59 protein-coding genes and 1 riboswitch (1 of these 60 only partly in view) are annotated in these 55,801 nt (G+C 68.7%); of the genes, 29 read left to right on the top strand and 30 right to left on the bottom strand.

Going from position 1 to position 55,801, the window contains the following annotated elements:
- Positions 1-67: 67 nt before the first annotated feature.
- Both G6N64_RS29335 and G6N64_RS29330 read left to right on the top strand, forming a co-directional pair.
- On the top strand, positions 68-244 hold the full coding sequence (locus G6N64_RS29335; RefSeq protein ID WP_163801256.1) for a CsbD family protein: 177 nt from the start codon (positions 68-70) through the stop codon (positions 242-244).
- A 184-nt stretch (positions 245-428) separates the two neighbouring features.
- Positions 429-1,526, top strand: a complete 1,098-nt coding sequence (locus G6N64_RS29330; protein WP_163801255.1) for a glutamate--cysteine ligase 2 — start codon at positions 429-431, stop codon at positions 1,524-1,526.
- 2 nt (positions 1,527-1,528) lie between these two features.
- Here the strand turns inward: G6N64_RS29330 and G6N64_RS29325 are convergent, their stop codons facing one another.
- Genes G6N64_RS29325 through G6N64_RS29315 form a run of 3 tightly spaced genes read right to left on the bottom strand, consistent with a single transcriptional unit; the run spans position 1,529 to position 3,635 of the window.
- On the bottom strand, positions 1,529-2,257 hold the full coding sequence (locus G6N64_RS29325; protein ID WP_163801254.1) for an anti-sigma factor: 729 nt from the start codon (positions 2,255-2,257) through the stop codon (positions 1,529-1,531).
- A complete protein-coding gene (locus G6N64_RS29320) occupies positions 2,254-2,832 on the bottom strand; it encodes a sigma-70 family RNA polymerase sigma factor (RefSeq protein WP_163802202.1) in 579 nt (192 codons plus the stop codon). Before G6N64_RS29320 ends, G6N64_RS29325 begins: the two co-directional genes overlap by 4 nt.
- A gap of 11 nt (positions 2,833-2,843) precedes the next feature.
- Complete coding sequence (locus tag G6N64_RS29315; RefSeq protein ID WP_163801253.1) at positions 2,844-3,635, bottom strand: DUF1365 domain-containing protein; 792 nt, start codon at positions 3,633-3,635, stop codon at positions 2,844-2,846.
- Between the two features lie 81 nt (positions 3,636-3,716).
- Between G6N64_RS29315 and G6N64_RS29310 the strand changes: the two genes are divergently transcribed.
- Both G6N64_RS29310 and G6N64_RS29305 read left to right on the top strand, forming a co-directional pair.
- Positions 3,717-5,336 (top strand): amidohydrolase, encoded by a 1,620-nt coding sequence (locus tag G6N64_RS29310; protein ID WP_163801252.1) that lies wholly within the window; start codon positions 3,717-3,719, stop codon positions 5,334-5,336.
- Positions 5,337-5,350: 14 nt separating this feature from the next.
- Positions 5,351-6,703 (top strand): APC family permease, encoded by a 1,353-nt coding sequence (locus G6N64_RS29305; RefSeq protein WP_163801251.1) that lies wholly within the window; start codon positions 5,351-5,353, stop codon positions 6,701-6,703.
- On the opposite strand, the gene G6N64_RS29300 is transcribed toward G6N64_RS29305, so the two are convergent.
- The 10 genes from G6N64_RS29300 to G6N64_RS29255 all read right to left on the bottom strand — a co-directional run bounded on the left by G6N64_RS29300 (position 6,704) and on the right by G6N64_RS29255 (position 15,454).
- Positions 6,704-7,753, bottom strand: coding sequence for a poly-gamma-glutamate hydrolase family protein (locus G6N64_RS29300; protein ID WP_163801250.1), 1,050 nt, complete (start codon positions 7,751-7,753; stop codon positions 6,704-6,706).
- A gap of 11 nt (positions 7,754-7,764) precedes the next feature.
- Complete coding sequence (locus tag G6N64_RS29295; RefSeq protein WP_246230851.1) at positions 7,765-8,991, bottom strand: Nramp family divalent metal transporter; 1,227 nt, start codon at positions 8,989-8,991, stop codon at positions 7,765-7,767.
- A gap of 92 nt (positions 8,992-9,083) precedes the next feature.
- Entirely contained in the window at positions 9,084-9,317 is a 234-nt protein-coding gene (locus G6N64_RS29290) for a hypothetical protein (protein ID WP_246230850.1), read from the bottom strand.
- A gap of 57 nt (positions 9,318-9,374) precedes the next feature.
- The gene (locus tag G6N64_RS29285; protein WP_163801248.1) at positions 9,375-9,620 is read right to left on the bottom strand and encodes a hypothetical protein; all 246 of its coding nucleotides are present in this window, start codon (positions 9,618-9,620) and stop codon (positions 9,375-9,377) included.
- 62 nt (positions 9,621-9,682) lie between these two features.
- Positions 9,683-10,000, bottom strand: coding sequence for a hypothetical protein (locus G6N64_RS29280; protein WP_163801247.1), 318 nt, complete (start codon positions 9,998-10,000; stop codon positions 9,683-9,685).
- 25 nt (positions 10,001-10,025) lie between these two features.
- On the bottom strand, positions 10,026-11,108 hold the full coding sequence (locus G6N64_RS29275) for an NAD(P)H-dependent amine dehydrogenase family protein (RefSeq protein WP_163801246.1): 1,083 nt from the start codon (positions 11,106-11,108) through the stop codon (positions 10,026-10,028).
- Between the two features lie 11 nt (positions 11,109-11,119).
- A complete protein-coding gene (locus G6N64_RS29270) occupies positions 11,120-11,911 on the bottom strand; it encodes an SDR family oxidoreductase (protein WP_163801245.1) in 792 nt (263 codons plus the stop codon).
- 223 nt (positions 11,912-12,134) lie between these two features.
- Positions 12,135-13,109: a non-homologous end joining protein Ku gene (gene ku / locus G6N64_RS29265; RefSeq protein ID WP_163801244.1), complete on the bottom strand. Its 975-nt coding sequence runs from the start codon at positions 13,107-13,109 to the stop codon at positions 12,135-12,137.
- A 21-nt stretch (positions 13,110-13,130) separates the two neighbouring features.
- Entirely contained in the window at positions 13,131-14,045 is a 915-nt protein-coding gene (locus tag G6N64_RS29260) for a carbohydrate kinase family protein (RefSeq protein WP_163801243.1), read from the bottom strand.
- Positions 14,042-15,454, bottom strand: a complete 1,413-nt coding sequence (locus G6N64_RS29255) for a mannitol dehydrogenase family protein (RefSeq protein ID WP_163801242.1) — start codon at positions 15,452-15,454, stop codon at positions 14,042-14,044. The genes G6N64_RS29260 and G6N64_RS29255 overlap by 4 nt, the downstream gene beginning before the upstream one ends.
- 253 nt (positions 15,455-15,707) lie before the next feature.
- Between G6N64_RS29255 and G6N64_RS29250 the strand changes: the two genes are divergently transcribed.
- The 6 genes from G6N64_RS29250 to G6N64_RS29225 are packed head-to-tail and all read left to right on the top strand — an operon-like array spanning position 15,708 to position 22,276.
- A complete protein-coding gene (locus G6N64_RS29250) occupies positions 15,708-16,655 on the top strand; it encodes a sugar-binding transcriptional regulator (RefSeq protein ID WP_246231354.1) in 948 nt (315 codons plus the stop codon).
- 13 nt (positions 16,656-16,668) lie between these two features.
- Complete coding sequence (locus G6N64_RS29245) at positions 16,669-18,039, top strand: ABC transporter substrate-binding protein (RefSeq protein WP_163801241.1); 1,371 nt, start codon at positions 16,669-16,671, stop codon at positions 18,037-18,039.
- Positions 18,039-19,013: a carbohydrate ABC transporter permease gene (locus G6N64_RS29240; protein WP_163801240.1), complete on the top strand. Its 975-nt coding sequence runs from the start codon at positions 18,039-18,041 to the stop codon at positions 19,011-19,013. Before G6N64_RS29245 ends, G6N64_RS29240 begins: the two co-directional genes overlap by 1 nt.
- 2 nt (positions 19,014-19,015) lie before the next feature.
- The gene (locus tag G6N64_RS29235) at positions 19,016-19,885 is read left to right on the top strand and encodes a carbohydrate ABC transporter permease (RefSeq protein WP_163801239.1); all 870 of its coding nucleotides are present in this window, start codon (positions 19,016-19,018) and stop codon (positions 19,883-19,885) included.
- Positions 19,886-19,917: 32 nt separating this feature from the next.
- Entirely contained in the window at positions 19,918-21,006 is a 1,089-nt protein-coding gene (locus G6N64_RS29230; RefSeq protein ID WP_163801238.1) for an ABC transporter ATP-binding protein, read from the top strand.
- A gap of 1 nt (position 21,007) precedes the next feature.
- Positions 21,008-22,276 (top strand): DUF4032 domain-containing protein, encoded by a 1,269-nt coding sequence (locus G6N64_RS29225; RefSeq protein ID WP_163801237.1) that lies wholly within the window; start codon positions 21,008-21,010, stop codon positions 22,274-22,276.
- On the opposite strand, the gene G6N64_RS29220 is transcribed toward G6N64_RS29225, so the two are convergent.
- Positions 22,273-22,497 (bottom strand): hypothetical protein, encoded by a 225-nt coding sequence (locus tag G6N64_RS29220; RefSeq protein WP_163801236.1) that lies wholly within the window; start codon positions 22,495-22,497, stop codon positions 22,273-22,275. The two genes, G6N64_RS29225 and G6N64_RS29220, sit on opposite strands and share 4 nt — an antisense overlap.
- Before the next feature lie 32 nt (positions 22,498-22,529).
- On the opposite strand from G6N64_RS29220, the gene G6N64_RS29215 reads away from it, so the two are divergent.
- On the top strand, positions 22,530-24,797 hold the full coding sequence (locus G6N64_RS29215; protein ID WP_163801235.1) for an ATP-dependent DNA ligase: 2,268 nt from the start codon (positions 22,530-22,532) through the stop codon (positions 24,795-24,797).
- Positions 24,798-24,835: 38 nt separating this feature from the next.
- Here G6N64_RS29215 and G6N64_RS29210 read toward each other — a convergent pair whose 3' ends face one another.
- Positions 24,836-25,300 (bottom strand): MarR family winged helix-turn-helix transcriptional regulator, encoded by a 465-nt coding sequence (locus G6N64_RS29210; protein WP_163801234.1) that lies wholly within the window; start codon positions 25,298-25,300, stop codon positions 24,836-24,838.
- Positions 25,301-25,458: 158 nt separating this feature from the next.
- Here G6N64_RS29210 and G6N64_RS29205 point away from each other — a divergent pair, with 158 nt between their 5' ends.
- Entirely contained in the window at positions 25,459-26,154 is a 696-nt protein-coding gene (locus tag G6N64_RS29205; RefSeq protein WP_197748312.1) for a class I SAM-dependent methyltransferase, read from the top strand.
- Positions 26,155-26,273: 119 nt separating this feature from the next.
- Here G6N64_RS29205 and G6N64_RS29200 read toward each other — a convergent pair whose 3' ends face one another.
- Positions 26,274-27,041 carry an SDR family NAD(P)-dependent oxidoreductase gene (locus G6N64_RS29200; RefSeq protein ID WP_163801233.1) on the bottom strand — a complete coding sequence of 256 codons (768 nt, stop codon included), beginning with the start codon at positions 27,039-27,041 and terminating at the stop codon, positions 26,274-26,276.
- A gap of 22 nt (positions 27,042-27,063) precedes the next feature.
- Positions 27,064-27,825 carry an SDR family NAD(P)-dependent oxidoreductase gene (locus G6N64_RS29195; protein WP_163801232.1) on the bottom strand — a complete coding sequence of 254 codons (762 nt, stop codon included), beginning with the start codon at positions 27,823-27,825 and terminating at the stop codon, positions 27,064-27,066.
- A gap of 90 nt (positions 27,826-27,915) precedes the next feature.
- Between G6N64_RS29195 and G6N64_RS29190 the strand changes: the two genes are divergently transcribed.
- A complete protein-coding gene (locus G6N64_RS29190; protein WP_163801231.1) occupies positions 27,916-28,497 on the top strand; it encodes a TetR/AcrR family transcriptional regulator in 582 nt (193 codons plus the stop codon).
- Positions 28,498-28,613: 116 nt separating this feature from the next.
- On the opposite strand, the gene G6N64_RS29185 is transcribed toward G6N64_RS29190, so the two are convergent.
- Complete coding sequence (locus G6N64_RS29185) at positions 28,614-29,351, bottom strand: SDR family oxidoreductase (protein WP_163801230.1); 738 nt, start codon at positions 29,349-29,351, stop codon at positions 28,614-28,616.
- A gap of 56 nt (positions 29,352-29,407) precedes the next feature.
- On the opposite strand from G6N64_RS29185, the gene G6N64_RS29180 reads away from it, so the two are divergent.
- From G6N64_RS29180 to G6N64_RS30390, 3 genes are all read left to right on the top strand, one after another.
- Positions 29,408-29,812: a MerR family transcriptional regulator gene (locus G6N64_RS29180; protein ID WP_163801229.1), complete on the top strand. Its 405-nt coding sequence runs from the start codon at positions 29,408-29,410 to the stop codon at positions 29,810-29,812.
- Positions 29,813-30,018: 206 nt separating this feature from the next.
- Entirely contained in the window at positions 30,019-30,609 is a 591-nt protein-coding gene (locus tag G6N64_RS30395) for a hypothetical protein (RefSeq protein ID WP_246230849.1), read from the top strand.
- Between the two features lie 19 nt (positions 30,610-30,628).
- Complete coding sequence (locus G6N64_RS30390) at positions 30,629-30,937, top strand: CPBP family intramembrane glutamic endopeptidase (RefSeq protein ID WP_246231353.1); 309 nt, start codon at positions 30,629-30,631, stop codon at positions 30,935-30,937.
- Positions 30,938-31,067: 130 nt separating this feature from the next.
- Here the strand turns inward: G6N64_RS30390 and G6N64_RS29170 are convergent, their stop codons facing one another.
- The 3 genes from G6N64_RS29170 to G6N64_RS29160 all read right to left on the bottom strand — a co-directional run bounded on the left by G6N64_RS29170 (position 31,068) and on the right by G6N64_RS29160 (position 33,230).
- The gene (locus G6N64_RS29170; protein ID WP_163801228.1) at positions 31,068-31,709 is read right to left on the bottom strand and encodes a hypothetical protein; all 642 of its coding nucleotides are present in this window, start codon (positions 31,707-31,709) and stop codon (positions 31,068-31,070) included.
- Between the two features lie 209 nt (positions 31,710-31,918).
- Complete coding sequence (locus G6N64_RS29165) at positions 31,919-32,761, bottom strand: class I SAM-dependent methyltransferase (protein ID WP_163801227.1); 843 nt, start codon at positions 32,759-32,761, stop codon at positions 31,919-31,921.
- 37 nt (positions 32,762-32,798) lie between these two features.
- Complete coding sequence (locus G6N64_RS29160) at positions 32,799-33,230, bottom strand: hypothetical protein (RefSeq protein WP_163801226.1); 432 nt, start codon at positions 33,228-33,230, stop codon at positions 32,799-32,801.
- A 126-nt stretch (positions 33,231-33,356) separates the two neighbouring features.
- On the opposite strand from G6N64_RS29160, the gene G6N64_RS29155 reads away from it, so the two are divergent.
- From G6N64_RS29155 to G6N64_RS29145, 3 genes are all read left to right on the top strand, one after another.
- Positions 33,357-33,812, top strand: a complete 456-nt coding sequence (locus G6N64_RS29155) for a GbsR/MarR family transcriptional regulator (RefSeq protein WP_163801225.1) — start codon at positions 33,357-33,359, stop codon at positions 33,810-33,812.
- A gap of 108 nt (positions 33,813-33,920) precedes the next feature.
- Positions 33,921-34,295: an iron chaperone gene (locus G6N64_RS29150; protein ID WP_163801224.1), complete on the top strand. Its 375-nt coding sequence runs from the start codon at positions 33,921-33,923 to the stop codon at positions 34,293-34,295.
- An 87-nt stretch (positions 34,296-34,382) separates the two neighbouring features.
- On the top strand, positions 34,383-34,793 hold the full coding sequence (locus G6N64_RS29145; protein ID WP_163801223.1) for a DUF4345 domain-containing protein: 411 nt from the start codon (positions 34,383-34,385) through the stop codon (positions 34,791-34,793).
- Between the two features lie 174 nt (positions 34,794-34,967).
- Here the strand turns inward: G6N64_RS29145 and G6N64_RS29140 are convergent, their stop codons facing one another.
- Complete coding sequence (locus G6N64_RS29140; protein WP_163801222.1) at positions 34,968-35,627, bottom strand: TetR/AcrR family transcriptional regulator; 660 nt, start codon at positions 35,625-35,627, stop codon at positions 34,968-34,970.
- Positions 35,628-35,883: 256 nt separating this feature from the next.
- Here G6N64_RS29140 and G6N64_RS29135 point away from each other — a divergent pair, with 256 nt between their 5' ends.
- The 5 genes from G6N64_RS29135 (at position 35,884) to G6N64_RS29115 (ending at position 40,352) form a co-directional block, all read left to right on the top strand.
- The gene (locus G6N64_RS29135) at positions 35,884-36,615 is read left to right on the top strand and encodes an SDR family NAD(P)-dependent oxidoreductase (RefSeq protein ID WP_163801221.1); all 732 of its coding nucleotides are present in this window, start codon (positions 35,884-35,886) and stop codon (positions 36,613-36,615) included.
- Between the two features lie 212 nt (positions 36,616-36,827).
- A riboswitch (TPP riboswitch) is annotated at positions 36,828-36,937 on the top strand.
- Positions 36,928-37,563 carry an ECF transporter S component gene (locus G6N64_RS29130; protein WP_163801220.1) on the top strand — a complete coding sequence of 212 codons (636 nt, stop codon included), beginning with the start codon at positions 36,928-36,930 and terminating at the stop codon, positions 37,561-37,563. Its footprint overlaps the riboswitch before it by 10 nt.
- Positions 37,560-39,029, top strand: coding sequence for an ABC transporter ATP-binding protein (locus G6N64_RS29125; RefSeq protein ID WP_163801219.1), 1,470 nt, complete (start codon positions 37,560-37,562; stop codon positions 39,027-39,029). The genes G6N64_RS29130 and G6N64_RS29125 overlap by 4 nt, the downstream gene beginning before the upstream one ends.
- Positions 39,026-39,805, top strand: a complete 780-nt coding sequence (locus tag G6N64_RS29120; RefSeq protein WP_163802198.1) for an energy-coupling factor transporter transmembrane component T family protein — start codon at positions 39,026-39,028, stop codon at positions 39,803-39,805. The genes G6N64_RS29125 and G6N64_RS29120 overlap by 4 nt, the downstream gene beginning before the upstream one ends.
- Positions 39,792-40,352, top strand: a complete 561-nt coding sequence (locus G6N64_RS29115) for a nucleoside/nucleotide kinase family protein (RefSeq protein ID WP_163801218.1) — start codon at positions 39,792-39,794, stop codon at positions 40,350-40,352. The genes G6N64_RS29120 and G6N64_RS29115 overlap by 14 nt, the downstream gene beginning before the upstream one ends.
- Before the next feature lie 6 nt (positions 40,353-40,358).
- On the opposite strand, the gene G6N64_RS29110 is transcribed toward G6N64_RS29115, so the two are convergent.
- The gene (locus G6N64_RS29110) at positions 40,359-41,261 is read right to left on the bottom strand and encodes a lysophospholipid acyltransferase family protein (RefSeq protein ID WP_163801217.1); all 903 of its coding nucleotides are present in this window, start codon (positions 41,259-41,261) and stop codon (positions 40,359-40,361) included.
- 133 nt (positions 41,262-41,394) lie between these two features.
- A complete protein-coding gene (locus tag G6N64_RS30385) occupies positions 41,395-41,940 on the bottom strand; it encodes a DNA polymerase V family protein (protein WP_246230848.1) in 546 nt (181 codons plus the stop codon).
- A gap of 144 nt (positions 41,941-42,084) precedes the next feature.
- Between G6N64_RS30385 and G6N64_RS29100 the strand changes: the two genes are divergently transcribed.
- Positions 42,085-43,182: a GGDEF domain-containing protein gene (locus G6N64_RS29100; protein ID WP_163801216.1), complete on the top strand. Its 1,098-nt coding sequence runs from the start codon at positions 42,085-42,087 to the stop codon at positions 43,180-43,182.
- Here the strand turns inward: G6N64_RS29100 and G6N64_RS29095 are convergent.
- Genes G6N64_RS29095 through G6N64_RS29075 form a run of 5 tightly spaced genes read right to left on the bottom strand, consistent with a single transcriptional unit; the run spans position 43,170 to position 47,970 of the window.
- The gene (locus tag G6N64_RS29095) at positions 43,170-43,799 is read right to left on the bottom strand and encodes a hypothetical protein (protein ID WP_163801215.1); all 630 of its coding nucleotides are present in this window, start codon (positions 43,797-43,799) and stop codon (positions 43,170-43,172) included. The two genes, G6N64_RS29100 and G6N64_RS29095, sit on opposite strands and share 13 nt — an antisense overlap.
- Positions 43,796-44,956: an FAD binding domain-containing protein gene (locus G6N64_RS29090; RefSeq protein ID WP_163801214.1), complete on the bottom strand. Its 1,161-nt coding sequence runs from the start codon at positions 44,954-44,956 to the stop codon at positions 43,796-43,798. The genes G6N64_RS29095 and G6N64_RS29090 overlap by 4 nt, the downstream gene beginning before the upstream one ends.
- Complete coding sequence (locus G6N64_RS29085; RefSeq protein ID WP_163801213.1) at positions 44,953-46,041, bottom strand: NADH:flavin oxidoreductase/NADH oxidase; 1,089 nt, start codon at positions 46,039-46,041, stop codon at positions 44,953-44,955. The genes G6N64_RS29090 and G6N64_RS29085 overlap by 4 nt, the downstream gene beginning before the upstream one ends.
- A 17-nt stretch (positions 46,042-46,058) precedes the next feature.
- Complete coding sequence (locus G6N64_RS29080) at positions 46,059-46,883, bottom strand: alpha/beta fold hydrolase (protein ID WP_163801212.1); 825 nt, start codon at positions 46,881-46,883, stop codon at positions 46,059-46,061.
- 43 nt (positions 46,884-46,926) lie between these two features.
- Complete coding sequence (locus G6N64_RS29075) at positions 46,927-47,970, bottom strand: cupin domain-containing protein (RefSeq protein ID WP_163801211.1); 1,044 nt, start codon at positions 47,968-47,970, stop codon at positions 46,927-46,929.
- A gap of 328 nt (positions 47,971-48,298) precedes the next feature.
- On the opposite strand from G6N64_RS29075, the gene G6N64_RS29070 reads away from it, so the two are divergent.
- Both G6N64_RS29070 and G6N64_RS29065 read left to right on the top strand, forming a co-directional pair.
- Positions 48,299-49,273 (top strand): alpha/beta hydrolase, encoded by a 975-nt coding sequence (locus G6N64_RS29070; RefSeq protein WP_163801210.1) that lies wholly within the window; start codon positions 48,299-48,301, stop codon positions 49,271-49,273.
- Positions 49,270-52,041 carry an AAA family ATPase gene (locus tag G6N64_RS29065; RefSeq protein WP_163801209.1) on the top strand — a complete coding sequence of 924 codons (2,772 nt, stop codon included), beginning with the start codon at positions 49,270-49,272 and terminating at the stop codon, positions 52,039-52,041. The genes G6N64_RS29070 and G6N64_RS29065 overlap by 4 nt, the downstream gene beginning before the upstream one ends.
- Here the strand turns inward: G6N64_RS29065 and G6N64_RS29060 are convergent.
- A complete protein-coding gene (locus G6N64_RS29060; RefSeq protein ID WP_163801208.1) occupies positions 52,031-52,963 on the bottom strand; it encodes an alpha/beta hydrolase in 933 nt (310 codons plus the stop codon). The genes G6N64_RS29065 and G6N64_RS29060 overlap by 11 nt on opposite strands.
- Positions 52,964-53,162: 199 nt before the next feature.
- Between G6N64_RS29060 and G6N64_RS29055 the strand changes: the two genes are divergently transcribed.
- A complete protein-coding gene (locus G6N64_RS29055) occupies positions 53,163-55,361 on the top strand; it encodes a xanthine dehydrogenase family protein molybdopterin-binding subunit (RefSeq protein WP_163801207.1) in 2,199 nt (732 codons plus the stop codon).
- Positions 55,358-55,801 carry the 5' portion of a (2Fe-2S)-binding protein gene (locus tag G6N64_RS29050; protein ID WP_163801206.1) on the top strand. The gene runs 96 nt beyond the window's last position, so only the first 444 of its 540 coding nucleotides appear in the window; the start codon lies at positions 55,358-55,360; the stop codon falls past the right edge of the window. The genes G6N64_RS29055 and G6N64_RS29050 overlap by 4 nt, the downstream gene beginning before the upstream one ends.

Below are 55,801 nucleotides of genomic sequence, written 5' to 3'. Positions count from 1 at the left end.
GGAAGCTTACCGTCACCGGAGGGCGCTGCGCGTTTCCGCCCGCGTCACGGTGGGCAATCCCAAGAGCATGAGCACTGCGAAGAAGGCCCGCAACACCGCTGAACGGCTGGCCGGTCAGGCCAAGCAGAAGATCGGACGCGCCACCGGCGACAGCCGACTGCGCAACGAGGGCAGGGTCGACGAGGCCAAGGCCCGCGTGAAGATGTCCGGCGAGCGTCTGAAGGATGCCTTCAAGGGCCGCTAACGCAACTCGCGTCACCCTCGAACCGCGCAGCCCTGAACCGCAGAGAAATAGTTGGTTTGGGCCGCGCCGAACGGGGCATCAGTGTGTCAAGCCGGTGCGACGACGTCCCGGCACGGAGCCATCTCCCGATGATCCGGCCCGTTGTGACCATCCGACGGGCCGGATCAATTTTTATAGGAGCACGATGAGCCATCCGACGATGGGCGTCGAGGAGGAGTTCCTGCTCGTAGACCCCGAGTCAGGTGCGCCCGTCGCGTTGAATGGCCGAACCGCCGAGTTGGCGGCCGAGCGTGGCGTCGACCTGCAGCTGGAGCTGACGAGCTGCCAGGTCGAGACGGCGACGCCGGTGATCTCGACGGCGGCCCAGGCGGCCGAGGAGTTGCGCCGGCTGCGGCGCGTGGCGGCCGAATCGGCCGAGGCGGCAGGCGCCCGACTGCTCGCCGTGGGTCTGCCGCCGACCGTCCCGCACGAGTTCCCGATCACGGACGACGAGCGCTACCACCGGATCGCCGAGCGCTTCGGCATGATCGCCAGCGAGCAGGGCATCTGCGGCTGCCACGTCCACGTCGAGGTCCCGTCGCGCGAGGCCGCGGTCGACGTCGGCAACCGGCTGCGGCCGTGGCTGCCCACCCTGCTGGCGATGACGGCCAACTCGGCGATCTACCGCGGCGCGGACAGCGGGCATGCCAGTTGGCGCAGCGTGCTGTGGGGCCGGTGGCCGAGTGCGGGACCGCCGCCGCACTTCGAGTCCGTCGACGACTACGACGCGGGCGTCCGGATGATGCTCGGCGTGGGCGCCATGCTCGACGGCGGTCAGGTGTACTGGGACGTCCGGCCGTCGGCGAACTTCCCGACGGTCGAGGTGCGGGTCGCCGACGTCCCCGCCACCGTGGGGCAGACCGCTCTGTTCGCCGCCGTGGTCCGGGCGGCCGTCGTGACGGTCCTGGCCGACCGTGAGCGCGGTGCACCGATCACGCCGCCGTCGGCACACGTCCTACGCGCGGCGTACTGGAAGTCGGCTCGCGAGGGCCTCGACGGTGATGCGGTCGACCTCGTCGGGACCGGTGCGACCGTCCCGGCCGCCACGCTGGTGAACCGACTGATCGACCTCGTCGGCCCGGCACTCGAGGCCACCGGTGACGCCGACGTCGTCAGACGCGAACTCGAGGACCTAATGAGCACCGGCAACGGCGCGACCCGGCAGCGGCGGGCGTACGCACGACGTCACGACCCGGCCGACGTCGTCGCGGCGGTGGCGGAGTCGACCCTCGAAGGGCTGTGAACTCAGATCAGGGGTAACTCGGCGAAGACCGGAGCGGTCGGCGTCTCCGACCCGCTGCCCGGTTCCAGGGTGAACGCCAGGGTCTGCGAGCCGTCGATGTCGGGCAGCACGGCCGTAGTGGACGGCGACACGGCAGCAGCGTCCATGGTGCCGGCGGAGTGCGCGCCGTCGTCGCCTACCAACCACATCTGATAGACGTAGCCCGAGGCGGGCGGTGCGACGTTGTTCATCACCAGTACCGCGGCATTGCGCTCCCGGGAGAACACCACCGTGGCGGTGCCGCCGGTCGGGATGTCCCCGGACACCGTCCGCACGTCGGGGGCGTCGAAGATCTGCTCGGCCGCGGACTGCTGGACCTCGGGGCGGATCGCGAAGCCGACGCCAACCGCGCCCAGTCCGACGACCATCGCGGCTGCTGCGGCGAGGGCGACGCCACGCCAGCGGGTCGACTTCGTCGACGTCCCCGGCGCCACCTGGACGACCGGTGGTGCGTCATCGAGGGCGGCCAGCAGTCGGTTGCGGAGTGCCTCGGGTGGCTCGACGGCCGTGGCGGAGGACACGACGGCCATGGTCTCGCGGACCGCGCGGACCTCTTCGTTGAACGCCCGGGCAACCAGCGGCGGGGCGTCGGCCACCTGCCGTTCGATCTCCCGCTCCTCGTCGGCGGAGACGGCGTGCAGTGCGTAGGGGGTAGCGAGGGTCATCAGAGTCTCGTGTGTCGGCTGGCTCACGACACCCCCAAGCAGTTTCGGAGTCCGCGGATCGCATCGCGCATCCGTGACTTTATTGTCGCAAGGTTCGCCGACAGTCGGGTGGAGACCTGCACATAGGTCAGACCCTCGTAATAGGCCAGCTGGATGCATTCACGCTGGATGTCGGTGAGGGATCCGAGGCACTCGGTGACCTGTCTACGCTCATCGAGATGGATGACGGCGTCGGCCACGCCGTCCGACGGCGGGTCGACATTGGCTGCGCCGTAACGGGATTCGCGCGCGCCGGCCGCCTGCTCGGAACGGACCCGATCGACGGCACGGCGGTGGGCGAGCGTCATCAGCCACGCCAGGGGTGTCCCCGCGGCCGGGTCGTAGTTGCACGCGTTGTTCCACACCTGCAGGTAGACGTCCTGCGTGGTCTCCTCGCTGTACCCGGGATCGCGCAGCACGCGGGTCACCAGGCCGTAGACGCGGGCGCGCGTGTCGTCGTAGAAGGCGGTGAACGCGTCGACGTCGCGCTGTGCCACCCGGCGCAGCAGGGCGTCGAGATCGGCCGTCACGCTGCGCACTCTACTAGGGGGGTTGTGGAGCAGAACCGCAGTCGTCACAGGTGACTCACCCGCTCCTTCTGAGCGACCGGTTCGCGCGGGACGACGGGGACCCGACGGGCCCACAGCGTGACGCCCTGCAGGCGGATCCACAACGCACCCATCAAGGGTGCCAGGGGAGCGACGAGCTGGAGCGCGAGCAACTGCGCCACCCCCGCGCCGCGTCGTTCGCCCTGCAGCGTGGCGACGAAGGCGGGGAGGTGCTCGCGGTGCAGGGAGATACGGACGTCCACCGTGTCCCCGGGCCGGGGCGCCTCGACGAGGTAGTACCCGTCGACCTCGTTGAACGGCGAGACGTAGAGCGCCTTCTTCACCGCGGCGGGCGCGTCACCCGTCGGCGGGAGGAGATAGGTGTGCCTGCCGCCGTAGACGCTGTGCACCTCGGCGATGACGTGCCGAAGCACGCCGTGGGCGTCGTGGCACCAGAAGATGCTGATGGGATTGAAGACGTACCCGAGGACGCGGGCCTGCAGCAACGCGGTGATGGTGCCGCCCCGCATGTCGATGCCGCGGCTCGCGAGGAACTCGTCGGCTCGGTTGCGCAAGGTGTCCGGCACGCCGTCGCGCGGTGCCGCAGAGAAGTGGTCGACCGCCTCGAACCTCGCGAACGGGCGCAGCCAGCGGGGTAGCCGCGGCAGCTGATCGAGGTCGACGTACCAGCAGTAGCCGCGCTGCTCGAAGTAGTGATGTACCGGAGCGCGCCGCACGTGGGTGATCCGCGTGCGATAGATGGCAGGCGCCGCCGCGCCACCGTCACCGGACCGTCCGAACCCGTTCTCACCTAGCACGATCTGTATTCGTAGCGACGCGGGAAACGGATGGGTGCGTTCGGATTGCGAAAGCCCGGACCCCGCGTAATGTGCCAAACCGTGGCGAAGACGCTGTTTCACGACGGAACCGTGTGGCCTGGTGCCCAAACGACGACGGCCGATGCCCTGCTCGTCGTCGACGGCGTGATCACCGCGCTCGGCGATGACGCCCGGGAAGCGGCGGGCGACGGTCCCGACGTCCTCAGGGTCGACCTCGAGGGCGGCTTCCTGATGCCGTCGTTCGGCGACGGGCACGCGCATCCACTGCTGGGCGGCCTCGAGTTCGTGGGCCCGGCGGTCCGACCGTGCACCTCGGTCGACGAGATCGTCGAGGCGGTCCGGCGCTTCGCCAAGGACAACCCCGACGAGGAGTGGATCGTCGGCGCCTCGTACGACGGCAGCCTCGCCGAGGGCGGCCTGTTCGACGCCCGGTGGCTCGACGACGCGGTCTCCGACCGCCCGGTGGTGCTGCGGGCCTGGGACTACCACACCGTGTGGTGCAACTCGGTGGCGCTGGAGCGGGCGGGCATCACCGCCGACACCCCGGACCCGGTGCTCGGCGAGATCCCGCACCGCGAGGACGGCTCGGTTCTGGGCACGCTGCGCGAGTGGGGTGCGGTCGACCTGGTCACCGCCGTCATGCCGGCCCGCGACGAGGACGTCAGGATCGCCGCCCTCGGCACCGCCGCCGACTACTACCTGTCCCGCGGCGTGACGTGGGTGCAGGACGCCTGGGTCGAACCGGCCGACGTCGACACCTACCTCGAAGCCGCACGCCGCGGCGCGCTGCGGATGCGCTTCAACCTCGCCCTCTACGCCGATCCGCGCCACTTCGACGCGCAACTGCACGACTTCTCGATGGCCAAGCGGCGGGTCGAGCAGCTCGATTCGCCGATGCTCACCGCGCACACGGTGAAGTTCTTCGCCGACGGCGTCGTCGAGAACGAGACCGGAGCGCTGCTGGAGCCGTACTGCACGGGCCTGCACGAGCACGGCATGACGGTGTGGGAGGGCGACAGCCTGTCCGAGGCCGTACGCCAGGTCGACGACCTCGGGCTGCAGATCCACATCCACGCCATCGGGGACGCCGCCGTCCGGCAGGCGCTCGACGCGATCGAATACGCCGCCGAGTGGAACGGCCCGCGTGACCGCCGCCCGGTGATCGCCCATGCGCAGCTGGTCGACGACGCGGACCTCGAGCGCTTTGCCGCACTCGGCGTCATTCCGAACATGCAGCCGCTGTGGGCGCAGCAAGATGCGCTGATGACGGTGTTGACGATCCCGCGCCTCGGCCAGGAGCGCACCGACAGGCAGTACCGCATGCGCAGCCTCGAATCATCGGGCGCAGCACTGGCATTCGGCTCGGACTGGCCGGTGTCGTCGGGCGCGCCGCTCGACGGCATCGCGATCGCGGTGTCCCGACAGACCACCGAGGGTGAGCCGGCGGGCGGATGGATGCCCGACGAGATCCTCACCGTCGAACGGTCACTGACCGCCTACACCGAGGCCGTCGCCGCACAGGCCTACGGCGAGGACACCTGGGGCCGGTTGGTCCCCGGCGCGAGCGCCGACCTGGTGTGGCTGGATCGCGATCCGCGGGAGACGCCCGCACGAGAACTTCCCGGAATCACCGTCCGGGCCACCTATGTGCGGGGAGAGCCCGCATTCGGTACGTCGTGAGAGAGGAACTGCCGATGTCGTCAGAGCCATTGGTCGGAGTGTCGGCCGATCCTGAGGAGGGGACGCTCAAACGCGCCCTCGGCGTGCCGTCGCTGACGCTCTTCGGGCTGGTCTACATGGTGCCGCTCACCGTGTTCACCACCTACGGCATCGTCACGGTGGAGTCCGGCGGCCGCGTGCCGCTGGCCTATGTCTTCACCCTCGCCGCGATGATCTTCACCGCGCGCTCCTACGCGCGGATGGCGGCGGCGTTCCCGGTGGCCGGATCGGCATATGCCTACACGCAGAAGACCTTCGGTGCGCCCGTGGGCTTCCTCGCGGGTTGGTCGCTGCTGCTGGACTACCTGTTCCTGCCGATGCTGAACTACCTCGTGATCGGCCTGTACCTCAACGCCGCGGTACCCGCCATCCCGCAGTGGCTGATCGTCGTCGTCACCATCGCGCTCGTCACCGTGCTCAACATCGTCGGCATCGTGTCCGTCGCCCGGGCGAACGTCTTGATCATTGCCGTGCAGGCCATCTTCATCGTGGTGTTCCTGATCATGTCGGTCGTCACCATCTCGGGCTCGGGCAGCGTCGACGTGATGGCGCCGTTCCGCGGTGACGGCACGGCCGGGGGACTCGGCCCCGTCCTCGCGGGTGCGGCGATCCTGTGCCTGTCCTTCCTCGGGTTCGACGCCGTGTCCACGCTGTCGGAGGAGGCGAAGGACGCCAAGCGCGACGTGCCGAAGGCGATCATGATGGCGACGCTCATCTGCGGCGTGCTGTTCGTGATCCTGTCCTACGCATCGCAGTTGGTGTTCCCGTCGAACGCGTTCGCCGACGTCGACTCCGGATCGCTCGACGTGATGCAGTCCGCCGGTGGCGCCTTTCTCGCGGCGTTCTTCACCGCGGCCTACGTGGCCGGCGCCACGGGCTCGGCGCTGACGTCACAGGCGTCGGTCGCACGCATCCTCTACGCGATGGGTCGCGACGGGGTGCTGCCGCGCAAGGTGTTCGGTCACGTGTCGGTCAAGTTCAGCACGCCGACGTGGGCGATCCTGGTCGTCTCGGTGATCTCGCTGCTCGCCGTGGTCATCGACCTCGCCATCCTCGCCTCGGTCGTGAGCTTCGGTGCGCTGGTGGCGTTCTCGGCGGTCAACCTGACCGTCGTCAAGCACTACTTCATCGACGAGGGCGAGAAGAACGTCCTGAACAACCTGGTGCTGCCGTTGATCGGCTTCGCGCTGACGGTCTGGCTGTGGTTCAGCCTGTCCGGCGAGGCGCTGACGATCGGATTGATCTGGCTCGCACTGGGACTGCTCTGGCTCGCGGTCGTCACGAAGGGATTCCGTCGGCCCACGCCGGTGCTGGACATGAAGGAGTAGTCAGGACCGGCTGCGGGCCGCCGACACGAGGCCGCGCAGCAGCGCCGACGTGGCGCGGCTCAGGCCGTCCTCGCCCAGCGGTCCGCTGCGCGGACTGATGCCGCGCACGCGGGGGGAGAGTTCGAGTTGCGCTCCGCCCCCTCGGGTTCGGTTGACGGGGTTGTCGGGATGCAGCCCGCGGAGTTCGCGGGGGATGGCCTCGAGATCGGTGACGACCTCGAAACCGGGTACCGTCACGTGCCGGGCGACATGGGCGGCCAATGCGCGGTCCGTGCCACCGGCCAGGATCTGGGTGCTGCGGCCCACGCGTCCGTACCCGTGCAGCGACACCGCGTCATCGACGTGGTCGAGGAACTCCGCCAGCCGTTCGGATTCCGTGGCCAGATAGGCGGCCGACCGGAGGTGGTACGGGTAGTTCACGGGGTGGTGTACGACGTAGACCGACGCGCCCGACGCCGCCGCCGCGCGTTCGGCGATGACGTCGGTCATGCGCTCGAGTCCGCCGCCGTGGATGGCGAGGAAGCCGAACGTCGACCGCAGCGTGCTGCGCTCGGTGACCTCCGGATCGTCGAGAAGCTCCGAGAGTGACTGCGGGCCCGGGCTTTCCGTCGGTGCCAGTGCGCGCGGCCACATCGACGGATCCCACCGGTGCAGGAAGTCCAGCCAGCGCTGCGGTAGCCCGTGGTGTAGCGCGCCCTCGATGATCCGCTCGAGGTAACCGGGACGCGGGGCGCCTGCCTCCACCCGGTGGTCGATGTAGACCCAGGCCTCTCGGGGTCCGTCGTCGGTGTCGACGACGAGCCGGTCGCGCCGGTACCGCACGGGGACGCCCTCGGCGCTGTCCAGGACGTCGAGGTCGCTCGCGCTGATCTGCCACAGCACGCCGTGCACCTCGGCGCCGTCGCTCGGTTCGACGGTGGCGACACCGCGTTCGTTGATCAGCCAGTCGTGATCGGCGAGCGTGGCACGCCGGGGGTCGGACGCGTCGGGACACCGTTGCGCCATCTGCGCGACGTTGAGGTTGGAGCCGTAGGCGAAGTACGCGGGCACGCCGCCGTGGCCTAGCCGGCGACGGTCAGATAGATGAGCACCACGTTCAGCACACTAATCACCGCCGCCACGAGCCAGCCGAGGGCGGTCGTGACGCGATGGTTGACGTCGTCGCCCATCAGGGTGCGGTCGCTGGTCAGCCGGACCAGCGGGATCAGCGCGAAGGGGATCCCGAACGACAGCACGACCTGCGACAGGACGAGCGCGCGGCTCGGGTCGACGCCGATCGCCAGGATCGCCAGCGCGGGGATCAACGTGACGACGCGGCGCAGCAGCAGCGGATAGGTGCGCCGCAGCAGGCCCTGCATGATCATCGCGCCCGCATACGCCCCGACCGACGTCGACGCCAGGCCGGACGCCAGCAGACCGATCGCGAAGAACAGCGCGACGCCGTTGCCGAGCGCGCCCTGCACGGCGGCGTAGGCGCCTTCGATCGAATCGGTGTTCGGCACGCCCTGCAGATGGGTGGCGGCGACGAGCAGCATCGCGAGGTTCACCGCGCCCGCCACGAGCATCGCCAGCCCGACGTCGTAGCGAGTGATCCGCAGCATCCGGCGACGCGGTGCGCCGGCGTCGGGTTGGCCGTGCCGGTCGCGGGCCAGCCCGGAGTGGAGATAGACCGCGTGCGGCATGACCGTCGCGCCGAGCATGGCGGTGGCGAGAAGGATGCTCTCCGCGCCGTCGAAGCGGGGGAGCAGTCCCGACGCGACGTCGGATACCGGCGGCGGCTCGACCACCAGGCTAGTCAGGAAGCCAATCGCGATCACCATGAGCAGGCCGGTGATGACCCGCTCGAAGACCCGCTGGCCGCGACGGTTCTGGATGGCGAGCAACACCAGCGACACGACGCCGGTGATCAGGCCGCCCACCAGGAGCGGCAGGTCGAACAGCAGGTTGAGCGCGATGGCGCCGCCGACGACCTCGGCGAGATCCGTTGCCATGGCGACGAGTTCGGCCTGCACCCAGTACGCGATCCGGGAGCGCGTGCTCGCCCGGTCGGCGACCGACTCGGGCAGGGTGCGCCCGGTGACGAGGCCGAGCTTGGCGGACAGGTACTGGACGAGCCCGGCCATCACGTTGGCGACGAGGATGACCCAGACGAGCAGGAAGCCGAACTGCGCGCCCGCGCTGACGTTCGCCGCGACGTTGCCCGGGTCGACGTAGGCGATGGACGCGACGAACGCCGGCCCGAGCAGCAGCCAGCCGGCCTTCGGCCGTGCGCTGGCGGTCGGAATCACGAACCCACTCTTCATCCGGGGAAACGAATAGAAAAGTTAGGCTAGACGAAACCTTGTCGTGCGTGCAATCGGGAGGCGTGCGCCGAGACGGCTCAGAAGAGGCCGAAGCCGAACCCGCCGAAGGGATAACCGAATCCCCACTGGCCGTTGTTGGTCGCCGGTGGCGACGTCGTCAGGCTCGAACTGCCGTTGGTGGTGCACATCGTCGTGTTGGGCGCGGTGTTCACGCAGTCCGGCCGGGCAGTCGCCGGTGCGGCGAATCCGATCGCCCCCGCAGCGGCGAATGCCGCGAGCATGGGTGCTGCAATACGCTGTTTCTTGCTCATGACCTGCTCCGATCGCTGGAACCAGCGTACGCCCGCGGATGCGTGCGGCGTAGGTTCCTACAGAGTCCAGAACTCGTCTTCCCACGGGAACATTCCGTAACTCGGAGCCGGTGGCGTCGCGTCGATCTCCGTGTTCCCTGGCGTCGCGCACTCGGTGGTCTGACCGCCGGTGACCGAGGACCCGCCGACGGTTTCGCACTGGGGCAGCGACGGCGTCGGCTCGGCCGAGGCCAGGGGCGCGGCGACGAGTGCGGCGGCACCGGCTGCGGCGAGCAGTGTGGCGAGGGTCGAACGTGCCTTCATCTGTCAATCCCTTCAGCGGTTTCGGACGTAGCGTACAACCGATCCACCGTCGGGGACGTGGGTCAGCGGCGTCCGCCGCCACCACCTTCGCCGCCCACGGCGCCGCCGCCGTGTTCTCCGCCGAACCCGCCGATGATCAGTGGGGCGCCGTAGAACTCATCGGCCCACGGGTACGGGTAGAGCGGCGCAGGAGCGGTGGCGTCGATCTGCACGTTGCCCGGCGACTGGCACTCCGTCTCGCCGGTGCCGGTGTACTCGCCGCCCGCGGCGGTCTGGCAGTTCGGCAGATCCGGGTTCGGCTCGGCCGCCGCGACGGGCGCGCCGAGGATGGCGACGGCTGCCGCGCCCGCCGATGCCAGCAGGGGGAGTAGGTAGCGCATCGGCGTCCTTCCGGTCGGACGGGTGTCACGGTCGACTCGCAGCGTACAGCCCCTTTCCGGTGACCAGGGGAAGGTCGAGTGTGGTGCGGATGCCCGCGGGCGCGGCGACCACCTCGGGGATCGCGTTGACGACGCGGGCCGCGGTCGCGACCAGTCCGGCATGGTTGTGGTCGCCGTTCGGGCTCGAGAGGCACAGGTCGACCGTGTACGACGGCTCGCCGGTGATCTCGATGCGGTACGAGCCGCCCTCCTGTGCGGGCTGCGGCCAGTCCGGCCGCAGGTCGTCGCGCAGGCGGGTGACGTGTTCGAGCACGACCGCCACCTTGCCGTCCTTCATGCCGCGGACCTCGAAACGCAGCGCCGCGGCGGTGCCCTTCGCGATGTGGCCCGAGGCGATGTCGAAGTCGTCCGGTGCGGGCTCGCGCACGTGCGTCTCGGTGACCTCGTCCAGTTCGACGCCCAGGCCGCCGGCGAGCTGCCGGACCACCGAGCCCCACGCCAGGCTCAGCACACCCGGCTGCAGCAGCATCGGCACGTCGTCCATCGGTCGACCGAAGCCCATGACGTCGAACATCACCGCCGCGCTGTCGTAGGTGTCGTAGTTGATGATCTCCATGCAGCGGATCTGCTCGACGGTCTGGCACGTGCCCGCGAGCGCCAGCGGCAGCAGGTCGTTCGCGAAACCGGGGTCGATGCCGCCGACGAAGAGGCTCGCGTTGCCCGCGGCGGCGGCCTCCTCGATGGGCGACACCATGTTCTCGGGCAGCGTCTGCCACGGGTACTGCAGGAAGACCGCGCTGCTGCCGACGACGTTGACGCCGGCGGCGAGGAGGCGGCGATAGTCCTCGAGCGCCTCGACCAGACGGTTGTCGGCGAGCGCGGTGTAGACGGCGCACTGCGGGTTGGTGGCGAGCACCGCGTCGAGGTCGGTGGTCGCCGTGATGCCGGTGACGGTGTCGAGGCCCGCGAGTTCACCGGCGTCCTTGCCCGCCTTGGCTTCTGACGACACCCACACGGCCGTCAGCTCGAAGCGCGGGTCGTTGATGAGGTGGACGAGTGCCGGCTTGCCGACGTTTCCGGTGCCGATCGCGGCGACTGTGATGGCCATGTGGCGGGTCCTCAGAGGTCGGGGATGGGGAACTCGAAGTTCGGGACGGTGATGCCGCCGTCGACCTCGAGGGTCTTGCCGGTCAGGAAGCTGCCAGCCGGGGATGCGAGATAGACGGCGGCCGCGGCGATGTCGAGCGGATCGCCCAGGCGGCGCAACGGGGTGGCGTCCTCCATGGGCTTGCGGAGCTCGTCGTTGCTCGCCAGGATGTCGAGCGCCGAGGTGAGGATCGACCCCGGCGCGATGGCGTTGACCCGGATGCGCGGCGCGAGGTCGAGTGCGGACAGCCGGGTGTACTGCGCGAGCGCGGCCTTCGCGGTGCCGTAGGCGGCGAACCCGCGGCCCGAGACGCGGGCCATCGTCGAGGTGATGTTGATGATGCTGCCGCCGCCGGAGTGCTCGAGCATCAGCGGGACCGCGGCGAGGGTCAGCGCGTGTGCGGTCGTCACGTTGAACGTGAAGGCGTCGCGCAAATCCTTGGTGGAGGTGTCCATCAGCGGTGCCGGCATGGTGCCGCCGACGTTGTTGACGACGACGTCTAGTTTGCCGAACGCCTCGATGGCCGCGGCGGCGAGCTTCGCCGTGTCCTCGGGGTGCGCGAGGTCGGCGACGATGACGTGCGCCGTGCGGCCGGCCGCGCGGACCTGCTCGGCGACCTCGTCGAGTTGGGACTGCGTGCGCGCCGCGATCACCACGTCCGCACCGGCTTCCGCGAACGCGAGCGCCATCGCGGCGCCCAGGCCGCGGCCCGCTCCGGTCACGACGGCGACCTTGTCGTCGAGTCTGAACCTGTCGAGAATCACGTGTTCCTCTCTTCCCTTGCCGCGGTCACGCTAACAAGGGCGGCGCCTCGGTGTGGGCGATTTCTGTAACACGTTCTACTTCTGGGGTGGGGGCGTCGCGGTCTGACCCGTCGTCGCGAGTTCTGCACCAGCGGCGTTCGACGCTGCGGCGACGAAAGTTGCGAAATGGCGCGAATGTGCGAGTAGACGTCTACGAAAAGCGGATCTCGCGGTCGAGGACGCGCTACGACTTCTTGGCAGCAGCCTTCTTCGCCGCGGTCTTCTTCGCGGGCGCCTTCTTGGCAGCGGTCTTCTTGGCGGCGGCCTTCGCCGGGGCCTTCTTCGCAGCCGACTTGGCCGGCGCCTTCTTCGCGGGCTCCTCGTCGTCAGCGGAGTCGTCAGACGCGTCGGCGCTCGCGGCCCCACCCTTGCGCGCCTTCACGCTCGCCTCGAGCTTGGCCAGCAGGTCGGACACGTCGTCGGTCTCGTCGAGGTTCTCGGGTTCGGACTCCTCGGTGCTGAACGCCTCGCCACCCTCGAGCTTGGCGGCCACGAGTTCGCGGAGCTGCTCCTGGTAGTCGTCGCGGAACTGGTCGGGGTGGAAGTCGTCGGTCATCGACTCGACCACCTGGCCGGCCATCTTCAGCTCGGCGGGCTTGATCTCGACTTCCTTGTCGAGCACTGGGAAGTCGGGGTCGCGGATCTCGTCGGGCCACAGCAGCGTGTGGATCACCATGACGTCGCGCTTGCTGAAGTCCTTGACGCGCAACGCCGCCAGGCGGGTCTTGTTGCGGAGCGCAAAGTGCACGATGGCGACCCGGTCGGTCTCGGCGAGCGTCTTGGCCAGCAGCACGTAGGACTTCGACGACTTCGAGTCGGGCTCGAGGAAGTAGCTCTTGTCGTACATCAGCGGGTCGAGCTGCTCGGCGGGGATGAACTCCACCACCTCGATCTCGCGGCTGCGTTCCTCGGGCATCGTCGCGATGTCCTCGTCGGTGATGATCACCGTCTGGCCGTCGTCCGAGTCGTACGCCTTGGCGATGTCGCGGTACTCCACCACCTCGCCGCAGACCTCGCACACCCGCTTGTAGCGGATGCGTCCGTTGTCCTTGGCGTGCACCTGATGGAACTTGATGTCGTGGTCTTCGGTCGCGCTGTAGACCTTGACCGGCACGTTCACCAGCCCGAAGGCGATCGAACCCTTCCAGATGGAACGCATGACCCAGTATTGCCCATTTGGTCAGCGTCGACGCAGAGCGGCGCGATCCGGTAATTCCGCGCCCGCCCGGGCCACGACGTAGGCCGAGACGTCCGCCGCCGCGCCGAGCACGTCCGCCAGCGTCGACGTCGCGATCGCGGCCAGGTCCGCGCGGCGCGCGGCACCCAGCAGGTCGAGTGACCACAGCGCGTCGATCAGTCCGGTCATGAACGCGTCGCCCGCTCCCACGGTGTCGACCACCTCGACCTCGGGCGCCTCGACGCGGACGCTGCCCGCCGCGCACACCGCGAACGACCCGTCCCCGCCCATCGTCACCGCGACGATCGCCGGGCCCGCCGCCTGCCACGCCGCCGCGATCTCCTCGGGGGTGCGGGACGGGTCGATCCAGTGCAGGTCCTCGTCGCTGACCTTGACGACGTCGGCCCTCTCGACCAGGCGGTCGATGCGGCCGATCACCTGATCCCGATCGGTGATGAGTGCCGGCCGCACGTTGGGGTCGTAGGTGATGGTGGCTGAGGCGCGGTAGGCATCGACGAGTGCGGCCGTCGCCAGCGCTCCCGGGTCGAGGAACGCCGCGATCGACCCGGTGTGCGCGACGAGCGGCGGCGCCACCTCCGGCGTGCCGGACAGCTGCCACTCGAGGTCGAACTCGTAGGTCGCACCGCCGGCCGCGTCGAGCCGGGCGCGGGCGGTGGGGGTGCGCTCCGCGTCGGTGGTGCCCGGGACCAGGCGTACGCCCGACGCCTCGACGTAGTCGGCGATGCGACGGCCGCGGTCGTCGGTCCCGACGTGGGTGAGGAAGTCGACGTCGCGGTCGAGCCGGCCCAGCCCCACGGCGACGTTGAGCGGGCTGCCGCCGACGTGTTCGCCGGTGACGACGCCGTCGCGCTCGACCACGTCGATCAGCGCCTCGCCGATGACGAGCGCACGGGTCATGACGTCGTCATCAGCTGCTCGAGCGTCGCGCGGGATCCGTTCTGGTGCAGTGACTCCAGGGCCCAGAGGTAGGCCTCGACGAAGCGCGGCTGCTCCGCGAGGTCGCCGAACAGCGCGGTGTTCTCGATGAACGCCGTCGGGTTCTCGAGCTGCGACTTGGCCAGCGGCACCAGTGTGTCGGCGAGCTGGTCCTGCACGTCGATGGGCTCGCCCTGCTCGTCGACGCCCTCGGCGTAGCGGGCCCAGCTTGCGACGACGGCCGCGGACAGGGCAACCGGCGCACCGGACTTCAGGTTCTCCCGTACGACGGGCAACAGCCACTGCGGGATGCGGTCCGACGAGCCGAAGCAGAGCCGCACGATCGTGTCGCGCACACCGGGATTGGCGAATCGCTCGATCGCCGTCTCCTTGTACTCGGGCAGGTCAATGCCCGGCACCGGCAGCAGCGTCGGCGTCCCCTCCTCGTCCATGTAGCGCTTGAGGAACGTCGCGAACAGCGGATCGCCCGCGGCGTCGTGCACCAGGCGGTAGCCGGCCAGGTACGCGAAGTAGCAGAGTGCCTGGTGACCCGCGTTGAGCAGGCGCAGTTTCATCAGTTCGTAGGGCATGACGTCGTCGACGACCATGACGCCGACGTCCTCGAACCGCGGTCGACCGTCGGAGAAGTGGTCCTCGAGCACCCAGGCGGTGAACGGTTCCGCGGCGACGGGCCACTCGTCGTCGATGCCGAACTCGTCGCGGACCGTCTCGATCACCTCGGGTGAGGTGGCCGGCGTGATGCGGTCGACCATCGAGTTGGGGAAGCGGGTGTGCTCGGCCATCCAGCCGGCGAGGTCGGGGTGCGCCTTCTCGGCGTAGGCGGTGAAGGCCTCGCGGGCGACGTCGCCGTTGCCCTCGATGTTGTCGCACGACACGATCGTCGGCGACGGCAGTCCGCGCTCCCTGCGACGCTCGAGGGCCGCTGTGACGAGGCCGAAGACGCTGTCGGGTCCCGCATCGCCGATCGAGTAGCCGCCCTCGGTGATGGTCAGCGACACGATCCGGGTGGACGGCGCGGCGATCAGCTCGATGACGCCCTCGGGGTCGTCGGGTGCGAACCGGTAGTCGACGATCGAGCCGATCACGCGCGCCTCACGGCCGCCGTCGGCGCGCAAGGCCAGCAGCGTGTACAGCCCGTCCTGGGCGTCCATCACGTCGGCCATGCGGCGATCGCCCGGCAGGACGCCGACTCCGCAGATGCCCCAGTCGCCTGCGTCGCCGAGTTCGAGCAGCCGGTCGACGTACATCGCCTGATGCGCCCGGTGGAATCCGCCGACGCCGAAATGCACTATCCCGATGCCGATCTCGCCGCGGTCGTAGCCGGGCTTGGCGATGGATACCTGGGGGAGGTTCTCGTCGTTGAGTTTCATGACGCCGTCATCACCGTCCCGACGTTACCCGGGGAGGCCATGCCCTCGGGGCGCCTCGGCGAGGTCGATCGACCGTTTCCATGCCGTCGCGAGACGGGAGCTGAAAGTGTTGTGTGCGTCACACCGGCCATGTTAGCGTGATGAACAGTTACTCGCACCCCTGAGCAGATGTTCACACCACAGAGAGGTGGCAAGCCGCACCGTGCACGTGTCCGCGCCGACCTCCGGGTCATCTCCGACGACCAACGGCCGACTGGCCGACGGGTCCGAGAACCTCGGTGGGGCCACGCCCGAGGACCTGCGGCTCGCGCTGCGCGCCGCCACGCTCTACTACCTCGACGGGCTCACCCAGGCGGAGATCGCCGCCAAGCTCGGCGTCTCCCGGCCGACCGCAGGACGACTCATCGCACGCGCCAAGTCCAAGGGGCTGGTGCGCATCGAGGTGGTGGTCCCCCCGATGCTGAAGGACGACCTGCACGCCGACGAGGAGCGCCGGCTCGAGGAGCGCTACGGCATCACCGAGGCCGTCGTCACCGGCCACCTCGGGCGGGCATCCGCGGCACTGCTGATGCGACGCCTCTCCCAGGACGACGTGCTCGGGTTCACCTGGGGGCCCGAGCAGGTGGCCGCCGTGTCCTCGCTCAGCCCCGGCGTGGCGAACTGTCGCGTCATCGTGCAGTTGGACGGCGCCATGTCGACCGCGTCGTACCAGACCGGCATGGAGTTCATCCTCAGCCGCAGCGCCGACATGCTGCGCGCCGACGCGATGCGCCTGCCCGCGCCCCTCTACGCCGACGCCTCCACGGTCGCGTCGCTGCGCACCGACTCCGTCATCTCCCGGACGCTCGACGCGGGCCGCCACGCCGACACGATGCTGTTCGGCGTCGGCTCGGTGTCGACGTCGACCACGCTCTTCGAGGGCAGCTTCCTCGACGTGCGGATGCTCGACGAGCTGATCACGCTCGGCGCGGTCGGCGAGATCGGCGGCAGGTTCTTCGACGCCAAGGGCGCCCCCGTCGAGACGGAGCTGGCGCAGCGCGCGGTGTCCGTGCCGCTCGAGGACATCCGTCGGTGCGAGAAGACGATCCTCATCTGCAGCGGTCCGGAGAAGCACGTGGCGACGCACGCCGCGCTGCTCGGCGGCCTGGCGAAGCTCTTGGTATGTGACATCGATTGTGCCCGTTGGTTGTTGGATCAGTGAGAGGTTGACCGGTATGCAGACTCGACGAAGAGTTCTCCATCGTGCGGCGGCGTGCGCCGCGGCGGTGGGCCTGACGTTCACGGCGGGGTGCTCCGGTGCCGGCAGCCTCGGTGCGTCCGAGAACGAGGTGACCATCGCACTGGTCTCCAACTCCCAGATGACCGACGCGCAGGAGCTGTCCTCGGAGTTCGAGAAGGACAATCCGGGCACCAAGCTGAAGTTCGTCTCGCTCTCGGAGAACCAGGCGCGCGCCAAGATAACGATGTCGGCGGCCATGGGCGGCAGCGAGTTCGACGTCTCGATGATCAGCAACTTCGAGACACCGCAGTGGGCCAAGGACGGGTGGCTGCTGCCGCTGAACGACTACGCGAACAACACGCCCGGCTACGACATGAACGACTTCATCCCGTCGCTGCGGGAGTCGCTGTCCTACGAGGGCAACATGTACTCGGTGCCGTTCTACGGCGAGTCGTCGTTCCTGATGTACCGCAAGGACCTCTTCGAGCAGGCCGGCATCCAGATCAACCAGGATCCGAACTACCAGCCGACGTGGCAGGAGGTCGGACAGTGGGCGAAGACGCTGAAGACCAACGACCGGGCGGGGATCTGCCTGCGCGGCAAGCCGGGCTGGGGCGAGGTGCTCGCGCCGCTCGACACGGTGATCAACACCTTCGGCGGACGCTGGTTCGACGATCAGTGGAACGCCCAGTTGAACAGTCCTCAGGTGAAGGAGGCCGTCAACTTCTACGTCAACACGATCAAGGAGTCCGGCGAGCTGGGTGCATCCTCGACCGGATTCCAGGAGTGCGCCAACCTGTTCGGTCAGGGTCAGACGGCCATGTGGTACGACGCGACGTCGGCGGTCTCGACACTCGAGGACCCCAAGACGTACCCGGACCTGGTGGGCAAGATCGGCTACCTGCCCGCGCCGATCGTCGAGAAGCCCAACTCGGGGTGGCTCTACACCTGGGCGCTGGGCATCCCGAAGGGCGCCAAGAACCCGGACGGCGCATGGAAGTTCATCTCGTGGATGACCAGCAAGGACTACATGAAGCTGGTGGGCGAGAAGCTTGGCTGGGAGCGGGTGCCGCCCGGTAGCCGGACCTCGACCTACACCGAACTGCCGGAGTACGAGGCGGTGTCGAAGTCCTACGGACCGCTGACGCTCAAGTCGATCACCAACGCGACGCCGGACAAGCCCACGGTGCAACCGGTTCCGTACACCGGCGTGCAGTTCGTCGGCATCCCGGAGTTCCAGGATCTCGGAACCCGGGTGAGCCAGCAGATCAGCGCAGCCATCGCCGGTCAGATCTCGGTGGACGCCGCACTCGATCAAGCCCAGCAGTATGCCGAGGTCGTCGGCAAGACCTACCAGGAGAAGTGATGACTCTTACTGCCGATACCGGCGCCGACACCGGCGAAGCGGAGGTGGCCGAGCGCGTCCGGAAGATCCGGGAGCGCCAGGACGTCGGGGTGAGCCGCGCCGAGGGATGGCGCCGGCGAGGGCCGCTGCTCCCCGCGCTCATCTTCATGATCGCCGTGACGCAGGTGCCGTTCCTGTTCACGCTGTACTACTCGACGCTGTCGTGGAACCTGGTCCGCCCGGGATCACGGGAGTTCGTCGGGATCAACAACTACATCGCCGTCGTCAAGGACAGCCAGTTCTGGTCCGTGGCACTCAACACCGTCATCCTGATCGTCGGCGTGGTGCTGATCTCGGCGCTGCTCGGCCTGGGGATCGCGTTGCTGCTGGATCGTGCCTTCCTCGGCCGCGGCGTCGTCCGGACGCTGCTGATCACGCCGTTCCTGATCACACCCGTTGCGGGAGCGCTGATCTGGAAGACCACGATCCTCGATCCCACCAACGGCATCCTCAACTGGGTGCTCTCCCTGGTGGGTATCGGCCCGGTGGACTGGATCGGACAGTTCCCTCTGACGATGGTCATGGTCGAACTGATCTGGCAGTGGACCCCGTTCATGATGCTGCTGATCCTGGCCGGCCTGACGTCGATGCCCCGCGACCAGCTCGAGGCGGGCCGCGTCGACGGAGCCGGTGCGTTCCAACTCTTCCGGGAGCTGACGCTGCCCCACCTCCGCCGTTTCATCGAGCTGGGCGTGGTGCTCGGTGCGGTCTACCTGGTCAACACCTTCGACGCCATCTTCATGATGACGCAGGGCGGGCCGGGCGTCGCCAGTGCGAACCTGCCGTTCTACATCTATCAGCGCGCGTTCCTCGGCTTCGACATGGGCCAGGCCGCCGCCATGGGCGTGGTGGTCGTCATCTTCACGATGATCATCGCCAGCTTCGCGTTGAGGTTGATCTTCAAATCGTTCTCCGGCAAGGAAGAGGCGGCGTAATCGTGACGACCACAGTCGAAAAGACCACGGCGAGTTCGAATCCGGCTCCCGCACGCAAGAAGAAGTCAAAGAAGTTCAGCCCGTGGGGCGTGGTGGCGTGGCTCGTCGGGATCGGGTTCTTCTTCCCGGTGTTCTGGATGGTCCTGACGTCGTTCAAGCAGGAGAGCGCGGCCGCGACCAATCCGCCGACCCTGTTCTTCACCCCGACGCTGGATCAGTACTCCGCGGTCTTCGCCCAGGGCATCGGGACGGCGATGCTGAACTCGGTGTTCGCCACCGTGATGTCGACCGTCCTAGTGCTGCTGCTGGGGGTGCCCGCCGCGTTCGCCCTGTCTCTGCGGCCCGTCAAGGGGACCTCGGACGCGCTGTTCTTCTTCATGAGCACCAAGATGCTGCCCGTCGTCGCGGCGATCCTGCCGCTGTACGTGATCGTGTCGAACACGGGTCTGCTGGACAACATCTGGGCGCTGGTCATCCTCTACACGTCGATGAACCTGCCCATCGCGGTGTGGATGATGCGGTCGTTCTTCCTCGAGGTGCCCGGTGAACTCCTCGAGGCCGCCAGCCTCGACGGCGCGAGCCTGTGGCGGTCGGTGCGCGAGGTCATCCTCCCGCTGGTGTCACCCGGCATCGCGGCCACCGCGTTGATCTGCGTGATCTTCGCCTGGAACGAGTTCTTCCTCGCGGTCAACCTGACCGCGGTCAACGCCCAGACCATGCCGGTGTACCTCGTCGGCTTCATCGCCGGTGAAGGCCAGTACTGGGCCGTGCTCTCGGCGGCCGCAACGATGGCCGCCCTGCCGGTGATCCTGTGCGGCTGGTTCGCCCAGAACAAGCTGGTGCGCGGACTGTCCTTCGGCGCGATCAAGTAACCGACCCCCTCACCTTCCAAGGAGCTTCAGACATGGCATCGATCACCTACAAGAACGCGTCCTGCATCTACGAGGGCTCGGACAAGCTCGCCGTCGACAACCTCAACCTCGACATCCAGGACGGCGAGTTCGTCGTCCTCGTCGGCCCGTCCGGTTCGGGCAAGAGCACCGCGCTGCGCATGCTCGCCGGCCTCGAGGACATCGACGAGGGGTCCATCGAGATCGGCGGCAAGGACATGACGGGCGTGCCGTCGAAGGACCGCGACATCGCGATGGTCTTCCAGAACTACGCGCTCTACCCGAACAAGACGGTCGCCGAGAACATGGGCTTCGCGCTCAAGCTGCGGGGCGTGTCGGCCGAGGAGCGGCGCGCGAAGGTCGAGGAGGCCGCGAAGGTGCTCGACCTGACCGAGCACCTGGATCGCAAGCCCGCCAAGCTGTCCGGTGGTCAGCGTCAGCGCGTCGCGATGGGCCGCGCGATCGTCCGCGAGCCGCAGGTGTTCTGCATGGACGAGCCGCTGTCGAACCTCGACGCCAAGCTGCGCGTGCAGACGCGCACCCAGATCGCCGCTCTGCAGCGGCGTCTGGGCACCACGACCGTCTACGTCACCCACGATCAGGTCGAGGCGATGACGATGGGGGACCGGGTCGCCGTGCTGCGCTTCGGCAAGCTGCAGCAGTTCGCGTCGCCCAACGAGCTCTACGACCGCCCGGCGAACGCGTTCGTCGCCGGCTTCATCGGCTCGCCCGCGATGAACCTCTTCACCGCGCAGATCGCCGAGAACGGCGTCCGGGTCGGCGATTCGGTGTTCGAACTCGAGCGCGACCAGATCTCCGTCCTCGCGGGGGCCGGCCTCAAGGAGGTGACGGTCGGCATCCGGCCCGAGCAGCTCGAGGTCACCGAGTCCGGTGGCGTGGAGGTCGTCGTCGACCTCGTCGAGGACCTCGGCAGCGAGGCCTACGTCTACACCCACGCCGGATCCGGTCCGGGTGGCGTCGAGCTGGTGGCCCGATCCAACCCGCGCACCGCACCGCGGCTGGCCGACACGGTGCGGCTGCGCAGGCATCCGGAGGGGGCGGTGCACCTGTTCCACCCCGAGTCCGGCGAACGCCTGAACTGACGTGCGGGCGCCCGAGTTACGGCTGCGGGCACCCACACCCGGACTGCTCGCCCTGCCGTGGGACCGGCCGCTGTCGGAGTGGCGGGCGCCCGACGTCCCGTTGCGCGACATGGCCGTCGGGCCGAGCAGGCACCTGGTGAAGTTCGTCGACGCCGACGACAAGCTCTGGGCCGTCAAGGACATGCCGGCACGGATCGCGGTCAAGGAGTTCGACGTCCTGCGCCGGCTCGAGGACATGGGGCTGCCCGCCGTCCACCCGGCAGGGCTGGTCCTGCAGCCTGAGTTCGACACGGCGATCCTCGTCACCCGGTACCTCGAGGGATCGTGGCAGTACCGCCGGATGTTCATGCGGCTGCCGCCCGACCAGCCCAAGCACCGGGCGCGGCTGCTGGATGCGATGGCTGGCCTGCTGGTCGAACTCCACCGCCACGGCGTCTTCTGGGGCGACTGCTCGCTGGCCAACACGCTGTTCTCGCGCGACGGGCAGCTGCTGCAGGCGTGGTTCGTCGACGCGGAGACCTCCGAGGTGCATCCGACGCTGAGCCGCGGGCAGCGGGGCTACGACCTCGACATCGCGGTGGAGAACGTCGCGATGGGGATGGTCGATTTGGCGGAGCGGCTGGAGCGGCCGGAAGAACTGCACGACACGCTGATCGCCGAGGCCGAGCAGGTGCGCACGCGCTACGAGGAACTGTGGAGCGTGCTGCACGCCGAGCCGGTCTTCGGGTTCAGCGACCGGTACCGGGTCGAGGGCACCATCCGCCGTCTCAACGACCTCGGCTTCGCCATCGACGAGATGAGCCTGCACCCAGAGGGTGACGACCCCACTCGGATGCGGGCACGGGTCGTGGTCGGGGACCGTCGCTTCCATGCGCAGCGCCTCCAGGAGCTGACCGGGCTCGACGTCGGCGAAGGCCAGGCGCGGATCCTGCTCGGTGACCTGCACGCCTACCAGGCGCAGCTGGTCGCCGAAGCGGGTCACGACGTCGACGAGTCCACCGCTGCACGGCTGTGGGTCATCGAGGTGCTGACACCGTACGAGTTGTTGGCGCACAACGCCGTTCACCACGCGGGCACACCGATTCAGGCGTACTGCGACATGCTCGAGGTGCGGTGGCTGCTCAGCGAGCAGGCGGGTCGCGACGTCGGGACCAACAAGGCGCTCGCGGCGCTCAACGGTGACGTCATTCCCGTCGACTCCGCGGCGAAGCTGGCAGTCGCCGAGGTGCCCACCGAACCGTTCGAGGTGATCGTCCTCGACGACGACTAGATCGCTGGAACGTTGTCGGGGGTCAGACCGCGGGGGACGTCGGGCGTCAGGCCGGACCCCTCGTGGGTGAAGATCTGGGAGGGCGTGGCCCGGCAGTTGGAGTCCATCGGCGTCTGATCACCCGAGCAGTACGGCACCAGGTCCTGGGGATCCGCGCCGGCCGGGGCGGCGCCGAGGAGCGCGGCCGCGGTGGCCGCGCAGATCAGCAGCGCCGTCTTCACTGGTCCCACGCTACAGCGGGTAATAGCGTGACATGGTGGATCGCTGCGGCCGGGTCAAGCTGACCAACCCCGACAAGGTGCTCTATCCCGCCACGGGCACCACCAAGGCCGAGATCTTCGACTACTACGTGGCGATCGCCGACGCGATGATCCCGCACATCGCGGGACGACCCGTCACCCGCAAGCGCTGGCCCAACGGCGTCGGTCAGCCCGACTTCTTCGAGAAGCAGCTCGCATCGTCGGCGCCGGACTGGCTCGACCGCGGCTCGGTGACGCACAAGTCCGGCACCACCACCTATCCCGTCCTCGACAGCCGCGAGGGGCTGGCGTGGGTGGCACAGCAGGCGTCGCTGGAGGTGCACGTCCCGCAGTGGAGGTTCCTCGATCCCACGACGCCGGGGCCCGCGACGCGCATCGTGTTCGACCTGGACCCGGGGGAGGACGTGACGTTCCGCCAGCTGTGCGAGGTCGCCCACGAGGTCCGCGGGTTCATCACCGACATCGGGTTGACGACGTATCCGCTGACCAGTGGGAGCAAGGGCTTGCACCTCTACGTGCCGCTGGCCGAGCCGGTCAGCTCGCAGGGCGCGTCGGTGCTGGCCAAGCGGATCGCGGTGCAACTCGAGAAGCAGATGCCCAAGCAGGTCACCGCGACCATGACCAAGAGTCTGCGGGCGGGCAAGGTGTTCCTCGACTGGAGCCAGAACAGCGCCGCGAAGACGACCATCGCGCCGTACTCGATGCGCGGTCGCGACGAGCCGACGGTCGCCGCGCCGCGCACGTGGGAGGAGATCGAGGACCCCGATCTGCGGCACCTCCGCTTCGACGAGGTGCTCGAGCGGGTCGAACGCGACGGCGATCTGCTCGACGGCCTCGACGAGCCGGCGCCGCTGCCGGACAAGCTCACCACCTATCGGAGCATGCGCGACTCGTCGAAGACGCCCGAACCGGTGCCGCGTGCCTCGCCGGCCACCGGGAACGACGACACCTTCGTCATCCAGGAGCACCACGCCACCCGCCTGCACTACGACTTCCGGCTGGAGCGCCACGGCGTCCTGGTGTCGTGGGCCGTCCCGAAGAACCTGCCCGAGACGCCGTCGGTGAACCACCTCGCCGTGCACACCGAGGACCATCCGCTCGAGTACGCGACGTTCGAGGGGACGATTCCCAAGGGGGAGTACGGCGGTGGCGAGGTGACCGTCTGGGACTCCGGCACCTACGAGACCGAGAAGTTCAACGACAACCCGCCCGACGGGCCGGCCAAGGGCGGCGAGGTGATCGTCACGCTGCACGGGTCCAAGGTCGAGGGCCGCTACGCGCTCATCCAGACCGGCGGCAAACAATGGCTCGCGCACCGCATGAAGGAGCAACCGCAGCCGATCCCCGACGACGTCAAACCCATGCTGGCGGCGCATGGTTCGGTGGCGAGGCTGACGAAGGTGGTGTGGGCGTTCGAGGGCAAGTGGGACGGCTACCGGCTGCTCGTCGACGCCGATCACGGCGCCCTGCGGCTGCGGTCGCGCAGCGGGCGCGACGTGACCGCCGAGTATCCGCAGCTGCGCGCGCTCGCCGCCGATCTGGCCGACCACCACGTCGTCCTGGACGGTGAGGCGGTGGCTCTCGACGCGAACGGGGTGCCGAACTTCGGGCTCATGCAGAACCGTGCCACGTCCACCCGCGTCGAGTTCTGGGCGTTCGACGTGCTTGCGCTCGACGGTCGAAGCCTGTTGCGCGCCAAGTACTCCGACCGGCGCCGGATCCTGGAGACACTCGCCGAGGCGGGCGGGTTGATCGTGCCCGACCAGCTGCCCGGCGACGGTCCCGATGCGCTGGAGCATGCACGCAGCCAACGCTGGGAGGGGGTGGTCGCGAAGAAGCGCGACTCCACCTACCAGCCGGGCCGCCGCTCGCAGTCCTGGATCAAGGACAAGCTATGGCTCACACAGGAAGTCGTTATTGGCGGGTGGCGTGCCGGCGAGGGCGGACGGACCAGCGGGATCGGCGCGCTGCTGATGGGGATCCCGTCGGACGACGGCCTGGTGTTCGCGGGCCGCGTCGGCACCGGGTTCACCGATAGGGACCTCGCCAACCTGAAGAAGACGCTCGCGCCCTTGGAGGCCGAGGAGAGCCCGTTCACGAAGCGCCTCACCGGGCCGGACGCGAAGGGCGTCACCTTCGTGCGCCCCGAACTGGTGGGGGAGGTCCGGTTCAGCGAGCGGACGTCAGACGGCCGGCTGCGCCAGCCGAGCTGGCGGGGGCTGCGGCCGGACAAGTCGCCGGGCGAGGTTGTGTGGGAATAGGCGATCAGTGAAAGATGCTGTGCCGGTGCGCAACCGGTTCAGTGGTCGGAGTTCGAGTCGGGACGGTCCTTGGTGATGAGTAACTCGCGCTGTCCGGCCATGGCTGTTCCGGTAGCGGCCAGGTAGCGACTGACGACTTCGAGTTCGGTAGTGGTGAACTGATCCATGACCTCCTCGCTCTGCCGTCTGATCGGGGCGAAATACTGCTCGGCCAGTCGCTGCCCGTCTGGAGAGTTCTCCAGGATCACTCGCCGCCGGTCGTGCTGATCGCGAACTCGTCGAAGGTGCCCCGAGTGCTCGAGACGATCGACAACCGCTGTCACAGCTCCCGAGGTCAGTCCGAGTGTCTCACCCAGCCAGCCCGCGGTCGTTGATTCGCCTTGCTCGAGACCGACACGGACTCGGATCAATGCGTTCACGTCAGTGGAGTGCATCCGGTGGGCGTCGACGAAAGCGCTGGTGAACTTGTTCGCTTCCGCTACCAGGCGCTGGGTGAGCCGCACGACACGTTCCTGCAGGTCCCGATCGCCTCGGCTCTTTGACCCCACCGGCATCCTTCCGTAGTATCTCAATGGTAAAGATAATGAATGACTGAGATGAATGGTATCTCTCGGTCGTGCCCGAGCGGTCACCTACTCGATTCTTCGAGAAAGGGTTTAGCGTGACGGAACCAACGGATGCGATGTTCGAATCGGCCTATCGCGGCGACGGCGAACGAATCCAGATGGGCAGCAATGGCCGCCCGCCGTGGAGCATCGGTGAACCGCAGCCCGAGATCGCGGCGCTGATCGAGGCGGGCCGGTTCCACGGTGAGATCCTGGATGCTGGTTGCGGGGAGGCTTTCACCGCGCTCGAGCTGGCTCGACTAGGGTTCACCACCGTCGGTTTGGACACGTCCGCGACGGCGATCGACATGGCCCGTGCAGAAGCCGCTCGGCTTGGCCTGACCACCGCGAGCTTCGAGGTGGCCGACATCAGCGACTTCACCGGGTACGACGGCCGTTTCGGCACTGTCGTGGACTGCACGCTGTTCCACTCGATGCCAGTCGAGCTGCGCGAGGATTACCAGCGTTCGATAGTCGCCGCCGCAGCACCCGGGGCGTCGTACTTCGTGTTGGTCTTCGACAGCGCCTCGATGCCGACCAGCGGACCGCTGAACTCCGTCTCCGAAGACGAATTGCGCGTGGCCGTTTCGCCGTACTGGGTGATCGACGAGATCCGACCTGCCCGAATTCACGCCAATCTCCCGGAGGGAGCCCTCGCTGCCCTAAGGGGCGCCGGCGGTACCGATCTCCGCGACGAAGGCTTGGGTCGCACGTCGATAGGAGCCTGGCTACTCTCGGCCCACTTGAGTTAGATGCACGTGCGCAACATCGCTCTTCAAGCTCCGACTGCCACGCGGATCCGCACGAACGCATCGATGATGCACTGGCGCAATCCCTCTGACGGGTGTGGAGAGCGTGGACCATCACGGCACTAGGTGAGTTGTTCGGTCGGCATGATCCATAGTTCGCCGATCGCGGCATGACGGGGCCGGGTGACCATGTAGCCGATGCTCTCTGCGATGTCGTCGGGCGACAACGTCTCGAGGCTCGCGTTGAACGGGTCGATGATCTGCGACTGGATGGCGCCGCTGTTGTGCGACCCGAGTTCGGTGTTCACGGCTCCGGGTTCGATGACACCCACCCTGACGTGACGACGGGTGACTTCCTGCCGGAGTGATTCGGTGAAGCCGTTCACGCCGAACTTCGTGAGGTTGTACACGCCGAACCCCTCGCTGGCATTGCGGCCGGCGACCGAGCTGACATTCACGATGTCAGCGACCCCGCGCGGGCCGTCTTCGGCGGCCGCCAGGAGGTGCGGCAGCGCGGCGTGGGTCGTGTTCAGCAGACCGTTGACGTTGACGCCGATCATTCGATCCCACTCCAGGGCGTCTGCACCGGCGACGGGACCGAGCAGCATGAGGCCGGCGTTGTTGATGACGACGTCCAAGCGGCCGAACCGCTGAATGGTCTGTCCAACAGCGGCTTCGGCCTGCGCGCGGTCGCTGACGTCTGCCTCCACGGCCAATGCTGCGCCTCCGCTGCGTTCGATCTCTGCGGCGACGTCGGCAAGGCGGTTCTTGCGTCGGGCGACGAGTGCGACGGCGGCTCCGTGCTCAGCGAGATGGCGGGCGGTCGCGGAACCGATGCCGCTGCTGGCGCCGGTGACCAGAGCCACCGTGCCAGCCAGTTTCGAGGCCATGTGTCCGTCCTTTCGTGGTGGGCTACGGCTGATCGGTGGGACGAATGACGATCTCGTTGACGGCGACTCGACGCGGTTGGGTGACGATGTAGGCGATGGCCTCTGCGATGTCCTCCGCGTGCAACTGCTCTACGGTGCCGAACGCCGCCTCGAAATCCGAGTCGGAATTTCCCTTCTGGTCGAACAATTCGGTTCGGGTGCGACCAGGCTCGATCACAGAGAAGCGGACGTTGCGTTTGGTGAACTCCTGCCGCCACGCTTCGGTTGCGCCCGTCACGGCGAACTTCGTGGCGTTGTAGATCGCCACGGTGGGTGCGGCGACGCGTCCGGCGACGGAGGAGATGTTGACGACGTCCGCCACCGAGCGTGGGCTGTTCTGAGCGGCGGCGAGAAGATGCGGCAATGCCGCCTTGGTCACGTACATCAGGCCGCGGAGATTGATGTCGACCATGCGGTCCCACTCGTCGAGCGGCGACTCCTCGGACGCGCCGTTGAGCATCACGCCGGCCGCGTTCACCAGGGTGTCGAGGCGGCCGAATTCCTCGACGGTCCGGTCCACTGCCATCTGCCCGTTGGCGGCATCCGTGAGGTCTGCGGCGATGACCAAAGCGTCATGACCTCGGGAGCGGAGCTGTTCCGCCAGCTCCCCGAGTTTGTCTGCCCGCCGCGCGACGAGCGCGACCTTGGCTCCCTCGTCGGCGAGCCGTCGCGCAGCCGCCGTGCCGATTCCGCTAGACGCCCCGCTGATCAGAACGACGTTCCCGTGCAGCCCAGTGTTTATCACGATGCCTCCTCCAATTCGGTACGTTGCGTCTCGCAAATAACGGTACCTCTATTCGAGACGTTGCGCACCGTTAATGAGTAGGCTCGTGGCGTGAGCGGTGAGGAACCTCGACGGCGCGGACGGCGAAGAAGCGAAGAGAGTCGGCAGGCGATTCTGACGGCGGCCTTCGATCTCGTAGCCGAGGAGGGGCAGGACTTCACGATCGAGGGCATCGCGGCCCGAGCCGGGGTCAGCAAGCAGACGATTTATCGGTGGTGGCCCACTAAGGGGGACATCCTCCTCGAATCGCTGGCGGAGCAGGCCGAGGCGCGGATCTCGACTTCGGATCGGGATTCGTATCTGCAAGATCTCCGGCACTTTCTCGACCAGACCTTCACAGTGCTTCGCCCACCCGGAGTTCGAAGTGCATTGCGGAGCTTGATGGCGGAGGCACAGCAGAATCCCGAGTTGTTGCTGCGCTTCAGAGAGGAGTTCCTGGAGCGACGCCGTGCTTCGCTGCTGCAGATCGTCAGCCGCGCCGAGGTCCGCGGTGATCTGCCTCCCAGGGTTCGCAGCGAACTCGTAGCCGATATCGTCTTCGGCGTCATCTGGTACCGGATGCTCGCGACCGATCGGCTCCTCGACGGCGCCGACGCGGGGAGTCTGGCAGGTCTGCTGGCGTCACACGAGTAGTGACCCGCGCATCGTCGACGATCGGCTGCCGCGGGATGGCACTGAGACGTGCTTCACGCTCGAGATGTTGTGTCCGCGCGCCTGACTCCCGCCTCGCTGATATTCGAGGCGAATGATCAGCGACGAATCAGCCCGCCGTCGACCGGGTACTGGCCAGCGGTGACGTAGCTCGATTCGTCGGAAAGCAGGAACAACGCTACGGCAGCGGCTTCGGTAGGCGTCCCCATCCGTCCCAACGGCACCCTTCCGAGGACGCCGGACTCGAACGTGATGCGGGACTCGTCGTTCATGAAGCGTCGAAAGCCCGTATCGATGGCTCCGGGTACGAGGGTGTTGACCCTGATTGCTCGCGGTGCAAGCTCCACGGCCCAGGTGCGAGCCGCGGCGATCAGTGCGGCTTTGGTCGCCGCGTATACAGCCGTGGAGGGCGCGCCCTCGTAGGCCGACGTCGAGGAGGTGACGACCACGGACGCGCCCTCGTTGAGACGCCCGCTCAACGCGGCCATGTGAAGGAGTGGTCCCCGCACGTTGGTGGCCATCATCGTGTCGAAGAGGTCGGCGTCGACGTCGGAGATGGGCGCCACGTCGGCGTAACCAGCGTTGAGCCACAAGCCGTCGAGGCCACGGCCGGCCAACCCCTCAACGAGTGCGGACCCCGTGTCGGGTCGCGAGGCATCGTTGAGTATGACTGTGGCCGAGTTGAATTCGTCGGTCAATGATGCCAGTCGATCGTGGTTGGTGCCCGTCAGGATCAACTCAGCGCCTTCGTTGGCCAGCAGCCTGGCCCCAGCGAGGCCGATGCCGCTGGTGGCGCCGGTGATGAGCACGCGCTTGCCGGCGAATCGTGGTGTCATGATCGGCACGCTACGACCTAGAGTGCACTCTAGGTCAAGCTGAAGAGAGGCGGCGGATGGGCGGTTTCACCATCGGTGAGGTGGCCGAAGCGGTCGGACTGAGCGTGCACGCGCTTCGGTTCTACGAGCGCGAAGGTCTGCTCATCGGCCCCCTTGAACGCACCACCGGCGGACGCAGGAGATACACCCAGGTCGACGTCGACTGGCTTGGGGTGTGCATGCGACTGCGCGAGTCGCGCATGCCCTTGTCGGAGCTGAAGAGATTCGCAACTCTGGTTCGCGACGGCCCCGGCAACGAAGCCGATCGTCTTGCACTGCTTGACGACCACCGTGCCAGGGTCGACGCGCAGATCCAGGCCCTCGAGCAGGCACGCGAGATCATCGCGTGGAAGACCGAGGTGTATCAGGACAAGCTGCGTGCCGGCGAGACAGACGGTTTGTGGGATCCAACGGTCCGGTGAGCAGCGGCCGCCCGGCTGAACGTCTGCCATGCGGAGGTAGCGGGATCGTGTTCTGGGCGTTGTGCATACCGCACACTTCGCACACTGCATCTCCGCCAGGCGTGTGGGAATGGTTGCGGTAACCGCCTGCCCGGTCAGTGGTATCACTCGCACCGCGGGCGCAGGCAGCCGACCTCCAGCGCTGCGGCGCCGCTAGATTCGTTTCCGTGTCCAACTCCTCCGGTGGCGCTTTCGCGCCCATCGAGAAGAACGGTCAGACTCGAACCTCAGCCGGTACCGCCGTGGTCTCAGCCGGTGTCGGCATCTACGTCGTCGCCGCGCTCACCGTGGCAGTCGACGGCGAGGGGCAGATCCGGTTCACCGCAGACTCCGCGGACACGATCCCGATGTGGCATCCGTGGCTGGCAGCCGTTCTGGGTATCGGGCTGATTCTGATCATGCCCGTCACTGGGCCGGTGCGCGGTCGCGCCGCACCGGCCGGGCGTGTGCGGGTGGAAGCCCTCGTTCTGCTCGCTCTGGCCCTGACGTTCACGGTCGCGCTGACGCTGCTCGGACCGGACGAACCGAACTACACGGCGCTCAAGCTAGGGTTGCTCCTGCTCGGTCCGTTGCTGCTGTTCGCGGTGGGCCGACGGTTCGGGGCAGCTACCAAACGGGATGCACCCGCCGAATCGGCTGACCCCGGTGAGGTTTCCGACAAGCGGTGTCCCTGGTTGCCGCTGGTGCCAGCAGTGGGTTTGGACCGTGATTTACCTGGGCCTCGCGCTCACGCATCCGGGGACGGGCTTCGTCGCTGACACACTGACCGTGATCGCGATGGTGTTCATCGGGTTCCTGCTCAACGCCGTGGTGGAGGAGTTCTTCTATCGGCGGTGGCTACAGACCCGGTGGGAGCGCGTTCTCGGCGGAGTGTGGCCGGGAATCATCGTCAGCTCATTGACCTGGGCCTCCTGGCACATCGCCATTCAAGGAACCGTCGATTGGGTTGTGGACGTCGCGAATGTCGTTGCCAACCAGGGAGTTACAGGACTCTTTCTCGGGCTCCTGTGGCAGCGGCATCGGGCGATGTCGCCGCTGCTGCTCGTGCACGGGCTGATGAACGCCAACCCGCTCGCTCTGTTCTGACCTCGGCGTGGTCGAAGCCCTTCGGCTGACAGTGCTGCGTTCGCGTGGCGCGGACGAATACCGCAACCTTCGAGTACCGCATCTCTGCCAGTTGTCTGGGAATGGTGTGCAAACCCGCCGGCGCGGGAGGTCAGTTGTGCCGGGGCGGACGATCATTGACTGCCCGCAACGAGTGCAGGACGTACCGGTGCATCTCCTGCTCGGGGAGGTAGGGGACTTCCCGCAGGATCGCCGTCCGTTCCTGGAAGCGCGGGTCGGAGTCATCCAGCGCCAGCACACCGGTGGTCGAATCGCTGACGCCGAACCCGTTCACCGAGATGGCGAGGTTGTCGAACACCGCTTCGGTGTCGGCATAGCGCCCGGGGCCTTCGTTCAGCCGCTCCAGCAACTCCAGTGGTTCGAGACCGCGTAGTGCGAAGACGTCCCTGCCGTCGAGGAACAGCGGGTGTCGTGGGCCGGCGGGCATGATCTCGCAAAGGCGGCCTCCCTCGTACCTCAGCACGAGGTCACCGCGGGTTTCGGTCACGCTGTCAGCGGCTGGGCCGTGGTCCGCGTACTCGGCGACGAGGGCCTGCTTGTCGTCGTCGCTCATCGCGTTGGCGAACATCGCCAGCGTCTCCCGCAGCAGGTCGTCGGCGACGCGATCAGCGCCGCGTCCGGTGATGGTGCCGTATGTCGCCGACAGTGCGTCAACCTGTGCCGGCGACATCCCGAATTCGAGCCGGCCCAACCCCTTGCGGGGACGTATGGTCCAGTCTGTTTCTGCTGCCATCCTGGCTACCAGGATGCCACGGCGGTCTGCGTGGTTGGCCGTGTGATTCGACGAATACCTCACACTTCACATACCGCGTCTCCGCCAGTCGTCTGGGAACGGAGTAAGGCCGAGATGATCGATGCGTGTCGTTGTTGGCATCACTCGAGTAGCGGCCCGCGCATCGTCGACTATCAGCCGCGGGGTGCCAGTGGCATGCACGTCCCTAGTCAGTCCCGAGGTGATGACGACGTCTGGCGGATCTGGTAGGTACGGAGCACCATGGCGCGGTGCCCCGGGGTGGTGGCGTCGACGGTACGGATGATCGCGGCCAGGGTTCCGGTGCTGGCGCGGCGCGCGAGGGTGACCATTGATTGCTCGGCGGTAAGTTCCACCCCACTGTGATGATGCACGGCGGTGTCGAGATCGTGTGTGGTTGAGAGGAATCGCGTGTCGGCGCGCCGGAAGTTGGGCTGCCATCCGCTGACACGCCGAACCCACGGCGCAACCGTGTCGAAGACCATGCCGATCGTGGGCGCCGGGTGCGCAAGGGCGGCGTCGACCAATGTGGCGACACCCTCGGGGGTGAGATACATGAGCAGCCCCTCGCCGACGACCAATGTGGCCCGCCCGCGCGGGATGTCGGCCCACCACCGTTCATCGGTGACCGATGTTCCCACCATGGTCACGCCGTCCCGGTGGTGAACCAGTTTGCGCCGCAGCTCGATGACGGGTTCTTGGTCCACGTCGAACCACGTCACGGAAGGCGCGGGATCGATGCGCAGTACCCGACTGTCAAGCCCACATCCCAGGTGCAGGACGACCGCATCCGGATGCGTGGCCAGAAACGAGCTGACCTGTTCGTCGACGGCCTTGGCGCGGCCGACGATCAGGGGTTGGTTACCCCTGAGCCTGTCGAGTCGAGCGAAGTCGTAGTCGATGCGCTCCAGCAGCCGACCTGCGTACGTGTCGTCCAGGATCGGGTTGGCCGAACCGGCGTCGCGAGCATGGAGATACAGGGTCATGAGCATGGTCTCCTGCTCACGCCGGAGGTGGATGCGCTCGCGCGTCATCGAAGCACCCGATTCCTTGATCGGCCCGATGCCCCGATCATCGGATCAGATCGATCAGGCCGTATCCGACCAGCACGATCAGGGTGAGCACCTGGGGCCAGGGCCGCCACGGTGCATCCTGAATCGCGTAGGACATCTCCTTGAGCGGCGAGGTTCGTGGCGGCGCCGAACGGTGCTCCGGCACGGGACGACGAAAGCCGTGGAAGTACAGCTGGATCAAGGTGGCCCCGATCCATAGACCGCCGAGGAAGCTGACGGGCTCCACGCCACGGCAGAGCAGCAGCACCGCGATCGTCACGGTGAAGATCATCAGGACGACGTCGGAGCTCGCCGTCGCAGAGGGCTTGTCGCCGTACTGCTTGTCCAGCGCCGCGCGTCGCCGCCGGTAGGGCAGCGTGAAGAACGCGAATTTGGCGACGACATGCACGCCGAGCACGATGACGACGATCTTGGCGATGGTGTCGAGCACTTTCGATCCCTCTCTCCGAACCCAAGAACCGCGGATCCTGGTGCCGTTCCGAGGTAGCCTCTCTGATACCAAGACGGCTATTACAGCCACGACTGTAACAAGTAAATCAAAGGATCGCGAGGCTGTATGGCGGATGAGACGAGGACGCTGGAATGGATCGAGCAGGTGGCGGAGTTCTTCACGCGCCAGGAGGGATTGCCGCCGATCACCGGGCGCATTCTGGGGTGGCTGATGATCTGCGAGCCTCCCGAGCAGTCGGCTGCTGACATCGCCGGGGCGATCAAGGCCAGTCGTGCGTCGATGACGAGCAACATCCGGACGCTGATCGCCGTTGGGTTGATCCGACGGCGCACGCGGGCCGGCGAACGCACCGCGTACTACCGCATCGACGATGATGCATGGGAAGCAGCAGTACGGCGCCGTATCGAGGGCATGGTGGAGTTCGAGGGAATCACCGCCCGGGGCTTGACGCTGGTGGGCGCCGACAGTGACCGTGCGTCCCGTTTGCATGCGGCCTACGACGTGTACCGCCGCGTGGGCAAGGCGTTCTCCCACCTGGAGGGCGCCGGTGGACCTGGTTGAGCAGGGCGGACGAAAGCTGCACGCGCCGAATGCCGCATCTCCGCCAGTCGTGTGGGCGGAATGTCAACGACACCACGTCACTCGGCGGCTGCAATGTACGGTTGCGCCATGCCGATGCCGAATCGGAAGAGTGTCGACGACTTCTTCGCTCAGGTGACGGATGTTCAACGCCCACACCTCGAGGCACTGCGCGAGCTGAGCCGGGCAGCCGACCCGCAGGCACGCGAGGAACTGAAGTACAACGTTCCGGTCTACGTGCGTGACGACAAGGCCAATCTCTGGATGCTGCAGAACTTCAAGAACCACTGCTCACTGCGCTTCACGCCAGAATTCTTCGAAACCCAGAGAGCGCTCGTCGAGGAGGCCGGCTACGAGTCGGGCTCGGGTTTCGTCAAGCTGCCGTACGGCCGCGAACTCCCGTTGGACCTGCTGGAGAAATTGATGCGTGCCCGTGTCGCGGAGTTCGACGCGACCGGCTCCTGAGGTGGCACGAGTGCTCCGAGATGAGTGCGCCGGCGCCGACGCGTCCAACGCAAACGAATGCGGAGCCAGTCGGACGGCGTGCGCGACATGACCATCAAGACATTGAGGATGCTCGGCTGGACAGTCGGCGCCGTACTCATCGCCCTCGGCGCCGGCCGCATGCTGTTCTCGATGGTCACCATCCCCGGCAGCGGTCCGGTGGATCCGTCCACGGACAGCGAAACCCGCGCCGGCGGCGCATTGTTGATCGCACTCGGGGTCGCCTGCGTGTGGGCGATGCGCCGGTCACCCATCCCATCGACGCTGCTGCGGTTCCTCGCAATCACCATGGGGCTCATTGCAATTGCGCGAGTGATCTCGATGGTCGACGCGGGGATGCCCCACTGGACCTTCGCAGTCTCGACCGTTGTCGAGTTGGCCGCGGGTGGACTCACCTACTGGTACTCCACGATGTCCGGCGACCGGTCGGCCACCGCACCGACGCACCCGCCCGTCTGAACATGCCCGGGCGCTGCCGAGTGCATCGTGCATCCCGCGGATCCGGCGCCGACGACGATGGAGTCGTAGCTCTGGGCATCGTGCGTCGACATCCTTTCACCGCCTGAACGGTGTGCGGGGGAAGTAAGACCCTTGGTGCGCACCGTTCCGGACGCAGCCTGCGCAGTCTGCACGTCACGAAGCGGGGACCCCGTTCGGGCCGGTGAGACCCGCCATCTGGAAGATCGTGTCGAGGGTGGTCTGCAGTGGACGCGGGTCACGATGGACCTGGGCGAGAAGCAGACCACCCTGCAGCGCCGCGAGCACGGTGACGGCGAGATCGTCGGGATCAAGCCCCTCCCTCAACCGGCCCTGGCCGTGTAGGGAACGCATCGCATCTTGAATGGCACGGGTCCATCGGCCGAATCCGGCCGAGACGAGGGTGCGGGCCGCAGGGTCGGCTTCGGCCAACTGGCTCCCCAGGGAACCGAGCGGACAGCCGCCCTGGCCATGGATTGCGCTGGCGTGCTCGATGACCAGGTCGCGCCAGGCCGCGAGGCGCTCGGTGGTGCCGAGATCGGCGTCTTCGGTGGTGTTCACGAGTTTGTCGGCCTGGTGCTCGATGACCGCGTTGACCAACCGCTCCTTGTCGACGAAGTAGTGGTACAGCTGCGAGCTGCTGACCTCCGCCGCCAGTTTGACGTCTTCGAGCGTGGTCGCCGTCACGCCACGTTCCCAGATCAACCGGGCGGCTACGTCGATGATGCGCGCACGCGTCCGTCGTCCCTTCGCGGTCAGTTTCGTTGCCGCGGTGGCCGTGCGACGCGATCTCGTGTTTTGGGGTTGATAATCCATTTTCCGTCCTCAAGAGTGGATTGCATGATCCATTTACTCAGAATTAGACCACGGTTCGGCCGACGATCCGGCCCAAGAGGATGCGGGGGAGATTCGGAGCAGTTGCGAGCACGGACGTCGTGAATGCCTACATCGCGTCGCACGCCGAGGCTGCCATCGAACGGGCAGCCCCCACGCCACACGCCGAGTCGATCCTCGGACTCTTCGGGGCGAACTCCTCGGCAACCAACCACACCGCACGGAAAGGGAACTCCCGATGAATCTGAATGGAAAGAAGATCTTGGTCACCGGCGCCACGTCTGGCGTCGGCAGGGAAACCGCGAAACTGGCGGTCCAGTACGGGGCAGTAGTCACGATCACCGGTCGGGATGAAGCACGGGGGTCCGGCGTTCTCGGGGAACTCACCGCCACCCAGGGCCGGCATCGCTTCATCGCAGCCGACGTGAGCGACCCCGACGAATTGCGACGGCTCATCCGAGAGGCCGGGCCGGTCGACGCGCTGGTCAACAACGCGGGCTATTGGGAATTGGCGCCGACCGCGGACACGTCGGAGGGTGGCTTCGACGGCATGTTCGCCGTCAACGTGAAGGCACCGTTCCTACTGACCGCCGCCTATGCGCCCACGATGGCGGCAGCCGGCGGCGGAGCCATCGTCAACGTGTCGACCATGGTCGCATCACGGGGCATGGCCGGAAAGGCTGCCTACGGCGCGTCCAAGGCGGCCCTCGAGTCGCTGACCCGTTCCTGGGCCGCCGAATACGGGCCGATGGGCGTGCGTGTGAACGCCGTCGCATTGGGACCTACCCTCACTCCGGCGAGCGAGCCGATGGCAGACATGCTGCCGACTCTGACCGCCGCCATCCCGCTTCGCCGCGCCGCTCAACCTCGCGAAGTCGCTGCCGCGATCGTCTACCTCTGCTGCGACGAGTCGAGCTACGTCACGGGTGCCGTCGTCCCGGTGGACGGCGGCCGCCAATCAGTACTGTGAACGCCTCTCCGGCGCGTCCACGATCGAGACCTGATCGAGGAGATCTCCGGTGACACAAGGAAACTCGTATGGGACGCAATCGTCGTCACGCGCCACTAGCAGCGGCCTTTGATCGGATGACGCCGCAGCAGAGACTCCCCGGGCGGTAACGGTCTCGAGCGAGCCGCCAGACCCCGGACTTCACGCACCGGCTGAGCCGGGGTTACATTGAGGGCGACCCACACGGGAGTGCACGCCAAGTGCGCTGAGAGGACGGCTGGCGCCGTCGACCGTACGAACCTGACCGGGTAATGCCGGCGTAGGGAGTGAAGTATGAGCACGGACACCGTTTCCCAGCAGCCCACCGGCAGCCCGCGTCGCGCATATCGCTGGCGGGTGGTCGACATCGTCGTGGCCAGCGTGCTGGCCGTCGCGGCGGGACTGGTGTTCGTGCTGTGGAACATCGCCTCCAATCCGATCGCCGCGCCACTCGGTGCTGTCCTGCCGGGGCTGCAGGCGTTGCTCGGCGGGGGCTGGCTCTTCGCGGGCGTCCTCACCGCGCTGGTCATCCGCAAGCCGGGCGCGGCACTCTACGGCGAGATGGTCGCCGCCACCGTCTCCGCGCTGGTCGGCAACCAGTGGGGCGTGCTGACGTTGGAGTCGGGACTGGTGCAGGGCCTCGCGGCCGAGCTGGTGTTCGCGGTGTTCCTGTACCGCGCCTGGAACCTGCCGGTTGCCGTGCTGTCGGGTGCGGTCGCCGGCCTCGCGCTGGCGGTCAACGACCTGATCCTCTGGTATCCCGGATCGGCGGCCACGTTCTCCGCGATCTACGTGGTGTCGGCGATCGTGTCGGGCGCCGTGCTCGCCGGCGCACTGTCGTGGTTCGTCGTCCGCGGACTGGCGAAGACCGGTGCACTGTCCCGATTCCCCTCCGGCAGAGTGGGATCGCAGCGCGATCTACCGCGATGAGCGGCGTCGCGGTGGCCGCTCGCGATTGGCGGTGGCGGCACGCAGGCCGTCCGGAGTGGGCGCTGAGTGGTGTCGACCTGTCGATCGACGCGGGCGAGCGGGTGCTGCTGCTCGGAGCCAGCGGATCCGGCAAGTCGACTCTGCTGCAGGGTCTTGCGGGTCTGCTCGACAGCGGTGAGGACGGCGACGACGGAGGCAGCCTCACCGTCGACGGCGTCGCCCCGGTCGAACGCCGCAGCCGCATCGGCATGGTCCTGCAGAATCCCGACTCGCAGGTGATCCTGTCGCGCGTCGGCGACGACGTCGCATTCGGCATGGAGAACTTCAACGTCGAGCGTGCCGCCATCTGGCCGCGGGTCCGGCGGGCCCTCGCGGCGGTCGGTCTCGACCTGCCGCTCCAGCGGGAGACCTCCGCGCTGTCCGGCGGTCAGCAGCAACGGCTCGCCCTCGCCGGCGTGCTCGCGATGAACCCGGGTCTGATCCTGCTCGACGAGCCCACCGCCAACCTCGATCCGGCGGGGGTCCTCGAGGTCCGGGATGCCGTGGCGGCCGCCGCCGAGGAGACCGGTGCGACGCTCGTCGTCATCGAGCACCGCACGGCGGTCTGGCTGCCCGTGGTCGACCGGGTGATCGTCCTCGGCGAGGGCGGCCGGGTGGTGGCCGACGGTCCCCCCGACGACACCCTCGCGCGCCACCGGGAGGTGCTGGGTCGAGCAGGGGTCTGGGTACCCGGGACCGAGTTGCCCGTCCTCGAGCGCAGGCACGCACCGGGTGCTCCGTTGCTCACCGCCGCCAACCTGGCGGTCGGATACCGCGCGGGTGACCGGTCCCACGACCTCGGCTTCGACCTCGTCGAGGGCGAGATCACGGTGGTGACGGGTCCCAACGGCGCAGGCAAGTCGGCGATGGCGCTCACCCTCGGCGGTCTGCTGCCGCCGCGTGGCGGGAGCCTCACCGCCGACGGGGCGTTCGCACCCACGCCGCGGCGCCGGGAGCCCGTCGCGTGGAAGTCGCGGGAACTGCTCACCCGCATCGGCAGCGTGTTCCAGAATCCCGAGCACCAGTTCCTCACCGCGACCGTGCGCGACGAACTCGCGCTCGGTCCGCGTGCGCTCAAGCAGACTTCGGCCGTGGTCGACGACACCTGCGATGCGCTGCTGGACGGATTGGGACTCGCACACGTGGCCGAGGTCAACCCCTACACCCTGTCCGGTGGCGAGCAACGCCGCCTGTCGGTCGCCACCGTGCTCGCCACCAAGCCCGCCCTGCTGGTCCTCGACGAGCCCACCTTCGGCCAGGACCGCAACACGTGGGAGGCGATGATGCGCCTGCTGGCCGAGATCGCCGACGGCGGTGCCGCGGTGGTGGCCGTGACCCACGATCTCGACTTCGCCGGGTTGCTCGCCGACCGACGGGTCGAGTTGGGCGCGTGGAACTCCGAGACCGCCGTGGGTACCCCGTGCTGAACACCGCACCCGCGGCGCCGACCCCTCGGGCGACGATCAACCCGGTCGCGAAGCTCGCGGCCGCCCTCGTCATCGCGGTCGGCCTGGTCCTGAGCGTCGACTGGGTGTCGGCGTCGACCGCGCTGGTGCTCGAGGCGGTGCTCGCCATCGTGCTGCGAGTCCCGTTGCGCGCGTTGGTCACCCGTACGGCGATGGTGGGGTTGGCCGCGATCCTGACGGCCATCACCATCCTGCTCTACGGGGAGTCCCGCGGTGAGGTGCACTGGCACTTCCTGCTGATCACCGTCAGCGACGGCTCGATCACGTTGGCCGTGGCCACCTTCCTGCGCGTGCTCGCGATAGCGCTGCCGTCGGTGCTGCTCTTCGTCGACACCGAGCCCACGGAGCTGGCGGACGGCCTGGGTCAGGTACTGCGGCTGCCGGCGAGGTTCGTCCTCGGCGCACTGGCGGGCGTCCGGCTCGTCGGCCTGCTCGGCCAGGACTGGCGCTACCTCGGGTATGCACGCCGGGCACGCGGCGTCGCCGACCAGGGGAGCGTCAGACGCGCAGCCGGGCAGGCCTTCGCGCTGCTGGTGTCGGCTATCCGGCGCGGCTCCACGCTGGCCACCGCGATGGAGGCCCGCGGGTTCGGCGCCCATCCGACCCGCACGTGGGCGCGGCCGTCACCGTTCGGCCGTCGCGAGGTCGGATTGATCTGCGCCGCCCTCCTCATCGTCGCGATCTCGATCACCACGTCGGTCGCCACGGGGCACTGGAACCTCATTGCCACTCGATGACGTCGCACGGCGGCTGACCGAGGCCGGCTCGCGCACCGTGCTGATCGACGGCAGGTCCGGCTCGGGCAAGACGACGCTGGCGAAACGGCTGCACGGCCTGTGGGCCGACAGCGCGGTTCTCCGACTCGACCACGTCTACCCCGGCTGGGACGGGCTGGCCTGGGCCGTCGCGCATCTGAGAGCCGAGTTGCTCGAACCCCGCAGTGAGGGGCGCCCCGGCCGGTGGCGCAGCTGGAGCTGGGTGCGGGACGCCCCCGGCCGGTGGCACACGGTCGCACCGGATCAGCGGCTGATCGTCGAGGGCGTCGGCGCCCTCGGCGCGAACAACCGCACCCTCGCCGATCTGGGCATCTGGGTCGACACCCCCGACGCCGACCGCAAGACCCGCGCCCTCCTGCGCGATGGTGACGCCTACCGCCCCCACTGGGACCGATGGGCAGCGCAGGAGGACGACCTCATCGCGCGGGACGACCCGCGGTCGACCGCCGACTGGGTGGTCACGGAGGCGCCGGACGGGCTGCTGTGGACGCCCGGCCGGGCGCCGTGACGAGGGTCAGGACCCGACGGCGGCCGGAGTGACGGCGCTGCGCCACGACAGCGGATTGAGGGCGCGGAACGGGTCCGTCTTGCGGATGGCAAGCAGATCGTCGAGGGCTTGCTCGACCGCACTTTGTACGGTGAGCTTGACGTCCTGTTCCCACGTCGTCGCTGGCGTCCCGACCGGCGCCGAGGTGTCGATCGGAGCGCCGAAGCGCAGATACATCCGCTGCGGGCGCGGGATCAACGTCGGCCCGATTCCGCGGATCAGTGGCGGCGCCATGTCGCTGCGGCCGGTGAGACGATCCGCGACGGCGAGGGTCGCCCGCCCGATCGGACTGTCACGGGTGACGACGCTTCGGTACACGTCATCGCCGCCGACGAGTGCCACGGGGACGATCGAATAGGCGTTGGCGATCGCGACGCGCGCGAAGCCGCTTCGGCCGTGCCATCGCAGTGAATACTCCTCGCCCTTGAACTTGGCGATCTCCCGGGCACCGCCCGGGAACACCAGCACCGTCTCGCCGTTCTCCATCAGCTCGCCTGCGGTGTCGGGATGGCCGAGGACACCGCCGTAAGCATCCACGAAGTCCGCGGCGGCACCCCGCATCTGAGCGATCTGTCGTTCGGCGAGCACACGCACTCGACGACCGAGTTCACGGCGGACGAAGTGCGAGATGAGGACCACCTCCGGGGAGCCGGCCTGGGTGTGGTTGCCCACCAACAGAAACCGGCCGTCCCGGGGAAGTAGATGCCGACCTTCTACATAGGGCCGAGTGAGATCGACGACGGGCCGCAGACCGTCGTCCACGTCCTCGAGACAGCGACGCAGCATCCGAACGCGTCGTCCGTCGTGCATCAGTGCCTCGAGACTCGCGGCGGAGGGTTCGACGGGAACGGGCGCGAACGGCGGTCTCATGCGCCCTCTTTCAGGCCAAAAGTTAGACGGGCTTGCTTACCTTTCACCGTACGCCCTGCCGTGGACTGATCAGGCCGACGACGAGGACGTATGCAAACTCGTCGATGACATCGGCTCGTTCCTCGGGCAGAGGTCAGTCTTCGTCCTTGGAATCGCCGTCGCCTGAATCCTCCTCGAAGTCCTTTTCGGCGTCTTCGTCCGAGTCCTTCTTGGCGTCCTTCGAGTCCGAGTCGCCGTCCTTCTCGTCGGATGCGGTGCGCCCCAACTCGATGACGGCCCAATGACTCGGCGAGAGCAGGACGCTCCACGTGCCTTCCTTCTTGCCCAGCTTCAACACACCGTTCTCGACCTCCCACACGGTGTCGTCGTCGTACTGAGATTCCTGACCATCGCTGTAGGTGAGTTTGAATGCCATGCGGATGTGTGCCCCGACGTCGACGTTGCTAACCGCGCGAGCGACGAGCCTGGAGAACGCGGGCGGGTCATCGCCCGCGTCGGCATTGCTGGGATGGCGGCACCGCGTCGGGCCGACGATGCCACGACGACCACCCGCGGTCCCCGACGAATCGTGAACGCGCCCCGCCCGTAGCGCGCTGCGACACGCGTTGCCGGCGGCTCGAGCCTTCAAGGCACTAATTTCGTGGTGGTTCTCATTCATTGCGTACGGTTCCGTCGTCATCCTGCGAACAACCGCGAGACGTCCGGCAACCGTCGTCCTCATACCCGACCGCATGCGGCCTTGCGCCGGTATCCTCGGCGGTGATTTGCTGTCGTCTGGACGGCACGGAGGGGCGTCGAGCAAGACCATGACGGGGGTACCACGATGACGGCAGCGTCATCCGGCTCGACGTCGGGGCGCGCCGTCCACTACGAGTGGATCACCGACTATCTCGCAGCGCGCCGGCTCACCGGCGCGGTCCGGTTGATGATGTCGCTGATCTCTGCGTCGCTGACCGCGTGCCTGGTGGCGTTGCTCGCCAGCGTCGATGGACCCCGTGGCACCGTCCCCGTGGCGATGATGAGCATCGCGCTGGCCGGTGGCGTCGCCGGCTCGGTGCTGTGGGCCTGGCGATGGCCGACACGCGGGCAGTCGCTCGCCTACGCAGTCGTGTCGAACACGTCGGTGGCGCTGGGTTGCTTGTCGTATCCGAGCTCGCAGGGAGCGCTGACCGGGTGCATCGCCTTCGCCACCATGGGCGCCTACATCGCGTTCTTCCACTCCACGGCGCTGGTCCTGTACAACTTCTGCCTGGCTGCGCTGGTGGCGGTCAGCGCGGCGGTTCGGGTGGCCGAGTCCGGGCATCTCGCCCTCGCCGCCGTCGACCTGTTCCTCATCGCGCAGGTGAACATCGCGATGCCGCTGGCGATCCACGTGCTGGTGCGCGCCCTGGGCGTCGATCTCGAACGGGCCGACCGGGACCCACTCACCGGCCTGCTGAATCGGCGGTCGTTCCAGAATCACACCGAGAAGATGTTGGCCACCGCCGTCGGCTCGCCGCATTCCTACCTCGCCGTCGCGATGATCGACCTCGACGACTTCAAGCGCATCAACGACACCCACGGCCATCAGGCGGGCGACGACGCGCTGGTCGCGGTCAGCCGTGCGCTGGGCCTGGCGGTCATGGACGGCCCGGCGGTCATCGCCCGCAGCGGCGGTGAGGAATTCATCGTCGCCGCGGTGAGTTCCACGCCCGACGCGACGCTGTTGGCCCGCCGGGTGTGCGAGGCGATCGCCGACCTGCCGGTCGCGATCACGGCGAGCGTGGGCACCGCCTGCATCGACGTCGGCGCGCTGCGCGGTGACGCCGACGAGCTACCGGCGGGAGTCGAGCGCCTCGTCGCGGCGGCCGACGAAGCCATGTACTCCGCGAAGCGTGCCGGCGGCAACCGGTTTCACCACTCGAGCCATCAGGAACTCTGACCGGCCAGCCCGACGCGCAGTGCGATTGCCTGCTTGATGCCGACCTCGATCGCGAAGTCGAGCGGGGTCGGCTGTCCCAGGGCGCTGTAGTAGTCGATCCGGACGATCGCCCGGTCCTGGCTGAACACCATGGCGGTGACGGCCTTCGTCCCGTCGGGCGACAGTCCGGTGACCACCTCCCCGCCCGCTCCCACGGGGAGGGCCTGCGGCGGCCCGGTCGGGACGACGGTGGAGAGCTTGCCCCGCGCGATGGGCACTTCCCGCAGCGCCGTCTCGGCATCGGCCTGGATGACGATCGTGATGCCGACGGCCCGCGTCTGGTCGCCGTTGGTCATCAACTCCTCGGCGCCCTCGATGCCGTCCGGGTTGCGCAGCGGCGGAGGGGCCGTGAAGGCGTCATCGGGGACGTAGACGTCGCTGGGCTGGAGCAGCAGTCGGGTGTAGTCCGCGGACTGGGCGGCGGCCGTCGACGTCGTTGTCGTGGTCGTCGTCGAGCCGGCCGAGGGCAACGACAGCGGAGTCAGGACGGGGTCGGTCCCACCGCACCCGGCGGTCAGGACCATGACGGCAGCGGCGGTGACCGCGGCCCAGCGGGCGCGCGAGGCGGCTCGGGTCACAGGAACGGCTTGGTGGCGGGGCCGAGCGCGGAGTGGGCGGCCAGTCGCACCCCGGCGTCGGCGACTGCGCGCAGGTGAGCGAGCCGGTGGGCCTCCCACCCCTGCAGGTCGGGCAGCGGTTCGCTGCGACGCCACCCGTGCAGGGCGCGGGCGAGATCCTCGGCGTCGCCGAACGCCTTCGACGTTCCCGACGCGGTGTGCGGGCGGACGGTTCCCGCGGCGTCACCCAGCAGGACGATGCGGTCGGCGACCATGCCGATGGGCGGGAGGTCGAAGACCGGCTGCATGAAGACGGCGGACTGCTTCAGCAGCGCCGCGAACGGTGCGGGCAGCGTCTCCTCGGCCAGTGCCACGACCGACGCCTCCGACGCAGCGGTGAGCTCGCCGGGCGGAAGGAAGAATTCGTAGGAGTTGCCCGACCGTCCGGTGAGCAGCTCGGGCAGCCGGGCCTCGGCGGCGTTGACGTACCAAACCCAGTTGACGCGGCGCTCGCCCTCGCCGCGCCGGCCGTCGGCGCCGGGCACCAGGTAGCACAGCATCTGCATGCCGGGAACGGCGAACGAGGTGAACCGCTCGGCGAGCAGGTCCCGCAGGTCCTCGGGGAGACTGCCCTCCGGCTCGAGCCCACGGAAGGCGACGTAGCCGGAGTAGCGCAGGTCGTCCCGGCCGGTGACGAGTCTCCTGGTGGCGGAGCCGATCCCGTCGGCGCCGACGAGGACGTCTGCGGTGGTGGCGTACCCGTCTCCGAATCGGGCGGTCACCTCGCCGTCCTCGACCGCCAGTTCGGTCAGTCGACTGTCCAAGCGGACGCAGACGTCGGACAGCGGTGTCCGGATCGCCTCGTACAGCGTGTCCCACGCCGACATCCACTGCGGCGCATGATGACGCGTCGGCGGGGCGTGCCGATGCAACTGCTGTCGCTCGACGAGTTGAACGCACACCGACGGCACCGATCGCTCCAGCCGGGCGAGCAGATCGGCGACCTCGGGCTGCATGACGATTCCGGCGCCGCGGGGCTCCGTGCGTCCCGCCGACCGTTCGTACACGGCCACGTCGGCGCCGATCGAGCGCAGGGCGTGCGCTGCGGCCAGGCCTCCGAGTGAGCCACCGACGACGGCGGCCCGGAACGGCGTCGGCCCGTCATGGGCCCGCGTCACCGGAACGCTCTGCTGTACTGCGCCGGATGGGCCAGCGGGTGGCCGAGTTCGTCGGCGGCCTGCCGGATCCAGCTCGGGTTGCGCAGCAACACCCGGGCGAGGAAGACGGCGTCCGCCTCCCCGTCGGCGACGATGCCGTCCGCCTGATGCGGGTCGGTGATCAACCCAACTGCGGCGGTGGGCATCTCGATCTCCTTGCGTACTCTCGCCGAGAACGGCACCTGATAGCTGGGGCCGACCGGAATCGCAGCGTCCGGCGCCGAACCGCCGGACGACACGTCGATCAGGTCGACGCCGCGTCGCTTCAGACGTCCCGCGAGTTCGAGGGTGTCGAGCACCGTCCACCCGGGACGGACGTCATCGGTGTCCCCGGCCAGCCAGTCGGTCGCCGAGACGCGGACGAACAGTGGCAGGTGGTCCGGCCATGTGCCACGCACGGCGTCGACGACCTCCAGCGCGAACCGCATCCGGTTCTCCAGCGAGCCGCCGTAGTGATCGGTGCGGTGGTTGGAGTGCGGCGACAGGAACTGGTGGATCAGGTACCCGTGCGCGGCGTGCAGTTCGAGTACCCGGAAACCGGCCGACGCGGCCCGCCGGGCGCCGTCGGCGAAGGCTCCGACGAGGTCGCCGATGTCGGCCACGCTCAACTCCTCGGGCATCGGCAGTCGGCCGAACGCGACGTCGCTGGGACCGACCGTCGTCCACGAGCGTTGCGGGCGTTCGGGATCCGGCCATGGGCGGCCCGTCGACCCCTTCCTTCCGGCGTGGACGAGCTGGATGCCCGGCACTGCGCCCTGTGAGGAGACGAAGTCCGTGATCCGCCCGAACGCCCCGGCCTGCCGGTCGTTCCACATGCCCAGGTCGTACTCGCTGCTGCGCCCGCTGGGGTGGACGGCAGTCGCCTCGACCATCACGAGTGCCGCACCCGCCACCGCCCGCGACCCCAGATGCTGCACGTGCCAGTCCCCGGGGGTGCCGGTGTCGTCGCCCGCCGGCGGCGCGGCGAACTGCATCATGGGCGACATCCAGGCGCGGTGCGCGAACGTCACGTCGCGCAAGGTCAAGGGACTGAACAGGTGTGGCATCGGAGACTCCTCTTCGATCAGGACTTCAGGAACGCCAGCAGGTCGGCGTTGATGACGTCGGCGTGGGTGGTGGGCATGCCGTGCGGGAAGCCCTGGTAGGTCTTCAGCGTCCCGTTCGCCAGCAGTTCGGCGGACTTCGGGCCGGACGCGACGTAGGGCACGATCTGGTCGTCCTCGCTGTGCATGACCAGCGTGGGCACCGTGATCTTCTTCAGGTCCTCGGTGAAGTCGGTCTGCGAGAACGCGACGATGCCGTCGTAGTGGGACAGGGCGTCGCCCATCATCCCCTGACGCCACCAGTTCTCGATGACCGCTTCCGACGACTCGACGCCGGGCTGGTCGAAGTTGTAGAACGGCCCCGACGGCAGCGCACGGTAGAACTCCGACCGGTTGGCCGCCAGCTGTGTCTGCAAGCCGTCGAACACGCTCTTGTGCAAGCCTTCCGGGTTCGCATCGGTCTGAACCATCAGCGGCGGCACCGCGCTGATGAGGGCGGCCTTCGACGCACGGCCCTCGCCGTGGCGGGCGAGGAAGCGGACCACCTCGCCGCCGCCGGTGGAGTGTCCGACGTGGATGGCGTCGTGCAGGTCGAGGTGCTCGACGAGGGCGTGCAGATCGTCGGCGTAGTGGTCGAGGTCGTGGCCGCCGGGTGTCTGGGTCGAGCGCCCGTGGCCGCGCCGGTCGTGAGCGATGACGCGGTAGCCCTGGGCGAGGAAGAACAGCATCTGGGTGTCCCAGTCGTCGCTCGACAGCGGCCAGCCGTGGCTGAACACGATGGGCTGGCCGGTGCCCCAGTCCTTGTAGAAGATGTCGGTGCCGTCGGTGGTGGTGATGACGCTCATGTCGGTGCCTCTCGAAGTCGGAAGAAGGGGTGCGGGCCCAGTATCAGTCCAGCGGGTTGGTGCGGGTGACGATCAGTGGATCGGCGGGGGTGAAGGGGAATTGGGGGAGGTCGTCGATGTGGGTGCCGAAGGTGGCGGCGAGGACTTCGCGGGAGTAGGCGCTGGCGGATGCGCGGTAGCCGATGTCGGCGGGGAAGGGCTGGTCGAAGAAGATGAGGAAGTGCCAGGGGTCGGTGCCGGTGTTCTCGATGTGGTGGGGGTAGGCGCGGGGGATGAAGTACATGTCGCCGGTGGTGAGGTTCCAGGTGTCGAGGGTGCCGTCGGGGTTCATGATGGTCATGCGGGCGTCGCCGTGGTTGACGTAGCCCATCTCGGCGGTGACGGGATGCCAGTGCGGTTCGCGCATGCCGTTCTCGGTGACCCGCAGTGAGTACATGGAGATGTCCTTGAGGATGGGCCAGAACTGGTCGCGGGCGAAGCGGGCGTTACCGGACACGTAGTTCAGTCCCGGGGATTGGGCTTCGACGTCGAACTTGTGCGGGTCGTTGAAGTGCGCGGCGGCGGGCACGACGGGGTCGCCGATGCGGGCGGCGAGTTTGTGGTCGCGGGTGCTACGACGAATCTTGGCGAAGTCGGCCGAGGGGAGGTCGTAGGTGTTGCCCAGGACGGCGTCGGAGAAGGCGCCGAGGGTGGCGCCGAAGCCGAAGTCCTCGGGGAGTTCGTTGCGGAAGGCGATGATGAATTCGGCGACGTCGTCGCCGATGTTCTCGATGTGGTGCAGGGAGCCGGATTCGGCGTGGAACATCTGGCCGGCGGTGACGATGAAGGTGGAGAACTTGCTGCCGCTGTCGAGGATGGAGACCAGTGCGGTGCCCGAGACGCAGTAGGTGAGTTCGTTGGCGTTGGCGTGCCAGTGGGGTGTGCGCATGGCGCCGGGGTTGAGCAGGACACGTTTGATGGACAGGCGGTTAAGGATCGGCAGGTTGTCGGCGGTGACGCGGCGCATCGAGCCGAGGTCGGACTCCTCGACGATCTCTCCGTCGAGCAGGGAGGCGGTGTGGACGCTGCGTGCCTGTGTGGTGGTCATCGGATCTCCTCGAAGGTGGTGGGCCCCGTCGATGGGGCGTTCGGCCTGGCGACGTCTCCGACTCTCGTCTCCGTCACGGGAAATGTCTTGGACGGTGGCGGCCAACCGTCGTACCGATCGAGGTGCACGGCCGCTTCCGGCTAGCAGGTATTGACCAACGGTGATGGTCGGGCCCAGTGTTGCCTGACGTCGCCCACCGGGGCATCAGTCGAGTGACTGATGGATGCACCGCCGCGGTGGGCGAAGATCACTCGACCGGCCGGATCGACCCCCCCGGCCTATCATTCAAGGCGGAGCCGCGGCGCGGAGAACACGAGGGCGGGACGCGATGAGTGGATGGCGGGGTGCCGGCGACCACCGCGGTGTCGTCGTCCTCGATCCGGCCATCATCGAACTGATCGACGCGATGTCGACCCCGCCGACGCTGCGCCAGCTCGGACCGCAGGACGGCCGGATCGCGCTGCGCGAGGCGCAGCAGACGCTGCGCGAGCACCCGGGGACGACGGCGCGCTTCCACACCGCAGAGGTGGGACCGGCGGGCCTGACCGGCCTCTGGGTGATCCGCCCGCGCCACGCCGAGGGACCGCTGCCCACCGTCTTCTATCTGCACGGCGGGCGGTGGATGTTCGGTGACGCCGACACCCACGCTCACGTCGTGTCGGAACTCGCCGTCGGAGCGGGCGTCGCGATGGTGGTGCCGGAGTACAGTCGCACGCCCGAGGCCCGGTATCCGGTGGCGCTGGAGGAGTGCTACGCCGCGCTGCTGTGGGTGCACGCCAACGCCGACGACCTCCACCTGGACGTCACGTCCATCGCCCTCGCCGGTGACTGCGCCGGCGCCACCATCGCCACGGCCGTCGCAATGCTCGCCAAGTCGCGTGGCGGTCCGCGACTGCGCGCCCAACTGCTCTACTACCCGCCGACCGATGCGGCGTGCGACTCGGCGTCGCACCGGGAGTTCGGCGACGGCTACCTGCTGTCCAGCGCGGAGCAGGCCTGGTACTGGAACCAGTACTGCGACGGCGACCGAACGTGCCCCACGGTGTCGCCGCTGTACGCCCGCCCCGAGGACCTGACCGGTCTGCCGCCGACGATGGTGGTCACCGCCGAAGCCGACGTGGTGCGCGACGAAGGCGCCGACTTCGCCCGCAACCTGCGCCGCGCCGGCGTCGACGTGACCGCCCTGCGCTACCTCGGCACGGTGCACGACTTCGTGGTGCTGAGCCGGCTGGCCGAGATCGCTCCCGCCCGGGCGGCGATCGCGCAGGGCTCGTGGTTCCTGCGCGAGAGGCTCCACGCGTGAGCCCGCACCGGTTTCAGATCGTCGGCCGCGACGAGCTGGTCGCCCTCACCCGGGCCGTCGTCCGCGGTGCCGATACCGCTCCACCGGCGGTACTCCTGGTCGGCGAGTCCGGGATCGGCAAGACGGCACTGCTGCACTTCGCAGTACGCGCCGCCGACGACCAGCTGTGCGTCGTGTTCGCCGCGGGCGTCGCGGGGGAGTCGCACGGGTACGCCGCGCTGGCCGGACTGCTGTGGCCGGTGCTCCCGTCCGCGGCGACCCTGCCGCACGCCCTGCGCGACGCCCTGACCGAGGCGATGCACGGGCCGCCGGCGGTCGCGCGGCCGGCGCTGATCCGCGACGCCGTCATCGCGGTCCTCGAGGCCGCCGCCGTCGAACGGCCGGTCCTGCTGGTGATCGACGACGTCGACCTCTTCAACGACGAGATGCGCGATCTGCTCGTCGGCGTGGCCGCGCAGCTGATCACCACGCGCGTCCGGGCCGTGCTGACCGCGCACCGTCGCCACGTCCTCGCCGGCGTCGGCCGGGCCCTCCGCACCGTCGAGATCGGACCGCTGTCGCCGCGCGACTCGGCGTTGCTGGTGGACTCGCAGCCCGAGCAGCCCAACCCCAGCGTGCGCGGCGAGATCATCCGCTGGTCGCGCGGCAACCCGTTGGCGCTCATCGAGTTCACCCGCGCCTACGCCCGCAACGGCACCTCGACCTTCCACGGCGCCACCCTGTCCGGCGGCGCAGGCACACACCCGCTGTTCGCCGACCGGATCGCCGCGCTGCCTGCTGACACCCGCCGGCTGCTGCTGTTCGCCGCCGCGGGCACGGGACGGGAGACGGTCGACGCCGTCACCGCCGCCGCCGGACTGGGCAGCCACTTCGCCGCGTGGGAGCCCGCCCGCCGGGACGGCTACGTCGAGTTCACCGACGAGCGCCGCATCGTCTTCGCGCACGCGCTGTTGCGCGCCGCCGCCTACGCGAGCGGCGACTTCGGCGAGCAGCGCGCCGCGCACCTCGCGCTGGCCGCGATCGCCGGTCTCGAGGCCTCCGCGCGAGCCTGGCACCTGGGATCGGCCGCACCCGGATCCGACGAGATGATCGCCGCGATGCTTGAGGCCACCGCGAGCCAATCCGCGCCGCGTGCAGACGAATTGGAGCGTGCCCGGGCGCTGCAGCGCGCCGCCGAACTCAGCCCCGACCGCGTCGACGCGGCGCGGCGGTATGCGCTCGCCGCGGGCGCCGCCAACTTCGCGGGCGACCCGGCGTGGGCGCTGTCGATGACCGAGATGCCGCTGCGCGAGTCCGACGATCCGAACGTGACCGGCTACGCCGCGCTGATCCGGGCGTCGATCCTCCTGCAGTCCGGCCGTGCGGGGGCCGCGTTCGGGGTGATAGACGCCGTCCTCGCCGGACCCTGGCCCGACGACGGCCACCTGGTCCTCGCGCTGCTGTACTCGGCGGGCGGTGCCGCGTACTACACCGGTGACGTCGAGCACCGTCGGCGCCTGCGCGGGTGGCTCGACCGCGTGGGGGCCACGCCGCCGACGCCGAGTGCCTTCCCGCTGCCGTTCCCCCCGGCGGCCGCCGACTTCCAACTCGCCTACGTCGGGATGTACGCCGACACCGCCGCTGCCGACGCACGGCCCGTGCTGCCGGCGCCGGTGGACCGGCCCACGGTGCCGGAACTCGAGCCCGTTCGCCGACTCATCGGTGGCACGATGGCCTTCGCCACCGACGACACAGTTACGGCCGCAACCGAACTCACCGGTGCCATCGAAAGTCTCGCGGCGGCGGGCGGCCTGCGTGGCTTCGGGTTCGCCGTGGCGCCCCTGGCGTGGAGCCTGCTCGACACCGGACGGTGGACCAAGCTGGCCGAGATGCTCGACGAGGTCGCGGAGCTGTGTGCGGTCGTAAGGGGCTCCACGCTCGTCGAGCGCGAGACCCTGGCCTGCCAGGCCCAGTGGATGGCGATGCGCGGCGACGTCGACGGTGCCACCCTGGCCGTGAGCCGGGCCCGGGAGTCGGCGGCCTCCGCCGGCGGGCCGCCGTGCGTCACCGAGGTGAACCTGCACCGCGCGGCCGGCTGGATCGACGTCGCCACCGGGGACTTCGACGCCGCCTATCGCCGGTTCCGAGCCATGTTCGATGCCGACGGCCGACCCGTCCACTTCGTGGTGTCACACCGCGCCCTCGCCGATCTGGCGTGGTCGGCGGCGCGCAGCGGGCGCATCGAGGAGGCGGCGCCACTCGCCGCGGCGATCGGTCGCGGGCTGGGTTCCGCACCGTCGGTGAGGCTTCGGCTGCTGCGGCACCAGGCGACCGCCCTCACCACCGACGGGCACCTCGCCGAGCGGCACTACAAGCTCGCGGTCTTCGACCCCGCGGGCGAACAGTGGCCGCTCGAACGCGCCCGCGCCCGCCTGCACTACGGCGAGTGGCTGCGGCGGGCGCGCCGGCCCGCGGAGGCCAGACCGCTCCTGGCGGCGGCGCTGGAGGTCTTCGAGCGGCTGGGTGCCGAACCGTTGGCGGGCATCGCACGCGCCGAGTTGCGCGCGGCGGGTGTCACCACCACCTCGACCGAGGACGCCGGCGACCTGCTCGGCGCGCTCACCGCACAGGAGCGGCAGATCGTGACCCTCGCGGCGTCCGGTCTGACCAACCGCGAGATCGCCGAGAGGCTGCGGCTCTCACCGCGCACGGTCGCCTCGCACCTCTATCACGTCTACCCGAAGCTCGGGGTGAGCCGCCGCCACGAACTGCGCGAGTTCACGTCCTGATCCCGTGCAGCGCAGTCGCGAGCGCCGCCACGGCCTGCGCCGTCGCCGCGCGGGCCGCGCTGGATCGTGCCAGGGCGTCGAGCACCGGAAAGCCGTGGATGGTGCCCTCGTAGCGGACGGCGGTCGTCGTCACGCCCTCCTGGCGCAGCCGGGCGGCGAAGGCCTCACCCTCGTCGCGCGCAACGTCCGCCTCGGCCGTGATGACCAGCGTGGGTGGGAACTTCGCGAGATCGGCGGCCGACGCGTGCAGTGCGCTGATCGTCGGATCGGTCCGGTCGCCGTCACCGAGATAGCCGTCCCAGTGCGCGAGTAGGTGGTCGCGGTGCAGCAGATAGCCCTCGGCGAACTCCTCGGCCGACGGCGTATCGAGCGCGGGATCGATCACCGGTGTTATCGCCACCAGCTGCGCGACGCGGAACTCGTTGCGGCGCAGGGACAGCAGGACCAGGCAGATGCCCAGCGTGGCCCCCGTCGAGTCGCCGGCGACCGCGACGCGCCGCGGGTCCAGCCCGTGCCGCGCGCCCGCCTGGTGGATCCAGCGGACGGCCGCGTAGGCCTGCTCCAGGGCGACGGGGTGGCGCGCCGCGGGCGACGGTGCGAACTCCGGGACGATCAGCGCCGCGGGCGTCCCGACGGCAAGCCGGGAGACGATCCGGGCGTGGCTGCGGCTGTCGCCCACCGCCCATCCGTCGCCGTGCAGGTACACCACCGCGGGCAGCGGTCCCGCGACGTGGGACGGACGGACGACGCGGACCCCGATCATGCCGTACTCACCCGCGGCGACGTCCACCCACTCGTCGACGGTGCCGGTCCCGTCGGGCGCGTCCTGCAGGTCGGACCACGCCGTCCCGCGCGTACTGATCGACTCGAGCAGATCCGTGACAGCCGGGTCCAGCACGAGGCCGGGTGCCTCGGCCGTCACCGCGACCCGCCACGCGTGACCGTCATCGCCCCAGTGTCCGCCGACCGCGGCCAGTGATCATCAGTCATCCGACTGATGACGTCGGGCGCCCCGGCCAGCACACTGCCAGGATGAGCCTCGACGGGAGTCCCGTGCGCAGCGCCAACCGCGCCGTCGACGTCCTCGCCGCCACGGCGTGCAGTACCGAGAGAGGACACCGATGACGACGATGGATCGCGTGGGCCAGTCGGTCAACCGCGTCGAGGGTGGCGGCAAGGTCACCGGCGCGGCGACGTACACCGCCGACGTGGTCCTGCCGGGACAGGTCCACGCCGCGCTGGTGCAGTCCGAGATCCCGCACGGCACGGTCACCGCGGACTCGCTGCGCGCGAGTGCCGACCGTGTCGCGGCGGCCCCCGGCGTCCTGCACGTGCTGACGCCGCTGAACTGCCCGCCACTGCACGCGCTCCCCGACGACCTCACCTGGGACCTCCCGCTGGAACGCCGCCCACCGCTGTCGGACCTGACGGTCCAGCACGTCGGACAGCACATGATGCTGGTGGTCGCCGATACGTGGGAGAACGCCACCGCGGCAGCAGCTCTCGTCGAACTCGACTACGAGCCGCTGCCGGCGACGCTCGACGCACACGACGTCACCGAGGCGCCCGGCGGGCAGGACGGCCCGATCCGGCAGGGGAGCTACCGCCCCGACCACTTCGTGAAGCTGAGCGAGGAGAAGCTGCAGGACCGCCGCGGCGAACCACCCACCGACGGCAGCGTCCGGATGGCCGCCCGTTACACCACGCCGTACAACGCCCACTATCCGATCGAGCTGTCGGCGACGATCGCCGCCTGGGACGGCGACCGGCTGACCGTCCACGACAGCACCCGGTGGATCGCCGGCGAACGGGCGGCACTCGCGGTGTACCTCGGCATGTCCGAGGACGACGTCCGGGTGCTGGCCCCGTTGGTGGGCGGCGCGTTCGGGTCCAAGAGCTTCCTCTGGATGCACGTCGTGCTGTGCGCCGTCGCCGCCCGCGAAGTCGGACGCCCCGTCAAGCTGGTGCTGACCCGCGACCAGATGTTCTCCTCGACCGGGCACCGGCCGCGCACGGAGCAGGACGTGGTGCTAATCGCCGACGACCGCGGTGACATCCTCGGCACCGAGCACCACACCCTCACCGAGACCTCGACCGTCGCGCACTTCTGTGAGCCCGCCGGGCTGTCGACCCGATTTCTGTACCAGTCACCGCATCTCGAGGTGTCGCACCGCACCGCGCGGATCAACGCGCCGACGCCCTGCTTCATGCGCGGCCCGGGGGAGGCGCCGGGCCTGTTCGCGCTCGAGGTGGCGATCGACGAACTCGCCCACGAACTCGGCCTCGACCCCCTCGAGTTGCGCGTGCGCAACCACGCGGACCGCGATCAGGCCAGCGGCAAGCCGTGGTCGGGCAAGCACCTGCTCGACTGCTACGAGTCCGGCGCCCGTCGCTTCGGGTGGGCGGACCGGCCCGTCACGCCGCGTGCGCTGCGACGCGACGGCGTCCAGGTCGGCTGGGGGATGGCGACCGCGACCTATCCGGGCCGCCGCATGCCCGCGTCCTGCCGGGTGGTCACCGCCCCCGACGGAACCGTCCAGTTCGCCTCGGCCACACACGAAGTCGGTAACGGCGTACGGACCGTCATGACGCAGGTCGCCGCCGACGCGACGGGGTTGCCGCTGTCGTCGGTGAGCTTCGAGTCCGGCGACTCCGACTTTCCCGCCGCGCCCTACAGCGGCGCGTCGCAGACGACGGCGACGGTCGGGTCCGCCGTGTTCGCGGCGGCTTCCGAATGGCGGCGACGGGTCGACGAACTGGCCGGCTCGTCGTCTCCCGAGGACCTGCTGAACGTGGCGCGCGCACACCACGATCGGCTGAGCTTCGTCGCCGACAGCGACGCCGGCGACCAGGAGCACGAGGCGTTCCAATCGTTCGGCGCGCACTTCTGCGAGGTGGAGGTCGACGAGGAGATCGGCCGGGCGTCGGTGGTGCGGTGGGTCGCGGTGATGGACTGCGGCCGCGTGCTCAACCCGAAGCTCGCGCGCAGCCAGGTGATGGGTGGCATCACGTTCGGGCTCGGGATGGCGCTGCTCGAGCAGGTGCCCTACGACGGCGAGACGGCCCGCATGATCGGCGAGTACTACCTGCCCACCCACGCCGACCGTCCGGACTTCGACGTGTCGTTCGTCGACAGCACCGACTACGGCCTCGACCCGATCGGCGTCCGCGGCATCGGTGAGATCGGCGCCTGCGGGGTGCCCGCCGCCATCGCGAACGCGATCTTCCACGCCACCGGAAAACGGTTGCGCGACCTGCCGATCACGCTGGAGAACCTGATGACGCCGTACCGACCGCCGACCTCGGAGGAGGCCCGATGAGCGAGGAACACGTGGTGGAACTCCGCGTCAATGGCGAGGCACACCGCGTCGAGGCCGACGTGCGCACGACGCTGCTCGACCTGCTGCGCGACCGGCTGGACTTCACCGGCACCAAGAAGGGTTGCGACCACGGTCTCTGCGGGGCGTGCACGGTCGCCGTCGACGGCGAGCGCGTCGTCAGCTGCCTCACGCTGGCCGCCTCGATCGACGGTTCCGAGGTCCTGACGGTCGAGGGCATCGCCTCGGGCGACGACCTCCACCCGCTGCAGCACGCGTTCCTGGACTGCGACGGCTTCCAGTGCGGCTTCTGCACGAGCGGGCAGATCTCGTCGGCGCACGCGATGCTGGCCGAGCATGCCCGCGGCGACCTGAGCACCGCGTCGTTCGAGGGTTCGCGGGAGGACGTCGTCAGCGGGTGCTCTCGACTGTCCAACGCGGAG

Origin of the sequence: Mycolicibacterium sediminis (assembly GCF_010731735.1) — a bacterium.
In the GTDB taxonomy this organism is placed as follows: domain Bacteria; phylum Actinomycetota; class Actinomycetes; order Mycobacteriales; family Mycobacteriaceae; genus Mycobacterium; species Mycobacterium sediminis.
Note: the sequence above shows the minus strand (reverse complement) of the source record. Positions and strands in the feature narration are given on the sequence as shown.

Excerpts from the sequence above, each read along its gene's own strand:
- G6N64_RS29335 (WP_163801256.1), top strand. The coding sequence starts at position 68 with ATGAGCACTGCGAAGAAGGCCCGCAACACCGCTGAACGGCTGGCCGGT.
- G6N64_RS29330 (WP_163801255.1), top strand. The coding sequence starts at position 429 with ATGAGCCATCCGACGATGGGCGTCGAGGAGGAGTTCCTGCTCGTAGAC.
- G6N64_RS29305 (WP_163801251.1), top strand. The coding sequence starts at position 5,351 with ATGTCGTCAGAGCCATTGGTCGGAGTGTCGGCCGATCCTGAGGAGGGG.
- G6N64_RS29290 (WP_246230850.1), bottom strand. The coding sequence starts at position 9,317 with ATGAGCAAGAAACAGCGTATTGCAGCACCCATGCTCGCGGCATTCGCC.
- G6N64_RS29285 (WP_163801248.1), bottom strand. The coding sequence starts at position 9,620 with ATGAAGGCACGTTCGACCCTCGCCACACTGCTCGCCGCAGCCGGTGCC.
- G6N64_RS29280 (WP_163801247.1), bottom strand. The coding sequence starts at position 10,000 with ATGCGCTACCTACTCCCCCTGCTGGCATCGGCGGGCGCGGCAGCCGTC.
- G6N64_RS29275 (WP_163801246.1), bottom strand. The coding sequence starts at position 11,108 with ATGGCCATCACAGTCGCCGCGATCGGCACCGGAAACGTCGGCAAGCCG.
- ku (WP_163801244.1), bottom strand. The coding sequence starts at position 13,109 with ATGCGTTCCATCTGGAAGGGTTCGATCGCCTTCGGGCTGGTGAACGTG.
- G6N64_RS29260 (WP_163801243.1), bottom strand. The coding sequence starts at position 14,045 with ATGACCCGTGCGCTCGTCATCGGCGAGGCGCTGATCGACGTGGTCGAG.
- G6N64_RS29255 (WP_163801242.1), bottom strand. The coding sequence starts at position 15,454 with ATGAAACTCAACGACGAGAACCTCCCCCAGGTATCCATCGCCAAGCCC.
- G6N64_RS29245 (WP_163801241.1), top strand. The coding sequence starts at position 16,669 with ATGCAGACTCGACGAAGAGTTCTCCATCGTGCGGCGGCGTGCGCCGCG.
- G6N64_RS29240 (WP_163801240.1), top strand. The coding sequence starts at position 18,039 with ATGACTCTTACTGCCGATACCGGCGCCGACACCGGCGAAGCGGAGGTG.
- G6N64_RS29230 (WP_163801238.1), top strand. The coding sequence starts at position 19,918 with ATGGCATCGATCACCTACAAGAACGCGTCCTGCATCTACGAGGGCTCG.
- G6N64_RS29215 (WP_163801235.1), top strand. The coding sequence starts at position 22,530 with ATGGTGGATCGCTGCGGCCGGGTCAAGCTGACCAACCCCGACAAGGTG.
- G6N64_RS29200 (WP_163801233.1), bottom strand. The coding sequence starts at position 27,041 with ATGGCCTCGAAACTGGCTGGCACGGTGGCTCTGGTCACCGGCGCCAGC.
- G6N64_RS29185 (WP_163801230.1), bottom strand. The coding sequence starts at position 29,351 with ATGACACCACGATTCGCCGGCAAGCGCGTGCTCATCACCGGCGCCACC.
- G6N64_RS29180 (WP_163801229.1), top strand. The coding sequence starts at position 29,408 with ATGGGCGGTTTCACCATCGGTGAGGTGGCCGAAGCGGTCGGACTGAGC.
- G6N64_RS30390 (WP_246231353.1), top strand. The coding sequence starts at position 30,629 with ATGGTGTTCATCGGGTTCCTGCTCAACGCCGTGGTGGAGGAGTTCTTC.
- G6N64_RS29170 (WP_163801228.1), bottom strand. The coding sequence starts at position 31,709 with ATGGCAGCAGAAACAGACTGGACCATACGTCCCCGCAAGGGGTTGGGC.
- G6N64_RS29165 (WP_163801227.1), bottom strand. The coding sequence starts at position 32,761 with ATGACGCGCGAGCGCATCCACCTCCGGCGTGAGCAGGAGACCATGCTC.
- G6N64_RS29155 (WP_163801225.1), top strand. The coding sequence starts at position 33,357 with ATGGCGGATGAGACGAGGACGCTGGAATGGATCGAGCAGGTGGCGGAG.
- G6N64_RS29150 (WP_163801224.1), top strand. The coding sequence starts at position 33,921 with ATGCCGATGCCGAATCGGAAGAGTGTCGACGACTTCTTCGCTCAGGTG.
- G6N64_RS29145 (WP_163801223.1), top strand. The coding sequence starts at position 34,383 with ATGACCATCAAGACATTGAGGATGCTCGGCTGGACAGTCGGCGCCGTA.
- G6N64_RS29140 (WP_163801222.1), bottom strand. The coding sequence starts at position 35,627 with ATGGATTATCAACCCCAAAACACGAGATCGCGTCGCACGGCCACCGCG.
- G6N64_RS29135 (WP_163801221.1), top strand. The coding sequence starts at position 35,884 with ATGAATCTGAATGGAAAGAAGATCTTGGTCACCGGCGCCACGTCTGGC.
- G6N64_RS29130 (WP_163801220.1), top strand. The coding sequence starts at position 36,928 with ATGAGCACGGACACCGTTTCCCAGCAGCCCACCGGCAGCCCGCGTCGC.
- G6N64_RS29125 (WP_163801219.1), top strand. The coding sequence starts at position 37,560 with ATGAGCGGCGTCGCGGTGGCCGCTCGCGATTGGCGGTGGCGGCACGCA.
- G6N64_RS29110 (WP_163801217.1), bottom strand. The coding sequence starts at position 41,261 with ATGAGACCGCCGTTCGCGCCCGTTCCCGTCGAACCCTCCGCCGCGAGT.
- G6N64_RS30385 (WP_246230848.1), bottom strand. The coding sequence starts at position 41,940 with ATGACGACGGAACCGTACGCAATGAATGAGAACCACCACGAAATTAGT.
- G6N64_RS29100 (WP_163801216.1), top strand. The coding sequence starts at position 42,085 with ATGACGGCAGCGTCATCCGGCTCGACGTCGGGGCGCGCCGTCCACTAC.
- G6N64_RS29085 (WP_163801213.1), bottom strand. The coding sequence starts at position 46,041 with ATGCCACACCTGTTCAGTCCCTTGACCTTGCGCGACGTGACGTTCGCG.
- G6N64_RS29080 (WP_163801212.1), bottom strand. The coding sequence starts at position 46,883 with ATGAGCGTCATCACCACCACCGACGGCACCGACATCTTCTACAAGGAC.
- G6N64_RS29075 (WP_163801211.1), bottom strand. The coding sequence starts at position 47,970 with ATGACCACCACACAGGCACGCAGCGTCCACACCGCCTCCCTGCTCGAC.
- G6N64_RS29070 (WP_163801210.1), top strand. The coding sequence starts at position 48,299 with ATGAGTGGATGGCGGGGTGCCGGCGACCACCGCGGTGTCGTCGTCCTC.
- G6N64_RS29055 (WP_163801207.1), top strand. The coding sequence starts at position 53,163 with ATGACGACGATGGATCGCGTGGGCCAGTCGGTCAACCGCGTCGAGGGT.